The 55,653-nt window shown below is 64.6% G+C and carries 56 protein-coding genes and 1 pseudogene; 33 read left to right on the plus strand and 24 right to left on the minus strand.

All coding sequences use genetic code 11. The annotated features are described in order from the left end of the window. Positions 1-269 precede the first annotated feature (269 nt). The gene (locus tag CQ050_RS31135; RefSeq protein ID WP_233214119.1) at positions 270-605 is read right to left on the minus strand and encodes a hypothetical protein; all 336 of its coding nucleotides are present in this window, start codon (positions 603-605) and stop codon (positions 270-272) included. A 123-nt stretch (positions 606-728) separates the two neighbouring features. On the opposite strand from CQ050_RS31135, the gene CQ050_RS16815 reads away from it, so the two are divergent. Continuing rightward, a complete protein-coding gene (locus CQ050_RS16815) occupies positions 729-1,682 on the plus strand; it encodes a LysR substrate-binding domain-containing protein (RefSeq protein ID WP_105557976.1) in 954 nt (317 codons plus the stop codon). Between the two features lie 128 nt (positions 1,683-1,810). Here CQ050_RS16815 and CQ050_RS16820 read toward each other — a convergent pair whose 3' ends face one another. Then, positions 1,811-3,328 (minus strand): acetyl-CoA hydrolase/transferase family protein, encoded by a 1,518-nt coding sequence (locus CQ050_RS16820; protein ID WP_105557977.1) that lies wholly within the window; start codon positions 3,326-3,328, stop codon positions 1,811-1,813. Between the two features lie 247 nt (positions 3,329-3,575). Between CQ050_RS16820 and CQ050_RS16825 the strand changes: the two genes are divergently transcribed. Together CQ050_RS16825 and CQ050_RS16830 are read left to right on the plus strand one after the other, a co-directional pair. Then, positions 3,576-4,502 carry a LysR family transcriptional regulator gene (locus tag CQ050_RS16825; protein ID WP_105557978.1) on the plus strand — a complete coding sequence of 309 codons (927 nt, stop codon included), beginning with the start codon at positions 3,576-3,578 and terminating at the stop codon, positions 4,500-4,502. Positions 4,503-4,728: 226 nt separating this feature from the next. Continuing rightward, a complete protein-coding gene (locus CQ050_RS16830) occupies positions 4,729-7,134 on the plus strand; it encodes a DUF3772 domain-containing protein (RefSeq protein WP_105557979.1) in 2,406 nt (801 codons plus the stop codon). Positions 7,135-7,163: 29 nt separating this feature from the next. Here the strand turns inward: CQ050_RS16830 and CQ050_RS16835 are convergent, their stop codons facing one another. From CQ050_RS16835 to CQ050_RS16845, 3 genes are all read right to left on the minus strand, one after another. After that, complete coding sequence (locus CQ050_RS16835) at positions 7,164-7,859, minus strand: hypothetical protein (RefSeq protein WP_105557980.1); 696 nt, start codon at positions 7,857-7,859, stop codon at positions 7,164-7,166. 44 nt (positions 7,860-7,903) lie between these two features. Further along, positions 7,904-8,380, minus strand: a complete 477-nt coding sequence (locus CQ050_RS16840) for a hypothetical protein (RefSeq protein WP_233214120.1) — start codon at positions 8,378-8,380, stop codon at positions 7,904-7,906. Between the two features lie 376 nt (positions 8,381-8,756). After that, the gene (locus tag CQ050_RS16845) at positions 8,757-9,158 is read right to left on the minus strand and encodes a hypothetical protein (RefSeq protein ID WP_233214122.1); all 402 of its coding nucleotides are present in this window, start codon (positions 9,156-9,158) and stop codon (positions 8,757-8,759) included. Between the two features lie 106 nt (positions 9,159-9,264). On the opposite strand from CQ050_RS16845, the gene CQ050_RS16850 reads away from it, so the two are divergent. Further along, the gene (locus tag CQ050_RS16850; RefSeq protein ID WP_105557981.1) at positions 9,265-9,555 is read left to right on the plus strand and encodes an antibiotic biosynthesis monooxygenase; all 291 of its coding nucleotides are present in this window, start codon (positions 9,265-9,267) and stop codon (positions 9,553-9,555) included. A gap of 3 nt (positions 9,556-9,558) precedes the next feature. Here CQ050_RS16850 and CQ050_RS16855 read toward each other — a convergent pair whose 3' ends face one another. From CQ050_RS16855 to CQ050_RS16875, 5 genes are all read right to left on the minus strand, one after another. Further along, the gene (locus CQ050_RS16855; RefSeq protein ID WP_105557982.1) at positions 9,559-10,176 is read right to left on the minus strand and encodes a PolC-type DNA polymerase III; all 618 of its coding nucleotides are present in this window, start codon (positions 10,174-10,176) and stop codon (positions 9,559-9,561) included. Positions 10,177-10,180: 4 nt separating this feature from the next. Beyond that, positions 10,181-10,405, minus strand: a complete 225-nt coding sequence (locus CQ050_RS16860) for a DUF1653 domain-containing protein (protein ID WP_105557983.1) — start codon at positions 10,403-10,405, stop codon at positions 10,181-10,183. A 110-nt stretch (positions 10,406-10,515) separates the two neighbouring features. After that, positions 10,516-11,997 (minus strand): methyl-accepting chemotaxis protein, encoded by a 1,482-nt coding sequence (locus CQ050_RS16865; protein ID WP_105557984.1) that lies wholly within the window; start codon positions 11,995-11,997, stop codon positions 10,516-10,518. A gap of 482 nt (positions 11,998-12,479) precedes the next feature. After that, a complete protein-coding gene (locus tag CQ050_RS16870) occupies positions 12,480-13,190 on the minus strand; it encodes a glutathione S-transferase (RefSeq protein ID WP_105557985.1) in 711 nt (236 codons plus the stop codon). 25 nt (positions 13,191-13,215) lie between these two features. Next, positions 13,216-14,298 (minus strand): GlxA family transcriptional regulator, encoded by a 1,083-nt coding sequence (locus CQ050_RS16875; protein WP_105558142.1) that lies wholly within the window; start codon positions 14,296-14,298, stop codon positions 13,216-13,218. A gap of 155 nt (positions 14,299-14,453) precedes the next feature. Here CQ050_RS16875 and CQ050_RS16880 point away from each other — a divergent pair, with 155 nt between their 5' ends. From CQ050_RS16880 to CQ050_RS16900, 5 genes are read left to right on the plus strand one after another with little or no spacing between them, the layout of a single operon-like run. Continuing rightward, positions 14,454-15,506, plus strand: a complete 1,053-nt coding sequence (locus CQ050_RS16880; protein ID WP_105557986.1) for an ABC transporter substrate-binding protein — start codon at positions 14,454-14,456, stop codon at positions 15,504-15,506. 13 nt (positions 15,507-15,519) lie between these two features. Next, entirely contained in the window at positions 15,520-16,569 is a 1,050-nt protein-coding gene (locus CQ050_RS16885; protein ID WP_105557987.1) for an ABC transporter ATP-binding protein, read from the plus strand. Next, positions 16,566-17,414 (plus strand): ABC transporter permease, encoded by an 849-nt coding sequence (locus CQ050_RS16890; protein WP_105557988.1) that lies wholly within the window; start codon positions 16,566-16,568, stop codon positions 17,412-17,414. The genes CQ050_RS16885 and CQ050_RS16890 overlap by 4 nt, the downstream gene beginning before the upstream one ends. Further along, on the plus strand, positions 17,411-18,202 hold the full coding sequence (locus CQ050_RS16895; RefSeq protein WP_105557989.1) for an ABC transporter permease: 792 nt from the start codon (positions 17,411-17,413) through the stop codon (positions 18,200-18,202). The genes CQ050_RS16890 and CQ050_RS16895 overlap by 4 nt, the downstream gene beginning before the upstream one ends. 51 nt (positions 18,203-18,253) lie before the next feature. Then, on the plus strand, positions 18,254-19,267 hold the full coding sequence (locus CQ050_RS16900) for a proline racemase family protein (RefSeq protein WP_105557990.1): 1,014 nt from the start codon (positions 18,254-18,256) through the stop codon (positions 19,265-19,267). 84 nt (positions 19,268-19,351) lie between these two features. On the opposite strand, the gene CQ050_RS16905 is transcribed toward CQ050_RS16900, so the two are convergent. Genes CQ050_RS16905 through CQ050_RS16920 form a run of 4 tightly spaced genes read right to left on the minus strand, consistent with a single transcriptional unit; the run spans position 19,352 to position 23,666 of the window. Further along, positions 19,352-20,953: a GMC family oxidoreductase gene (locus CQ050_RS16905; protein WP_105557991.1), complete on the minus strand. Its 1,602-nt coding sequence runs from the start codon at positions 20,951-20,953 to the stop codon at positions 19,352-19,354. A gap of 36 nt (positions 20,954-20,989) precedes the next feature. Next, positions 20,990-21,793, minus strand: a complete 804-nt coding sequence (locus CQ050_RS16910; protein ID WP_105557992.1) for a shikimate dehydrogenase — start codon at positions 21,791-21,793, stop codon at positions 20,990-20,992. 16 nt (positions 21,794-21,809) lie between these two features. Further along, a complete protein-coding gene (locus CQ050_RS16915) occupies positions 21,810-22,808 on the minus strand; it encodes a transketolase family protein (RefSeq protein WP_105557993.1) in 999 nt (332 codons plus the stop codon). After that, entirely contained in the window at positions 22,809-23,666 is an 858-nt protein-coding gene (locus CQ050_RS16920; RefSeq protein WP_105557994.1) for a transketolase, read from the minus strand. A 124-nt stretch (positions 23,667-23,790) separates the two neighbouring features. Here CQ050_RS16920 and CQ050_RS16925 point away from each other — a divergent pair, with 124 nt between their 5' ends. Together CQ050_RS16925 and CQ050_RS16930 are read left to right on the plus strand one after the other, a co-directional pair. After that, the gene (locus tag CQ050_RS16925; RefSeq protein WP_105557995.1) at positions 23,791-24,495 is read left to right on the plus strand and encodes a GntR family transcriptional regulator; all 705 of its coding nucleotides are present in this window, start codon (positions 23,791-23,793) and stop codon (positions 24,493-24,495) included. A 9-nt stretch (positions 24,496-24,504) separates the two neighbouring features. Further along, positions 24,505-25,575, plus strand: coding sequence for a glycerol dehydrogenase (locus CQ050_RS16930; RefSeq protein ID WP_105557996.1), 1,071 nt, complete (start codon positions 24,505-24,507; stop codon positions 25,573-25,575). Between the two features lie 38 nt (positions 25,576-25,613). Here the strand turns inward: CQ050_RS16930 and CQ050_RS16935 are convergent, their stop codons facing one another. The 3 genes from CQ050_RS16935 to CQ050_RS16945 are packed head-to-tail and all read right to left on the minus strand — an operon-like array spanning position 25,614 to position 28,280. Continuing rightward, positions 25,614-26,549: a 3-keto-5-aminohexanoate cleavage protein gene (locus CQ050_RS16935; RefSeq protein WP_105557997.1), complete on the minus strand. Its 936-nt coding sequence runs from the start codon at positions 26,547-26,549 to the stop codon at positions 25,614-25,616. After that, positions 26,542-27,498: a 3-hydroxyacyl-CoA dehydrogenase gene (locus tag CQ050_RS16940; protein ID WP_105557998.1), complete on the minus strand. Its 957-nt coding sequence runs from the start codon at positions 27,496-27,498 to the stop codon at positions 26,542-26,544. The genes CQ050_RS16935 and CQ050_RS16940 overlap by 8 nt, the downstream gene beginning before the upstream one ends. Further along, complete coding sequence (locus tag CQ050_RS16945; protein WP_105558143.1) at positions 27,498-28,280, minus strand: SDR family oxidoreductase; 783 nt, start codon at positions 28,278-28,280, stop codon at positions 27,498-27,500. Before CQ050_RS16945 ends, CQ050_RS16940 begins: the two co-directional genes overlap by 1 nt. 331 nt (positions 28,281-28,611) lie before the next feature. On the opposite strand from CQ050_RS16945, the gene CQ050_RS16950 reads away from it, so the two are divergent. From CQ050_RS16950 to CQ050_RS16975, 6 genes are all read left to right on the plus strand, one after another. Further along, complete coding sequence (locus CQ050_RS16950) at positions 28,612-29,811, plus strand: ABC transporter substrate-binding protein (RefSeq protein WP_105557999.1); 1,200 nt, start codon at positions 28,612-28,614, stop codon at positions 29,809-29,811. 121 nt (positions 29,812-29,932) lie between these two features. Beyond that, positions 29,933-30,799, plus strand: a complete 867-nt coding sequence (locus tag CQ050_RS16955; RefSeq protein WP_046806196.1) for a branched-chain amino acid ABC transporter permease — start codon at positions 29,933-29,935, stop codon at positions 30,797-30,799. A 22-nt stretch (positions 30,800-30,821) separates the two neighbouring features. Continuing rightward, positions 30,822-32,603, plus strand: coding sequence for an ATP-binding cassette domain-containing protein (locus CQ050_RS16960; protein ID WP_105558000.1), 1,782 nt, complete (start codon positions 30,822-30,824; stop codon positions 32,601-32,603). Continuing rightward, a complete protein-coding gene (locus CQ050_RS16965; protein WP_105558001.1) occupies positions 32,596-33,300 on the plus strand; it encodes an ABC transporter ATP-binding protein in 705 nt (234 codons plus the stop codon). The genes CQ050_RS16960 and CQ050_RS16965 overlap by 8 nt, the downstream gene beginning before the upstream one ends. A 20-nt stretch (positions 33,301-33,320) precedes the next feature. Beyond that, positions 33,321-34,316, plus strand: coding sequence for an NAD(P)H-quinone oxidoreductase (locus tag CQ050_RS16970; protein WP_105558002.1), 996 nt, complete (start codon positions 33,321-33,323; stop codon positions 34,314-34,316). Further along, entirely contained in the window at positions 34,313-35,080 is a 768-nt protein-coding gene (locus tag CQ050_RS16975) for an SDR family NAD(P)-dependent oxidoreductase (protein ID WP_105558003.1), read from the plus strand. The genes CQ050_RS16970 and CQ050_RS16975 overlap by 4 nt, the downstream gene beginning before the upstream one ends. Positions 35,081-35,086: 6 nt before the next feature. Here the strand turns inward: CQ050_RS16975 and CQ050_RS16980 are convergent, their stop codons facing one another. Continuing rightward, positions 35,087-35,740, minus strand: a complete 654-nt coding sequence (locus CQ050_RS16980) for a thiopurine S-methyltransferase (protein ID WP_105558004.1) — start codon at positions 35,738-35,740, stop codon at positions 35,087-35,089. 218 nt (positions 35,741-35,958) lie between these two features. Between CQ050_RS16980 and CQ050_RS16985 the strand changes: the two genes are divergently transcribed. The 5 genes from CQ050_RS16985 to CQ050_RS17005 all read left to right on the plus strand — a co-directional run bounded on the left by CQ050_RS16985 (position 35,959) and on the right by CQ050_RS17005 (position 39,457). After that, the gene (locus tag CQ050_RS16985; RefSeq protein ID WP_105558005.1) at positions 35,959-36,504 is read left to right on the plus strand and encodes a sigma-70 family RNA polymerase sigma factor; all 546 of its coding nucleotides are present in this window, start codon (positions 35,959-35,961) and stop codon (positions 36,502-36,504) included. Beyond that, positions 36,501-37,190 (plus strand): anti-sigma factor domain-containing protein, encoded by a 690-nt coding sequence (locus CQ050_RS16990; protein ID WP_105558006.1) that lies wholly within the window; start codon positions 36,501-36,503, stop codon positions 37,188-37,190. The genes CQ050_RS16985 and CQ050_RS16990 overlap by 4 nt, the downstream gene beginning before the upstream one ends. Positions 37,191-37,276: 86 nt before the next feature. Next, on the plus strand, positions 37,277-37,825 hold the full coding sequence (locus CQ050_RS16995; RefSeq protein WP_105558007.1) for a fasciclin domain-containing protein: 549 nt from the start codon (positions 37,277-37,279) through the stop codon (positions 37,823-37,825). 116 nt (positions 37,826-37,941) lie between these two features. Next, positions 37,942-38,679: a tetratricopeptide repeat protein gene (locus CQ050_RS17000; protein ID WP_105558008.1), complete on the plus strand. Its 738-nt coding sequence runs from the start codon at positions 37,942-37,944 to the stop codon at positions 38,677-38,679. A gap of 22 nt (positions 38,680-38,701) precedes the next feature. Beyond that, positions 38,702-39,457, plus strand: coding sequence for a hypothetical protein (locus CQ050_RS17005; RefSeq protein ID WP_199196848.1), 756 nt, complete (start codon positions 38,702-38,704; stop codon positions 39,455-39,457). 31 nt (positions 39,458-39,488) lie between these two features. Here CQ050_RS17005 and CQ050_RS17010 read toward each other — a convergent pair. The 3 genes and pseudogenes from CQ050_RS17010 to CQ050_RS17020 all read right to left on the minus strand — a co-directional run. After that, positions 39,489-40,226: pseudogene (locus tag CQ050_RS17010) on the minus strand (YoaK family protein); the annotation flags it as partial. Positions 40,227-40,257: 31 nt separating this feature from the next. Further along, a complete protein-coding gene (locus CQ050_RS17015; protein ID WP_105558011.1) occupies positions 40,258-41,487 on the minus strand; it encodes an SMI1/KNR4 family protein in 1,230 nt (409 codons plus the stop codon). Between the two features lie 86 nt (positions 41,488-41,573). After that, positions 41,574-42,620 (minus strand): aldo/keto reductase, encoded by a 1,047-nt coding sequence (locus CQ050_RS17020; RefSeq protein WP_105558012.1) that lies wholly within the window; start codon positions 42,618-42,620, stop codon positions 41,574-41,576. Positions 42,621-42,935: 315 nt separating this feature from the next. On the opposite strand from CQ050_RS17020, the gene CQ050_RS17025 reads away from it, so the two are divergent. The 6 genes from CQ050_RS17025 (at position 42,936) to CQ050_RS17050 (ending at position 47,850) form a co-directional block, all read left to right on the plus strand. Then, entirely contained in the window at positions 42,936-43,901 is a 966-nt protein-coding gene (locus CQ050_RS17025) for an AraC family transcriptional regulator (RefSeq protein ID WP_105558013.1), read from the plus strand. Positions 43,902-44,007: 106 nt separating this feature from the next. Then, positions 44,008-44,979 carry a LysR substrate-binding domain-containing protein gene (locus CQ050_RS17030; protein ID WP_105558144.1) on the plus strand — a complete coding sequence of 324 codons (972 nt, stop codon included), beginning with the start codon at positions 44,008-44,010 and terminating at the stop codon, positions 44,977-44,979. A gap of 129 nt (positions 44,980-45,108) precedes the next feature. Beyond that, positions 45,109-45,735, plus strand: coding sequence for an isochorismate family cysteine hydrolase YcaC (ycaC, locus tag CQ050_RS17035; RefSeq protein WP_105558014.1), 627 nt, complete (start codon positions 45,109-45,111; stop codon positions 45,733-45,735). 133 nt (positions 45,736-45,868) lie between these two features. Further along, positions 45,869-46,432, plus strand: a complete 564-nt coding sequence (locus CQ050_RS17040) for a DUF3455 domain-containing protein (protein ID WP_105558015.1) — start codon at positions 45,869-45,871, stop codon at positions 46,430-46,432. A 123-nt stretch (positions 46,433-46,555) separates the two neighbouring features. Beyond that, the gene (locus tag CQ050_RS17045) at positions 46,556-47,125 is read left to right on the plus strand and encodes a sigma-70 family RNA polymerase sigma factor (RefSeq protein WP_105558016.1); all 570 of its coding nucleotides are present in this window, start codon (positions 46,556-46,558) and stop codon (positions 47,123-47,125) included. Continuing rightward, positions 47,122-47,850: an anti-sigma factor domain-containing protein gene (locus CQ050_RS17050; protein WP_105558017.1), complete on the plus strand. Its 729-nt coding sequence runs from the start codon at positions 47,122-47,124 to the stop codon at positions 47,848-47,850. Before CQ050_RS17045 ends, CQ050_RS17050 begins: the two co-directional genes overlap by 4 nt. Before the next feature lie 69 nt (positions 47,851-47,919). Here the strand turns inward: CQ050_RS17050 and CQ050_RS17055 are convergent, their stop codons facing one another. Continuing rightward, complete coding sequence (locus tag CQ050_RS17055; RefSeq protein ID WP_105558018.1) at positions 47,920-49,068, minus strand: sterol desaturase family protein; 1,149 nt, start codon at positions 49,066-49,068, stop codon at positions 47,920-47,922. 251 nt (positions 49,069-49,319) lie between these two features. On the opposite strand from CQ050_RS17055, the gene CQ050_RS17060 reads away from it, so the two are divergent. From CQ050_RS17060 to ptsJ, 4 genes are all read left to right on the plus strand, one after another. Further along, entirely contained in the window at positions 49,320-49,544 is a 225-nt protein-coding gene (locus tag CQ050_RS17060) for a YdcH family protein (RefSeq protein ID WP_105558019.1), read from the plus strand. A gap of 169 nt (positions 49,545-49,713) precedes the next feature. Beyond that, positions 49,714-50,316 carry a LysE/ArgO family amino acid transporter gene (locus tag CQ050_RS17065; protein WP_105558020.1) on the plus strand — a complete coding sequence of 201 codons (603 nt, stop codon included), beginning with the start codon at positions 49,714-49,716 and terminating at the stop codon, positions 50,314-50,316. A gap of 105 nt (positions 50,317-50,421) precedes the next feature. Continuing rightward, positions 50,422-51,330: a DNA/RNA non-specific endonuclease gene (locus CQ050_RS17070; protein WP_105558021.1), complete on the plus strand. Its 909-nt coding sequence runs from the start codon at positions 50,422-50,424 to the stop codon at positions 51,328-51,330. 113 nt (positions 51,331-51,443) lie between these two features. Next, positions 51,444-52,739: a transcriptional regulator PtsJ gene (gene ptsJ, locus CQ050_RS17075; protein ID WP_105558022.1), complete on the plus strand. Its 1,296-nt coding sequence runs from the start codon at positions 51,444-51,446 to the stop codon at positions 52,737-52,739. Between the two features lie 62 nt (positions 52,740-52,801). Here the strand turns inward: ptsJ and CQ050_RS17080 are convergent, their stop codons facing one another. After that, entirely contained in the window at positions 52,802-53,629 is an 828-nt protein-coding gene (locus tag CQ050_RS17080; RefSeq protein ID WP_105558023.1) for a YggS family pyridoxal phosphate-dependent enzyme, read from the minus strand. A 162-nt stretch (positions 53,630-53,791) separates the two neighbouring features. Here CQ050_RS17080 and CQ050_RS17085 point away from each other — a divergent pair, with 162 nt between their 5' ends. Beyond that, positions 53,792-54,397 (plus strand): hypothetical protein, encoded by a 606-nt coding sequence (locus CQ050_RS17085; RefSeq protein ID WP_233214123.1) that lies wholly within the window; start codon positions 53,792-53,794, stop codon positions 54,395-54,397. Positions 54,398-54,437: 40 nt separating this feature from the next. Here the strand turns inward: CQ050_RS17085 and CQ050_RS17090 are convergent, their stop codons facing one another. Further along, positions 54,438-55,436 carry a tripartite tricarboxylate transporter substrate binding protein gene (locus tag CQ050_RS17090; RefSeq protein ID WP_105558025.1) on the minus strand — a complete coding sequence of 333 codons (999 nt, stop codon included), beginning with the start codon at positions 55,434-55,436 and terminating at the stop codon, positions 54,438-54,440. Positions 55,437-55,653 lie beyond the last annotated feature (217 nt).

Genomic DNA, 55,653 nt, shown 5'->3' on the forward strand with positions numbered 1-55,653 from the left:
GTGTCCGTTGGGTTGCCCCGGGATGCCCTTGCTTTGCCTGTTGTGCTTGCTTGGCCCCGCCGTTCAAAAAACTGTCTGAACTGCGAAGGAGCGAGACTATAGCACAAGTTTTTGGGCTGTCATGCGCAGGAAGCAAAGACGCCTTCAATTTCTTGCTTAGAGACGGGAAGGTGGCCGCTGCCTATATATAGAGACGTTGCGCGGCGTTCGTTCCTGGCCTTCCCCCACCCTCGCCTGACCCTCTCGCTATATATAGAGAGAGGACACGGCTACCAGCGCATGTAGTCCGTATGCTTCAAGCGCGCGAGGTCGCGTTGCATGGTGGTTTCGTTGACGAGCCAGCTGGGCGCCCCCACGTCTTGCAGGATGTGCGGGTCCATGTCGGCGGCGAGGTTACGCAGGCGGGCTTCGGCACGACGCTTGCAATATGCGTCCCAGACCTTGGCCAGCCAGCCGCGGGATCCCTCTGCGTCCTGCCTATTTGTGTGTGGGCTGTCCTGGCGGCTTGCGCCGATGTTGGCGGGCGATGGCGTCGAGGCAACTTGGGCTGGCCGGCGTTCCGGCCGGAAAGGGGATGCAGGGGACGTGCAGGTTTGGGCGGACATGAGGGACTCCTGGCTCTTGGACGTTTTGGTAAGCGTAGTCGCCCAGACGGCGGGTGAAAATCGAATTGTTTTTGGGTTATTGGTCAGCTAATCTGACCAGATGCGATTTTTCCGAGAATTCTCATGCGTTTGCCTCTGAACACCTTGCCGGCCTTCCGGGCCGTCGCCGAATTGCAGAACCTGCGCGCGGCGGCGGATCGACTGCACTTGACGCATAGCGCGGTCAGCCAACAGATCAAGGGACTGGAAGAACAGTTGGGCTTTCCGCTGTTTGAGCGCAGTGGGCGCGGCATCGTCCTGAATAGCGCCGGTGCCGCGCTGCTGTGCAGCGTGCAAAGCGCGCTATCCGTATTGGACGAGGGCGTGATGGCCGCAGCCGCTGCCGCGACAGGTAGCGAGCAACGCTTGCGGGTGTCGGTGCTGCCTTCTTTTGCGCAGCGCTGGCTGCTGCCCCGCATGGCGCGGTGGCGCGTGCGCAACCCGGGCTTGTCACTGGAGATCGAGACGTCGCAGCAGGTTGTGGATCTGGTGCGTGACGGCTTTCATGCCGCACTGCGGTTTGGCCGCGGACCTTGGGCGGGCGTGGAATCCGAGCCGCTGTTCGACATGCCGCTGCCACTGATTGCGCTGGCGTCACCTGAAACCGCGGCAACGCTTGAAGACAATTCCCCCGAAACGCTGGCCCGCCAGCCGTTGCTGGGCGAACGTGAAATGTGGCAGCACTGGTTCAATGCCGCCGGCCTGCGCACGCCTGTCACGCCGGTGGCCACGTTCAATGACGCGGGGATGATGCTGCAGGCCGCCGAGCAGGGCTTGGGCATTACGCTAGGCCGCGAACTACTGGCCGCGGACGCCCTCTGTGCCGGGCGCCTGGTGCGGATTTCTCCCATGAGCGTGCAGTATGAGCAGGCGCAGACTTACCACCTGGTCTATCCGCCCAGCCTGCGGGAATGGGCACCCCTGGTCGCCCTGAAGCAATGGCTACGCGACGAACTGGAGCTATCTCGTTGCGCGCTTGTCACCACGCCGTCCGAGCTGGATGTTCCGCCCCTGGATCCTGGGCGAAAAAAAAGGTAAAGCAGCTTTCGCTGCTTTACCTCTACCTAAACACGGCGACCGGCGGGAGCACTCCCCGCAGACCAGGATACGCTTCGCTCGCATGGCCTGGCGGGCGCCGCGGCGGCGGCAGTCAACATTGCGAGCCGTCAGGCCACCTTGCGCGTCGGGGCCTTCGCCAACTGCATCGAATCCGTTTCATTGAAGCGCTGATGCCAGGAAAATGCCTCTTCCAACAGATGGGGCGTCTGGCCGCCGCGCTGGCAGGCGCGGTCGAAATAGTCCTGCAACGCATCGCGGTAAGACGGATGCACGCAATGCTGGATGATGGCGCGCGCGCGTTCACGCGGCGCCAGGCCGCGCAGGTCCGCCAGGCCGCATTCGGTCACCAACACATCCACGTCGTGCTCCGTGTGGTCCACGTGGGACACCATCGGGACCACGCTCGAGATATCGCCGCCCTTGGCCATTGACTTGGATACGAAGATCGCAAGATGCGCGTTGCGCGCGAAGTCGCCCGAGCCGCCGATGCCGTTCATCATGTGCGTGCCGCCGACGTGCGTGGAGTTCACGTTCCCGTAGATATCGAACTCCAGCGCCGTGTTGATGCCGATGATGCCCAGACGGCGGACGATCTCAGGCGCATTACTGATTTCTTGCGGGCGCAGCACGATGCGTTCGCGATAATGCTCGATATTGGCCAGGATCTTGTCGTAGACGGGCTTCGATACCGTGATGGAGGAAGCCGACGCGAAGGCAAGCTTGCCTTGGTCCAGCAGTTCGATGGCGCTGTCTTGCAGCACTTCGGAGTACATCGTCAAGTTCTCGAAATCCGACGACTCGAAGCCGTGCAAGACCGCATTCGCGATGGTGCCGATGCCGGCCTGCAGCGGCAACAGGGAGTTCGTCAGCCGGCCCGCGTCAACTTCGCCTCGCAGGAACGTGTTGATATGGTTGGCGATGGCGTTGGTGTCGTCGTCGGGCGGCAAGGCGTTGGACGGGCTGTCCGGTTCATGCGTGATGACGATAGCGGCGATCTTGTCGGGGTCCACGTCGATGAAGGGCTGGCCGATACGCTGGTCCACCGACACCAGGCCGATCGGCTGGCGTGCCGGACGGTCGGCGGGCACATAGATGTCGTGCAGGCCTTCGATGGCGGCAGGCACGCCCACGTTCAATTCGATAATGATCTTGTCGGCCTGTTGGGCGAACGAAGCCGAGTTTCCTACCGACATGGTCGGCACGATCGCGCCCGATTCCGTGATGGCGGCCGCCTCGATGATGGCGACGTTAATCGGGCCCAGATGGCCCGCGCGCAGTTGCTCGACGGTTTCCGACAGGTGCTGGTCGATGAAGGCAATGTCGCCTTGATTGATCTTGCGGCGCAGCGTGGTGTCGACCTGAAACGGCATGCGACGCGCCAGCGCATTGGCCTGGGCCAGCAGCTTGTCGGTGTCGTGGCCCAGCGAGGCGCCCGTGATCAGCGTGATCGACAGGGGCTCGCGCTGGGCCCGCGCCGCCAACGCGGCCGGCACGGACTTACAGTCCCCGGCGCGCGTGAAACCGCTCATTCCCACGGTCATGCCGTCCTGCACCAGCGATGCCGCCTGATCGGCGGACGTGATCTTGGCGCGCAAGCCAGGGTGGCGGATACGGTCGAGGTGCATGGAGTCTCCAAATTTAAAGGCCAACGGCTTGCGGCCGGGCGCGGCGGGGCCGCCTATCAGCGCCCGGGCGCCGTCTTTCGCGGCGTTTCCCGATATCCCGGTGTGGCGCGTGGCCGCATCCAGGACGAATTTTTCGCAGTATAGGAAGGCGCGCTTAAATCTCGTAATGACTTAAAATCATTCAAATCAGTCGTTTTTTTCATCAATTGACGCTTTTGCCCGCAACGCGCCTAGGGAGCCTCACGCCATGGACGTGCGTGCATTGCGGTATTTCGTGGAAACGGTGCGGCACGCCAGCTTCACGCACGCAGCCAAAGCGCTGTTCGTCACGCAGTCGACCGTCAGCAAGATGATTCGCCAATTGGAAGAAGAGGCAGGCACGCCGCTGTTGATCCGCGACGGTCACACGGCGCGCCCCACGGACACCGGACGCGTCATGTACCAGCGCGGGCTCCAGGTGCTGGAGACGATGCGGCAACTGTCGGAAGAACTGCGCCAGACCGCCGACCTGGATCGTGGCGCGCTTGAGGTCGGGATCCCGCCGATGATCAACCTGCTGTTCACCCCGGTTGTGAAGCGTTTCCGGGAGCTGCACCCCGGCATTCACCTGACCCTGCGCGAGGGCACGGGCCAAGCCGTTGAAGCGCTGGTGGCGAACGGCGAACTGGAAGTGGGCGCGACGATCCTGCCCATCGCACCCGACGGGGGACTGGCCGCCCAGCGCTTCGGCAGTTACCCAATATGGGTGATCGGCCCACCCGACGCACCCTGGGCAGGCAAAACATCCCTGCCCTTGAGCGCCTTGCGAGACGCCCGGTTGCTGATTCCCACCGACGACTTCGCCGTCACCCGGCGCCTGCGTCAGGCCTTCGCCGATGCGGGTTTTCAGCCGGGCATCGCCGCGCAAAGCGCGCATTGGGATTTTCTGGTGGCAATGGCATCCGCCGGGCTGGGCGTCGCGCTGCTGCCTGAACCGCTGATGCAGCGCATGAAGACGCGGGGTCTGAGCACAGCAAAGCTTGCCAAGTCGGGCATGCAGTGGGAGGTCGGCCACATCTGGCTGCAATCGGGGTATCTGTCCTTTGCCGCGCGAGCCTGGCTGGACGTATGCGACGCCGTACTGGGAAAGCCCAAAAAACCGGCCTCCCGGGGGACGCCGGCCCGCCCGAGTTGATTCCAAACGTTGACCTCGTAAACGTGGATTGCCGGCTGGCCGGTCCGCCGGCGCCCTCGACGGACCGGCATCCGATCCGGCCCTGTTTCCCTGCCCCCTGAGGATGAGCGAAAGGCCCTCGGCGTCTCTGCCCATAAATTAGGGACGCGCTACGTGTTTTTGTTGCAACGGACCGGTCCGCGGCTTGTTATGCTGCCGCCTCGACGCGAGTGTCTCGCACAAGAATATGACCCAAATCCGCATCCCCCTGCTCTTAAGCATCCGGCGCCTTCATGCGCCCCAGATCGCCGCGCTTGTCGCGGCGTTGTTGTTGGCGCTCTGTCTGATGCCAGCCTTCGCGGCGCCGCCGCCGAATCCGGCGGAAACCGAGACGCAGCTGGCGGCGGCGCGCAAGCAGATCGACGACATTCGCAAGCGCGTCGCCGACGAGACCGACGACGCCACGCTCGTCAAACAGCGCGGCGACGCGCTGGACATCCAGTCAAAAGCCGATGCGGCCACCGAAGCGCTGGCGCCCCAGTTGACCAGCCTGACCGCAAGATTGAGCGAATTGGGCGCGCCCCCCGAAGGCGCCAAGGAAGCCCCCGACGTGGCGGCCCAGCGCACGCAGCTGGAGAAAAGCAGCCGCGCGCTGGATGCGCAGATCAAGCTGGCCCGTTTGCTGTCCGTCGACGCCGGACAGACCGCGGAACAGATTTCGGCGCAGCGCCGCACGCAATTCCAGGCACGCATGGGCGAGCGGCGCGACTCGTTCCTGTCCAAGCAATTCTGGGTGGAATTCCACGAGGAGTTTCCGCGTGACCTCGAGCGCCTGGAAGCGTTGCGCGACGACCTGTCCACCGCCATCCGGCAAACGCCCACCTGGGGATGGCTGTTGCTGGCCGTCGCGGCAGCGCTGACGATCGCGCTGCGCATCTGGATTGGCCGGCTTTTTCTGCGCTTGACCGCGACACGCGTGCCCCCGGGCCGGCTGCGGCGCTCGTTCCTGGCGGTGGCCCAGCTGACCCTGTCGGTCGCGACGCCAGGCGTGATCGCGCTATTGATCCACGCCGGCCTGGACTGGAATTCGCAGCTGTCCGACAACACGGGCGCCCTGCTGGCGACACTGGTTGCGACCGTCTGCTTCGGCGGCTACGTGTCTGGCCTGGGCAATGCGCTGCTGTCGACGCATCGCCCGTCCTGGCGCCTGCCCCCCATCAGCGACGCGGTGGCGACGCGCCTGAATTGGCTGCCCAACCTGCTGGGCACGCTGGTCGTGATGATCTGGCTGGCCGAACGCCTGCCGGTGCTGCTGAACGCCAGCCTGACGACAACGATCACGCTGACCGGCATCGTCGCCGCGATCATCATGATCATGATGGCCATCGTGCTGGGTATCTGCCGCAGGTTGCGCCGCCAGAGCACCCTGGAGAACGACGCGCCCGCTCCGTTCTGGACGTCGCTTGTGCTGGGCACGGTGTGGGCGGTGCTGATTCTGGGCCTGGGCAGCTTGCTGGCGGGATATGTGGCCTTTGGCGCCTTCCTGACCAAGCAAGTGCTGTGGACGCTGATCGTGCTGGCTTCCGCCTATCTGGTGTCGACGTTGATCGAAGACGGGTTCAGCACGCTGCTGGGCACGTCGCACCGCGAAGGCGACAACGAGGGCCCCAGCCTGCGCGACCAGGCGGCCGTGCTGCTGTCGGGTATCGGCCGTGTGGCCGTCGGGTTGCTGGCGGTGATTCTTCTGCTGGCGCCTTTCGGCGAAGGGCCGGCCGATCTGGTGCAACGCTTTGACCAGTTGCGCAAGGGCCTGGCGATCGGCGAGGCGCAGATCCGCCCCGGCGCGGTGCTCCAGGCGCTGATCGTGCTGGGCCTGTCGCTGCTGAGCGTGAAGATGCTCAAGCGCTGGCTGTCGAACCGCTACCTGCCGACCACGGAACTGGATCCGGGCATGCAGTTGTCGGCCGCGACCTTGTTCGGATACGCGGGGGTTGTGCTGGCCGTCGCCTTATCGTTATCGGCAGCCGGCATCGGCCTGGAACGCGTGGCGTGGATTGCCAGCGCGTTGTCGGTGGGTATCGGCTTTGGCTTGCAAGCGGTGGTGCAGAATTTCGTGTCGGGCCTCATCCTGCTTGCCGAGCGCCCGGTCAAAGTGGGTGACTGGGTGTCGCTGGGCGGCGTTGAAGGCGACATCCTGCGCATCAATGTCCGCGCGACCGAAATCCAGATGGGCGACCGGTCCACCGTGATCGTGCCCAACTCGGAATTCGTGACCAAGACCGTGCGCAACGTCACCCGGTCGAATCCCTTGGGCCTGGTGCAGATCAAGCTGCCCCTGCCGTTGTCGACGGACCCCGAGCAGGTGCGCGAATTGATCTTGCAGGCCTTCGCGGACCACGAGGACGTGCTGGAGACGCCCGCGCCCAACGTGTTCCTGGACGGCATCGAAGGCGGCCATCTGGTCTTCAACGCCAGGGGCTACGTTTCCTCGCCGCGCGCGGCTTACGGCGTGCGCAGCGCGATGTTGTTCACGGTGCTCAAGCGCTTGAATGACGCGGGCCTGGAGGTATCTTCGCCCCCCACGATGCTGCTGGCCTCGGCGCCTTTGCCGGAGGCGGCGCCCGGTGCCGTTGCGCCGCCCGCCTCCACCTGACCGCTCTGCCGCGCTGGCGCTTCCTGGCGTCAGCCGGGTGAATATAGATCGGCGAACTGCTGTCGCTCGAGCCTGGGATTGCGCAAAGGCGGCGCCGCCAGCGCGGTGGTTTGAACGGCCTGCACCGGATACGGCTGCACGGCGGGCGCCGCAGGCCTGGCCTGGCTTTGCACAGGCGTGGGCGGCGCAACGACGGTGGTCGTGGTCGGCGAAGTCTGCGCGACCGCCGTCGTATCGAAACGATGATCCGCCGTGGTCAGCGCGGGATTGGTGCAGAGCCCCTGCGCCACCAACGCGGCCTTGGTGCGGTCGTCGGTCTGGCACAGGATGTCGATAGCCGCGGTCTCCAACCGGCGCGAGCGGTCAGCGTCCTTGGTGGAAGCGGCGGCCTGCATCGTGCGTTCGAAGTTGCGCCGCAGGCTGCATTTCTGGTCTTCGATCGGTATGGCGACGTTCATACCGAAACCCACCACGGAGCCCCCGCCGCCTGCCGACACCATGCAGCTGTCCGACGAGAACGAACCATAGAAGCTCTGGCCACCCACAGGCGGAACCGTCTTCACGGTGCTGGAACCGCTGTTGTTGGAATTCAGCGTGATGCCCTGGTTATTGCCGGCATTGGTCGACCCCGACGACGCGGATGTCGTGGAACTGGAGGTACTAGTCTGCGCTGCGGCCGTGCACGCCGCCAGCGACAGGGAGATTGCAAGCACGATGGTTTTCATGATGTCCCCTCGACCGGACGGCCGAAGCCGTCCGGATAATTGGGTCAGTGGTTGAAGCCGGAGATGTGGCCCACCCCGCCGACACCGCCAATCGACCCAAACGCGCCGATATTGCCGGCAACGAATGTCCCGGTCGCCGACGCGGCCGTGTCCGTTTTGCCGAACGACGCGCCGCCGTTGGCGATGCTGTCGCCCACCATGATGGGCGCATTGCCCGTCACGTTGCCGTAGGATTCGCTGGTGGCGTATTGGCGCGTGCTGGTGACCACTTGGGTGCCGTCCCGGCTGAATGTGCCACCGACTTGCGCGACGCCGCCGGTTTCGCCGAACGAGGTCTGGCTGGAAGACCCGTAGCCGTTGACCTGGGTTGCCACCACCGAACTGCCGGTGGAGACCGATGACGCCGTGCCATTGATCGTGCCGGCATGGCCGGTGATCGACACGGAAGGCATGCCCGGGCCGGTGGCATAGGCCGATGCGGCAAACAAGGTCATGGCTGCGACGATTGCGAGCTTTTTCATTTGAGCTCCTCCTGATCCGCGTCATGCGGATGCACAGGTGCCGGTGGCCGACCGGCGCGGACCGCTACGTCCCTCCCGCGTGCCCGCACGAAGACGAGTGGCGTGGGACTTTTGTATTGGTACGGAATGATTGCTCCGTCCTAGGCAAGTCGATATCGGTTAAACGGGTGACCGCGTCTTTGTGGACGAGGGCCACCCGTTAATCAGCGAGCAAAACAGACGAGAACGCGCGCATCGCGCCATGCGTATGGACGATGAAAAGCGCGGCTGGCGGCAGCATCACGCAAGCGGGCTCAACTTTAAGGATGGGGCGGCGCGCCGCTGGCTCGGACAAGCTGCCTAGCGCGCTCGCCGGCAGGCAAGCCGTTGATGGCCTTTAGGCTGACGGTTGGCCGGGGCCTGCGGGCGAAAACGAGAAGAACTGCACGACTTCCCGGCGGACCAGCCAGAGATCGCCGGCGACGAGCATCAGCAGGACACCGCATTCCGCCAGGCCCAGATCGGACTGCACGCGATAGCCGACCAGCAGCGCGATGCCCAGCGCGCCGGCCAACCCGGCCGGCCAGGCGGGCGGGCGGCCCGACACGGGAAGACGCAAGCCACGACTCCAGCATAGCCAGGCCATCAGGGGCAGGCACAGCACCGAGAGGGGGATATAGAGGGCGATCGCGGACAACACCACCGCCACGCTGAACGGCGTGTTGAGCGCCAGCGCCATGACGGCGATAACGGCGATACCCACGTACCACAGCAGGCGAGCGGCAATAAGGCGAGTCAATTTGACGGCTCGAAGATTCATCGGGACAGGCTGACATGAGAATTTTCAGCCATACTACTCCGGCCGGCCGGGCCTTACCCGGCCCCAATTTTTCGGAGACACCGTCATGATCCAGGAGATTGCCAGCATTCATGTCCGCGAAGGGCAGGAAGCGCTGTTCGAGGCAGGCGTGGCACAGGCCAAACCGCTGTTCCTGCGTGCCCGCGGATGCCACAGCATGGCGCTGCACCGTAGCATTGAACAACCGCAGCGCTATACGCTGGTGGTCGACTGGGAAACGGTCGAGAACCACATGGTTGATTTTCGCGAATCGCCTGATTTCCAGGAATGGCGCCGGCTTGTCGCCGGCTTCTTCGTCGAGCCGCCCCAGGTCCACCACGAACAAAAAGTGATCTGACCGTCAGGCCGCGGCCAGCCGCGAGCTGGCCGCCAACGCCACGGCCACCGTCGTGCGCACGTCGGCCAATGCGCGGTGAGTGGGATCGGACGCCCCCACATGCCGCGCCAGTATCTCGAGCTTATGGGACGGCAGTTCGGGCCAGGCACGCCGGGCCAGCGCCAGCGTGCAATGCGTCGGGTTGGCGAACGGCAGCCCCGTCTGGTCGGCCGCGGCGCCCAGGAAGCGTCGATCGAACGAGGCATTGTGAAAGAACACGGGCAAGTCTTCCACGAATTCGAGGAAGGACGAAAATGCCTGCACCACTGGCACGCCGTGGCGGTCGACTTCCGCCTGCGTGATGCCGGTCAGCCGGGTGATGAAAGACGGCACGGGCGACCTTGTGCGCACCACCTGCGTGTACTCGCGCGCCAACGTGCCGGCGGCTTCGACGCGGACCGCCGCGAATTCCAGGATTTCGCACGTGGAGGTGGACAGCCCGGTGGTTTCCAAGTCGGCCACGATGAAAGGGCCGCGCAACGCCTGCAGCGCCGACTCCAGCGCAGCAGCGGCCTGCGTCCGATTGACCGCCGCACGCGGCGCTCCACCACTGGTCCGTGGACGCCGATTGAAGAACGTCACCGCGCTACTCCGCCGCGCGCAACGGCGCGAAACGCGGCGAGCCATCGGCCAACTGACCGAAGAACAACGTGGCGGGCCGTACCCACAAACCACGCTCGTGCGGCCAAAGGTGTTCGTACACCACCATGGACTCTTCGGTCTCGGAATGGCGGGCGGTACCCACGTACAGGTACAGGCCGCCCTTGTAATGGCGGTGCGAGGCAAGGGCCAGGGCTTCGGATTCGGTCATGGACGGATGCTGCAAATAGAGCGGCCCGGGCGGAGGCGATCCGGCCCAGGCCAGGGATTCAGACAATACCGTCTTTATAGCGCACTCGCGCGGGCGCCGGCCTGCGGCGCTCAGTAACGCACGTATTCCAGCACCGGTTTGGGGGGCAACGGCGTATTTGCCGCAGGCCGTGCCCGCACGGCGGCGGCCACCGGCTTGACCACCCCGACCTGCCGGTCTTTCCGCAAGGCCTGCGCATCGGCCGCCTCTTGCGTGGCGCGCAGCGTCTGGGCGGCCTCCGCGGTCATCTGCGTGATGTCCTCGGTCACGTCACCCAACTTGGCCGATTGCGCCAGCGACACGTTCACGACTTCCGCCATGATCTCGGTGACGCGACGGGACGAGGCCACGATGTCTTCCATCGTGGCGCCCGCGGACTGCACCTGCCCCGCGCCGCTTTCGATTTGTTCGACGGACGTCGTGATCAATCCCTTGATCTCTTTGGCGGCGGCGGCACTGTTCTGCGCCAGGCTGCGGACCTCGGCCGCGACCACCGCGAAACCCTTGCCGTGCGTGCCGGCCCGGGCCGCTTCCACGGCCGCGTTCAAGGCCAGGATATTCGTCTGGAAAGCGATGCCGTCCATCACGCCGATGATCTCGGAGATGCGACGCGAACTTTCGGTGATGGCGCCCATCGTCTGCACGACGCCCTTCACCGTCTTGCCGCCCTGCTCCGCCACCTTGCTGGCGTCCAGCGCCAAGGCGTTGGCCTGGCTGGCTCGCTCGGCGTTTTCCGTCAAGCCCTGCACCGCTACCCGCAATGTTTGCGCGGCGGTAAATCGCTTGGTGATGTCGGTGGCGTACTTCACGACTTTGAATGGCCGCCCTTCAGCATCGAAGATCGGGTTGTAGCTGGCTTCGATCCAGACCTGCCGCCCGCCCTTGCCGATACGCAGGTACTGACCCGTGTCGTGTTGGCCGCTGCGCAGTTTGCGCCAGAATTCCTGGTAGGCCGCCGTGCGCGCCTCTTCGGGCCGCACGAACATACTGTGGTGCCGGCCTTCAACTTCAGACGCGTGATACCCCACGGCATTCAGGAATAGGTCGTTGGCGCGGATGATCGTGCCGTCGAGTTCGAACTCGATAATCGCCTGCACCTTGGAAATGGCCGCCAACTGGCCTTCCGTGTCGGCCTGGCGCTGCTGCTGGTCGGTAATGTCGGTGGCGTACTTGACCACCTTGACCGGCCGGCCACGCTTATCGAAGATGGGGTTATACGACGCCTGAAGCCAGACGTCCCGTCCGTCGCGACAGACGCGGCGATAACGGCCGGCATCGTAGGCGCCCTGGCCGAGTTTCTGCCAGAAAGCCAGATATTCGGCGGATTCGCGTTCATCGGGATCAATGAACATGCGGTGGTGTTGCCCCAGGACCTCGTCCAGCGAATATCCCATGGTATCCAGGAAATTCTGATTGGCCATCAGGACATGGCCTTCGAGGTCGAATTCGATAACGGCCTGGGCGCGATGGATCGCCGAGATCTGGCCGTATAAATCCGCCTTTTGCATGCCGCGTTCTCCGCGGAAAAGGCGATTGAGGGTAGTCCATTGCATGATGCGTCTCCTGCCAAGAGATGGGACGGGTTCCTGAAAACGGTCGACAAGCGGAATCTCTATCAGAACTGCTTGGCGCGTCCCAAACTCAGCTGTGCATGCCGCGCCGCATGCGCTTGCTGCCTGGTGGTCCGTCGCACAGCAGTAACGGCAGGCTGGCTAGAAACATAAGAACACAAGAGTGTATCTAGTCGAAATTATTTAATCCTAAAAATGAACGTTTCTCAACCCATTATCGGTGGCATTGTGAAAAAAAGTTCTGCTGCATAACTAACGCGGGGTTTTCGAATACCCCGGACAATGGCGCTCAGGGTTAATACGAATTCCGTCGCCCATTCTTATGGGGGTTAACCGCAGCGCACTCTTTCAACGGAGTCACTGCCCCTAATTATTAATGGGGTGAATATAAATACGGACGGATCACCCGCCATGTTGGCGCGCACGCCGGGATCCCGCCCGGCATTCATGACTTTGCGCAGTAATCAGGCGGCGTCCAGTTCGCGATACTGGCGAAAAATGCACTCGCCAAAAGGCAACCGCCTGCCACTATCGAAATAGGCCTGCAATGCCGGCAACGCCGCCACGCGCGCGTGCAGGGCCATCACGTTCGGATAATCCGAAGCCACCGTGCCCATGCGCTTGGGAAAGGCATAGAGCAGCCCGTCAACCAAATGGAACAGCGACAGGTCAACGTAGGTCCAGCGCGTGCCGCCGGCCAGCCAGGCCTCGGGGCCGGCAAGCGCGCGTTCGAAGTACGCCAGAAATTTCGGTATGCGTTCTTCCCGGAAACCGCGCGCGCGGCGCGCAGCTTCTTCTTTCTGGTCTTCGTAGTAGTCGTTGGCGGAAATGGGGTGATGCGTATCGTGCGCCTCGGTCACCATATCGGCGATGGTCAACTGAAGTTGATTCACCCATAGACGGCCTTCCAGCGATTCTGGCGCCAGCCCATGCTTTTCGCCCAGGAACAGCAGGATATTGGCCGTCTGGCCCAGCGTCATGCCGTCGGCCACCAGATAGGGCGGCGCGAATGGCGGATGCTTGCGTGGCGCCTGCATATCGTCGATCAGCGCATTTTCCGAGGCGCCAGGTTCGCGCACGCGTTCGCGATACGGAATGCCGCCTGCTTCCAGCGCCAGGCGCACGAACTCGCCACGCCCGGGAATGCCGTCCCAATACCAGAGGTCATATGTCATGCCGTCTCCTTTGGTTAAGCGAAGGCTAGGCAGGAAATACGCTGACGCCGCCCTCTTGCCCGGCCGCCTGCGCGCCACGGGCCTGTTGATACTGGCGCGGGGATAATCCGAAGTGCGCCCTGAAATCGCGCGAGAAATGCGCACCGTCCGCAAAACCGCAGTCCAACGCAATCTGCGTGATGCTGCAAGGATTATTCAGCAACAACCAGCTTCCGTACTCCAACCGCAATTGCCGCTGAAACGCCATGGGCGACATGCCCGTGGCAACGCGGAACGCACGTTCCAGTTGCCGCCGGCCCACGCCGACGTAGCGCGCGATGGCGTCCAGCGGCGGCGGGTTGTCGATGCGCTGCTCGATGAAGTGCGCCGCCTGGCGCACGCGCAGATCCTGGATGCCGGACAGGTCGGTGCGGAAATGCGCCTGCGGCACGCGGCCGGGGCGCACGCCTTGCAGCATCATGTGCCGCATCGCCTGCTGCGCCTTGTCGCGCCCGCAATGACGGGCCACCAGATACAGGCCCAGGTCGATCGCCGCGGTGGAGCCGGCGCACGAGATCAGGTCGCCTTCGTCCACGAACAGGCGGTCCACCACCGCGCGGGTCTGCGGAAAGCGCTCGCGAAACGCATCCAGCACATTCCAGTGCACGCATACCGTGCGCGGCCCGATCACGTCGGCCTGCGCCAGGGCGAACGTGCCCGTGCAGATGCCCAGCAGCCGAACCCGCAGCGCCGCCGCCAACCGCAGCCAGTCGCGCAGCGGCTCCGGCATGCGGCCGTTGATGTAGTCGTTACCCCCGCAGACGGCCACGTAGTCGAACTGCGCCGGGTCGTCGGGCAGGCTGTCGGCCACGTCGATGGTCAGGCCCGCGCTGGAGCAACGCGGCTTGCCGTCCCAGCTCATGACGCGCCATGCCGTATGGATCTGCCGGCTGCGCCCGCCATGGTCGCCTGCCAGGCGCAACACGTCGACCAGTCCGGCGAACGCAGCCAGCGTGAACTGGTCCATCAGCACGATGCCGATGGTGAGTGCGGGTTTCCCCTGGGGCAGGGCCTCTGCGGCGTCCTCATAGGAGGAAGGCCGGGAAGCCGGTGTTTCGACGATCGTCATGTCGCAATTATTCAAGTTTATGTCCCACGCCTTCAAGCTGGTTTTCCCTGGGATCACCCAAGATGCAGGCATGGCGACGTCACGGCTCCGCGTTTGGAACGCCCGGTTCCACGGGCAGCCGAGACAAGCCGATAAATCGACAAGGGGAATCCGACATGGCAACACTTACCCGCAGCGCCCTGCGCGCCGCCTTGCTGGGCGCCGGCCTGATGCTGGCCACGCAGGCGACGGCGCAGCAGCAGAAGATCACCGTCGCCTGGTATGGCGGCAATTGGGGCGACGCGTTCCGCGCCTGCGTCGCCGAGCCCTACACCAAGGCCACGGGCGTGACGGTCGTGCCGGAAGTCGGTACGTCGACCACGACGCTGGCCAAGCTGCAACAGCAGAAAAACGCGCCCACGATCGACGTCGCCTGGATGGACGGCGGCATCAGCGAACTGGCCGCGCAGGCTGGCGTGCTGGACACGCTGGACCCCGCCGCCATCCCGAATCTGAAGAACGTCATCGACCAGGGCGTGTACCGCAATGGCGACGCCGCTTACGCCGTCAGCACCGGCTACTACTCGCTGGGCATCACCTACAACACGAAGGAAGTGCCGCAGGCGCCCACCAGCTGGAAAGACCTGTGGAAGCCCGAGTATGCCGGCGCGGTGGCCGTGCCATCGCCCGCGAACTCCTCCGGCGTGCCGTTCGTGTTCTTCCTGGCGCGTGTCTGGGCGATCGACCCGTCCAACCTGGCTCCGCTGTACGCCAAGCTGGCCACGCTGGACACCGCCTTGTTCTTCGACAGCTCGGGCGCCGCCAGCAACGCCTACCAAAGCGGCGAGGCCATCATCGGCGCGCACTTCAACGTGGGCGCGTGGGACTTGATCGACAAGGGTCTGCCGATCGGTTTCGCGGTGCCCAAGGAAGGAGCGTGGGCCACGGATGCCCGCCTGCACCTGGTCAAGGGCGCGCCCAATGCCGCCGCGGCCAAGAAGTTCGTCGACACCGCGCTTACGCCGGAGGCCGCTGTTTGCCTGGCCACACGCCTGTATCTGGGCCCGGCCGTCAAGGACGTGCAGGTGCCCAAGGACGTGGCCCGCAAACTGCCGTGGGGCGCAGAGGGTTCGGTGAAGAACCTGAGCCTGTTCGACTGGAACCTCATCAACAGCCGCCGCGCCGAGGTGACGGATGCCTGGAACCGCCAGGTCGCTCGCAAGCGCTAGGCCAGGGTCGAACATGTCCACTTTGCTCACCATCGAAGGCGTGTCGATGCGGTTTGGCGCCTACCAGGCCCTGGACCGGATCGACCTGGACATCCAGCAGGGGGAATTCGTGGCCCTGCTGGGGCCCAGCGGCTGCGGCAAGACCACCTTGCTGCGCTCGATCGCCGGCTTCCTGAAGCCCGAATCGGGCCGCATCCTGATCGACGGCCAGGACATCAGCCGCCTGGCCGCGCACCATCGCCCACTGAACACGGTGTTCCAGAACTATGCGCTGTTCCCGCATATGACCGTGTCCGAGAATGTGGCCTACGGCCCGCGGCGGCAAGGCGCGTCGAAAACCGAGGCCGCCGAGCGCGCCGGCGCGGCGCTGGACATGGTCGGGCTGGCGGATTTTGGCCCGCGCTACCCGCGCGAGATGTCGGGCGGCCAGCAACAGCGCGTGGCGCTGGCGCGCGCCATCGTCAACCGGCCCAAGCTGCTGTTGCTGGACGAGCCGCTATCCGCGCTGGATCTGAAGCTGCGAAAGCGCATGCAGCTGGAACTCAAGCACCTGCAAGCCAAGCTGGGCATTGCCTTCATCTTCGTCACGCACGATCAGGAAGAGGCCATGACCATGGCCGACCGCGTCGTCGTCATGCACGCGGGACGCATCGAGCAGGTGGGCGCCGGCACGGACATCTATCGGCAACCCGCCACGCGCTTTGTCGCGGAGTTCATCGGCGATGCCAATTTCATATCGTTCACCGCATTGGATGGCGACACGCTGCAGTTGGACACGCAGGGTCTTCGCGTGCCGTTCGGCAAGCCCGCGCCCGCGCGTGGCGTGGCGGTGCTGCGCCCAGAAGACCTTCGGCTTCGTGGCGAAGCGGCCACCGATACCTGGACCGGCGCGGTCACCGACGTCATCAACGTGGGCAGCCACAGCATGATCCACGTGGACCTGGGCGGGCAGATCATCGTGGCGCGCCACGGCGGCATCGCGCCCACCGGGCTGCGGCCCGGCGCGACGGTCCATCTGGCGTTCGAGCCGGAACACCTGCACCTGATCGGTGAGCAACCATGAACGGGCGCGCCTGGCTCTCGCCCGGCCTGTTGCTGGCCGCGCCCGTGCTTTTTTTCGCGGCCTTCTTCCTGGCGCCGCTGGCGGTGGTGGCGTTGGCCAGCATCACGGGCGGGCCGGAAGGCATGACGCTGACCTTGCAGCAGTATGTGCGCGTGCTGGCCGATCAGTATCACTGGGACGTGATCCTGGTGACCTTCCGGCTGGCGTTCTTCACCACGGTCGTGTGCGTGATCCTGGGTTACCCCCTGGCCTGGTATCTGGTGCGCGTGGTGCGCTGGCAGGCTTGGCGGCGCTTCTGCGTGATCCTGCTGGTGGTGCCCCTGTTCACCAGCAACATCGTGCGCGCTTTCGGCTGGATGGTGCTGCTGGGCCGCAACGGGCTGGTCAACCAGGCGCTGGTGGGTGCCGGCGTGGCCGACCGTCCGGTGCGTTTCATCGGCACCGAGCTGGGCATCCTGATCGGCATGGTCTATGTGCTGCTGCCCTTCGTGGTGCTGGCCGTGGGCAACGCGCTGGCCCGGGTGGATCCGGCGTGCGAGCAGGCCTCCGCCGACCTGGGCGCCAGCCCTGCCTCGACGTTCTTCCATATCACCTGGCCGTTGACGTTGCCCGGCGTGGTGTCCGGCGCCATCATCGTCTTCACGCTGGCGGTCAGCGCCTATGTGACGCCCGCGCTGCTGTCAGGCGGCCGGATCTCGGTGCTGTCCATGCTGATCTTCCAGCAATACAGCTCGGTATTCGACTTCCATTACGGCGGCGCGCTAAGCATGGTGCTGCTGGTTTTCACCCTGATCCTGGTTGCGCTGGCAAACCGCGCCGCCGTCCTGCCCGGAGCCGCCCGATGATCGCCCGCACCCTGATCCGCCTGATCGCGCTGGCCGTGCTGGCGTACCTGGCCCTGCCGCTCGTGGTGATCCTGGGATCGTCGTTTACGGCCACGCCCTACCTGGCGTTTCCGCCGCAAGGCTGGACGCTGGAGTGGTACCGCACGCTGCTTGTCGAAGCCGGCTACGTGGCGGCATTCACGACCAGCACCGTGCTGGCGCTGGCGGCGACTCTTGCCGCGGTGGTGCTGACCGTGCCAGCCGCGCTGGCGATCGCGCGCTACGAATTCCCGGGCAAGGCCGCGCTGACGTCAGTGCTGATGTCGCCGCTGGTGTTGCCGCACATCGTGCTGGGCGCGGCGCTATTGCAGTACGGCGCGTACTTTGGGCTGACGCGCAGTTTCCTGTCGCTGTTGATCGGGCACATCGTCATCATCGCGCCGTTCGTGCTGCGGTCCACGCTGACGCTTCTGACGCCGGAACAACGCGCGCTGGAAGAGGCGTCGGCGGACCTGGGCGCCAACCCCTGGACCACGTTCTTCCTGGTGGTGCTGCCGCAGATCCGGCCGGGCATCGTGACCGGTTCCATCTTCGCGTTCATCTCGTCGTGGATCAACGTGGAGCTTTCCATTTTCAACACCACGGCGGACCTGAACACCATTCCCGTCAAGCTCTTCAACTATGTGCAGTACACGATCGATCCGACCATCGCAGCCGTATCGGGCGCCACGATTGTGGTTGCGGTGATCGCTATCGTCATCCTGGATTTGACCGTCGGATTGGACATGCTGTCCGAACGCGGCAAATAGTTTCCCCCATCTGCTTTTCCCCTTCATCCTACTTAGTCTGGAGCCACAGTCATGCGCAAGCAAGACGCGTTCGATGTCATCTATACCCATACCGAAGGCGAGCCCCTGTGCATCGTGCATAGCGGCATCCCCTACCCCGCCGGATCCAGCATCCTGGAAAAGCGGGCCTTCCTTGAACAGAACTACGACTGGCTGCGCCAGGCGCTGATGCGCGAGCCGCGCGGCCACAAAGACATGTTCGGCGTGTTCCTCACGCCGCCGTCCAGCCCGGAGTTCGATGCCGGCCTGATCTACATCGACGGCACCGAGTATTCGCACATGTGCGGCCACGGCACCATCGCCGTCAGCATGGCGATGGTGGCCAACGGCCTGGTGGCCCGCGGCAAGGATGGCATCACCAAGATCCGCTTCGAGACCACGGCCGGACTGGTCGTGTCGGAAGTCGCGTCCGAAGGCGAAAACGTGCTGTGGACGCGCTTCGAGAACGTGCCGGCGTACGTGGCGGCGCAGGACATTCCGGTGGAACTGCCGGGCTACGGCAAGCTGTCCGCCGACATCGTCTGGGGCGGGAACTACTTCGGCATCGTGGACCTGACGGGCTGCGATCTGCGGATTTCGCCGGACAACGGCACCGAGCTGTCGCGCATGGGCCTGATTGTGCGCGACCAGCTGAACGCGCGCCACCGCATCCAGCATCCGACCGAAGCGCACATCAACAACCTGAACTTCATCACGTTCTGGCACCCGCCCACGATCGAAGGCGCGTTCTACAAGAACGTGCACGTGTTCAGCGCCGGCCAGCTGGACCGGTCGCCCGGCGGCACCGGCACCAGCGCCATGATGGCCATGTTCGAGGCGCGCGGGAAGCTGGGCATGAACCAGCCGATCAAGTCGGAAGGCCTGCTGGGCAGCGGAACCTTCGAAGGCTGCCTGCTGGGCGAAGTGGACCTGAACGGCACGCGCGCCGTCCGCCCCACCGTCAAAGGCACCGCCAGCATCCTGGGCACCGCGCGCTGGGTGATCGACCGTAACGACCCGGTCGGCGCCGGCTTCCTGATCCGCTGAACCTGCCGGGCCGTGGGGGGGCGGCGCGCAGGACATCCCGTGCAAACGCATCGGTCTGCCACGCCCCCCTCATCCCATGGCCGTTCAGCCCGCGCCTGCGGCGTCTTCCAGGATCATTTCGGCACCGCGCTCGGCCACCATCATGACGGCGGCCTGCGTGTTGCCGGAAACCATCTTCGGCATCACCGAGGCGTCCACCACGCGCACTCCCGTCAGGCCGTTCACGCGCAAGCGCGCGTCGGTCACCGCGGCCGGGTCCGACCCCATGCGGCACGTGCCGATGGGGTGGTAGATCGTCTGCCCGTTGTGCCGCGCGAAGTCCAGCCATTGTTCGTCGCTTTCCACATCGGGGCCGGGACTGACCTCGGCATCGATGAACGGCCGCATGGCGGGTTGCCCCACGATGCGCCGCGCCGCTTTCATGCCGCCCACGAGGCTATCGCGGTCGATCTGCGCCGACAGGAAGTTGGGGCGGATCGACGGGCAGGCCAGTGGGTCCGCCGATTTGATGTGGATGCTGCCCTGCGATTCGGGCCGCAACTGCGCCACGCCGATCGTCATGCCCGGATGGCGGTCCAGGATGCGTTCGGCCGCGTTGGCGTAACTGGCGTGCACGAAGAAGAACTGCACATCGGGCGTGGGCAGGCCCGGCGCGCTCTTGACGAAGCCATGGACGAGACCCGTTCCCAAGGTCAGGATGCCTTTGTGGCGCGTGTAGTAGCGCGCCACCTGTTGCGCCAGCCGCCAACCGCGCGACATCTCGTTCAAGGTCACGGTGTTCTTCACCCGCCAATTCATGCGCGTGGCGAAGTGGTCGATATAGTTTTCGCCGACTTGCGGCTGCGCATGCGCCAGCGGGATGCCGAAGGACTGTAGCCGCGCCGGATCGCCCACGCCCGATAGTTCCAGCAGTTGCGGCGATTGCACCGCGCCCAGGCACACCAGGGTTTCCCGCCGCGCCCGCACCGTGTGCTCCTGACCATTCTGGCGGTACGCCACGCCCACGCAGCGCTTGCCCTCGAACAGCAGCCGCGTGACATGGGCGCCGCATTCCACCTTCAGGTTCTTGCGCCCCGCCGCCGGCCTCATGTACCCGTCCACCACGCTCCAGCGCCGGCCGCGATGCTGCAGCACTTGGTAATAGCCCACGCCTTCCTGGTTGCCGCTGTTGTAATCGGCGTTCAGCGGCTGGCCATCCTCTTGTGCGGCGCGCAGGAAGGCGTCGGACACGGGGAAGCGCTCGGCGACCTCTTCCAGATGCATCGGCCCATTCTTGCCGCGCGCGTCGCCGCCTGGCTCGTAGTGTTCAATTTTCCGGAAAATCCGCTCGGCCTGGGCATGCCCCCAACCGGTGGCGCCCGCCGCTTCCCAGCCGTCGTAATCCTGTGGCTGGCCGCGCACGTAGATCATGCCGTTGATCAAGGTAGACCCACCCACGCCCTTGCCGCGCGGCACGGCGATGGTGCGGCCGTGGACGTTGTCTTCGGGCTCGGTTGCAAAGCGCCAGTTGTAGTCCGGGTTGACCAGCAGTTTGGAGAAGCCCGCCGGAATCGAGATCCACATACTGCGCGCCTCGAAGCCCGCCTCCAGCATCAAGACGCGATGCTTGCCGTCGGCGCTTAGCCGGTTGGCCAGAATGCAGCCGGCCGTGCCGCCGCCCGCAATGATGAAATCGTAGTCGCCCATCTTTTTATCCACCCCGTCCTGGTATCCGCCGCATGCCTACTTCGCGGCGGTCACGCCCAGCATCTCGGCCATCAGCTCGATCTGGCAGGCCAGCATCGGCGCGCCGTAATGCACGTTGCAACCCTTGGCTTTTGCCGCCAGCAGCAGTGCCGTGTCCTGGGGTTGCATGATGACTTCGCATACCAGTTGGTCAGGTGTCAGCCTGTTGGTATCCAGCGGCAGCGCATCGCCTTCCTTCATGCCCAACGACGTGCCGTTGACCACCAGATCATGGCCGGCGGGATCCGGCGTACCGATCGTGATCCGGGCCTCGGGATGCAACGACAGGATGCGCGCCTTCAGGTCTTCGGCCTTGGCCGGCGTGCGATTGGCGATGGTCAACCGGGACACGCCCGCCTGGACCAGCGCAAAGCCGATGGCGTTGGCGGCGCCGCCGGCGCCCGCCAGGTAGGCACTTTTCCCTTGCACGGGCACGCCTGCGGTCAGCAGCCCCCGGACGAAGCCTTCGCCATCCAGCATGTGCGCCACCAGGCGGCCGTCGGCGTCGCGGCGCACCACGTTGGCCGCGCCGATCTTTGCGGCAACAGGCGTGACCTCGTCCACCAAATCCAGGATCGCGGTCTTGTGCGGCATCGTGACGATGACGCCGCCCAGGTTTTCAAGGCGACGCAGGCCGTCGACCACGGCGGCCAGATTGTCGGGCCGCGCATGGAAAGGCACGCACACACCGTCGAAGCCGATCTTGGCGAACAGCTCGTTCATGCGCTGCGGCGTTTTCACATGATGGATCGGGTCGGCCAGGATGCCGAACAGGCGCGTGTTTCCGCTGATTTCCTTCATTCTTTTCTCCGAAATGTCAGGCGTTGCCTGAGGTCTTGATCAATGCACGGGCCACCTCGCCGATGCCCGCGGCGTCCAGTTTGTAATGGGCGTAGAGCGTGGTGGGCGGCGCGATCAAACTGTACTCGTCATAAATGCCGTGACGCCGCAGGCGCGTGCCCGAGCCGGCATCCGCCAGCACTTCCGCGACCGCCGAACCCAGCCCGCCCAGCACGTTGTGTTCTTCCACCGTCATCATCAGGCGCGACTGCCCGGCCGCCGCCAGCACGGCGTCGCGGTCCAGCGGCTTGATGGTGGGCATGTCGATCACGCCCACCGACAGGCCGTCCTGGCGCAATTGCTCTGCCGCGGCCAGCGCCGCGTGCAGCGTGATCCCGCAAGCGATGATGTTCAGATCGCTGCCCCGGGAATGCACGATGGCGCGGCCGAATTCGAACGGCAGCCCGTCCTCATAGACTTGCGGGTCGCGGCCGCGCCCGATGCGGAAATAGATCGGCTCGGGCCAGTCGACCGAGGCCTTGATGGCGGACGCCAGTTGCGGACCATCCGCCGGCGAGACCACTGTCAGGCCAGCCAGCGCGCGCATGGTCGAGATGTCTTCGGTGGCATGGTGCGACGTGCCGTAGAACCCCAGGCTGATGCCGGTGTGGTGGCCGATCAGCCGAACCGGCAGCTTGGTGTAGGCCACGTCCATGCGGATCTGCTCACAACACAACAGGCCCAGGAACGACGCGAACGTCGCCACGAACGGCATCACGCCGGTGGTGGCCAGGCCGGCCGCCGCCGACACCATATTCTGTTCAGAGATGCCGAACTGGATGTAGCGGTCGGGGTAGGCCTCTGCAAAGCGGTTCAGGCCATTTGAATACTGCAGGTCGGCCGACCCCGCCACCACGGGGTGGCCGGCCTGCGCCAACTCGATCAGCGCGTCGGAAAGATAGGACAGCCCGGGGTTCACCGCATTCAGGGCGCGGTACTGCCAGGAGTCGGAGGAGAGAACTTGTGCCTGTGCCATTCAGATCTCGCGGGAGAGGATTTCGTCGATGGCGCTTTGCGCGTCTTGCGGCGCCAGATAGCCCAGGTGCCAGCCCGGCTCGGTTTCCATGTAGGAAACGCCTTTGCCCTTGATGGTCTTGGCGATCACGCAAGCCGGCTTGGCACGCGCGTCGTCGGCGCGCAGGCGCCGCAGCAGCGCCGTCAATGCATGCAGGTCGTGTCCGTCGACTTCGTGGACGTCCCAACCGAACGCCTGCCACTTCGCCGCCAACGACTCCACGCCCATCACGTCGTCCACCTTGCCGTCCAGCTGATAGCCGTTACGGTCAACGATGGCGATCAGGCGAGACAAGCGGTTGTGCGCAGCAAACAGCGCCGCTTCCCAGACCTGCCCTTCCTGCATCTCGCCGTCGCCCAGCATCACAAAGACGTTGAAGTCGCGCTGGCTCATGCGCCCGCCTACCGCCATGCCCACGCCGTTGGACAACGCGTGCCCGATGGACCCCGAACTGAAATCCACGCCCGGCACCTTGCTCATGTCGGGGTGGTCGCCCAAAGGGCTGCCCAGCCGGGTGTAGCCATCCAGCAGCTCGCGGTCGATGAAGCCATGGTCGGCCAGCACCGGAAACAAGCCGACGGCGGCATGGCCCTTGCCCATCAGGAAGCGGTCACGGTCCGGCCAGTGCGGCTCGCGCGGACGCAGCCGCATCACGTCGTAGTACAGCGAAGCGAATATCTCGGCGCACGAGAAGACCGAGCTGTAGTGCCCGACCTTGGCGATTTCGATAAGTCTGATTGTCTCCAGCCGGATGTGGCGGGCCTTTTCCCGCAGCATCCTGACTTCCCCCTCGGTGGGGGCCTCCTGGTGGTGGCGCATGGCGCGTCCTTTCTTCGTTAGGATATATGATATATAATATACCCATTGAGCTTGAATTGGCTATGGCGGGCTAGAATTCATTCCGGATTCACCCGTTCCCTCAATACAGCAAGCCCGAAACGTCATGCCCAGCCTCAAACCGGTAAAGAAAGAGAACCTCTCCGTCAGGGTCTATAACGAAATCCGCAATGCCCTGATCAACGGGCAGTACGAACCTGGCGAACGCCTGATCATTGGCGAACTGGCTCAAGAAATGGGCGTATCCATCACGCCTGTACGCGAGGCCATCTTTCGGCTGATCAGCGAACAGGGCCTGGAGATGCAGGCTGCCACGGCGGTCTACGTGCCCTACGTGAATTCGGAGAAACTGCGCGAGATCCAGCAGATCCGTTTCCACCTGGAAGGCATGGGTGCAGCCGAAGCCGCGCAGCACATCACGCGCAAGCAGCTGGACAACCTGATCGCCCTGCAGCGCGACTTCATTTCCTGCACGGCAACGGACCCCAAGCGCGCCAGCTATCTGAACCGCAAATTCCACTTCGCGATCCTGGAAGCCAGCAACAAGCCCATCCTGCGCAGCACGGTGGAATCGTTCTGGGTCATCACGGGCCCCATCCTGAAGGTGTTCCACATCAAGACGGCCGGCCTGGACTATTCCGAAAACGAGCACCGCCACGAAGCCGTGCTGCAAGCGCTGGAAGCGCGCGACTCCGAAGCTGCCCGCAGCGCCATCCAGGCCGACCTGGTCTGGGGCGGCAAGATCATGATCGACTGGTTGGTCGAACGCGAGAAAGAGCTCGACTACCGCCCTCCCGTGCCACGCAAATAGGAAGACTTCATGCTGAAGATTTTTGGGGCTCCCAGCCGCTACATACAAGGAGCGGGCGCGCTGGACGCCTTGGGCCAGTACGCTGCCTTGTTCGGCCGCCGCGCCGCCCTGGTCATCGACCGCTACGTCCATGGCGTGCTGGGCCCCCGAATCGAAGCCTTGTGCGCCGAACACGGCGTGGCGCTTGCGCCGCTGATCGTCGACGGCGACCTGACACCTGACCTCATCGCGCAACTGCGCGCGCAGGCCTCGCAGGCCGGCATCGACATGGTGATCGCGGTGGGCGGCGGCAAGTCGCTGGATGCGGGCAAGGCGGTGGCGAAGTCGGCCCACTGCCACCTGGTCACGGTGCCCACCGTGGCGTCCAACGACGCACCGACCAGCAAAAACTACGTGCTGTACGACGCGCATCACAACCTCCTGGCGGTCGAGCACATGCTGTTCAACCCCACGGTCGTGCTGGTGGACACCGCCATCATTGCAACGGCGCCCGCGCACTTCTTCCGCGCGGGCCTGGGCGACGCCATCTCTAAGAAGTTCGAAGCCGAACAATGCCAACGCAACGGCGGCAAGAACATGTACGACGGCGCCCCGCTGCTGTCCGCGCAGTTGATCGCCGACGGCTGCCTGCGCACGCTGCTGGCCGATGGCGTGGACGCCGTGGCAGCCGCCGGCACCGGTGAACCCACGCCGGCGTTCGAACGCGTGGTGGAAGCGATGATCCTCATGAGCGGTCTCGGTTTTGAAAGCGGCGGCCTGTCCATCGCCCACGCCCTGACGCGCGGACTGCCCAAGATCGGCGGCGTGGCGACCGCCTTGCATGGATTGCAGGTCGCGGTCGGCCTGTTGGTGCAGCTGGACCTTGAACAGCGCAGCGACGGCATGCTGGCAGACCTGACCCAGTGGTACGCCCAGGTGGGCCTGCCCACCACGCTACGCGAGTTAGGCGCCGCCGACACTCCCAGCGACGCCGACCTGACACTGGCCGCCGAACTGACCCTGAAGGCCCGCCACGCCGCCAATTTCGATCGCCCCCTGGACGTCGCCATGCTTGCCGACGCGCTGCGCCGCCACGCTTGAACCTGGCCGGCGCCGTCGCGCCGGCCAGCTGCCTTTGATCAGAACTTCACGTTCTCGCGGCCTTTCAGGCCGAGTTTGGCCCGCGTCTCTTCTGGCGTGGCCACTTCCAGGTTCAGCGCTTCCAGGATGGAACGGATGCGTTCGACCTGGACGCGGTTGGATTCCGCCAATTGGCCCGGTCCGATCCACAGCGAATCTTCCAGCCCGACGCGCACGTTCGACCCCATCGCCGCGCCGATGGTGGCCAGCGGCATCTGATTGCGGCCCGCGCCCAGGATCGACCATTCGTAGTCGTTGCCAAACAGCCGGTCGGCGGTGCGCTTCATGTGCATCAGGTCTTCCGGATGCGGACCGATGCCGCCCAGGATGCCGAACACCGACTGGATGAACGGCGGCGACTTCACCAGGCCGCGGTCCACGAAATGCGCCAGGTTGTACAGGTGGCTGATGTCGTAGCACTCGAACTCGAAACGCGTGCCGTTGGCGTTGCCCAGCGTCAGGATGGATTCGATGTCTTGATAGGTATTGCGGAAGATCAGCGAGCGGCTGTTCTCAAGATGTTCGCGCTCCCAATCGTGCTTGAAGTCCTGGAAGCGGTCCAGCATCGGGAACAGGCCGAAATTCATCGATCCCATGTTCAACGAGGCCAGCTCGGGCTGGAAGGTCGTGGCCGGGCGCATGCGCTCTTCCACCGTCATGTGCGGACTGCCGCCGGTAGTGATGTTGATGATGGCGTCGGTCTCGTTCTTGATCCGTTCCAGGAATGGCTTGAACAGCGCCGGGTCTTGCGACGGCTTGCCGGTCTGCGGATCGCGAGCGTGCAGGTGCAGCACCGCAGCGCCCGCCTTGGCCGCGCCGATGGCGGCTTCCGCGATCTCGTCCGCCGTGACCGGCAGGTGCGGCGACATGCTGGGCGTGTGGATGGCGCCCGTCACGGCGCAGGTAATGACGACTTTCTGTTTGGGCTTAGCCATGGTTGTCTCCGTTCTCTTGTTTGTGGCGCATCAGGCGCATCAGTTTTTCATCGCGCCAGAAGCGGCGCTTGGCAAGGTCTTCCTGCGGCAGCAGGCTGCGGCGTTCGTGCGCCAGCGCATCCACCAGCGCGCCGTCCCAGGCGACACATTCGCCCTGATCGGCGCCGATGGATTGGTACAGGCCGCCGTAGCGCGCGCAATAGTCGGCAATGCCGCCGGGCGCGTTCAGGTCGATCGTTTCGAACGGCCCCATGAACGACCAGCGCAATCCCAGGCCGTCCTTCACGGTCGCATCGATGTCTTCCACACTGGCAATGCCCTCCTTGGCCAGCCGGAAGGCTTCGTGCAGCAAGGCGCCCTGCAGGCGATTAAGAATGAAGCCTTCGATTTCGCGGCGCACGAGCACCGGCTTCTGGCCAATCGCCGTCATGGCGGCGTTCGCGGCCTCCAGCGCCTGGGCGCTGGTCCAGGGCGCGGGACATAGCTCCACGACGGGGATCAGGTAGGGCGGGTTGACCGGGTGCGCGACCAGGCAGCGATGGCGGCCGGCCAGATGTTCGGTGAACTGGCTGGCGGGGATGCTGGACGTCGAACTGCCGATGACCGCATCGGGGTCGGCTGCCGCGTCCAGTTCCGAAAACAACGCACGCTTGGTCTCGACTTTTTCCGGCGAATTCTCCTGGATGTAGCACGCCCCCTTGACCGCATCGGCCAGGCTGTCGGCCACCTGTACACGTTCGATGATGGCGTCTGCGCCCGTCAACAGACCCTGCGTTTCCAGTTCGTGCAGCTGTTGCAGGATCAGGGCTCGCGCCTCGGCCAGCATGGCCGCGTTGACGTCATACAGGCGCACATTCCAGCCCTTGCGCGCGAATACGATGGCCCATCCCTGGCCGATCAGCCCCGTTCCGATGATGGCGGCGCAACGCGCCTCGCGGCCGGCGCCCATCAGTAGAGCTTCTGCGTAAAGCCGTCCACCACGATGGCCTGCCCGGTGACGCTGCGGGCGGCTTCGCTGGCGTTGAACAGCACCATGTTGGCGATATCGCGCGCCGTGACCATGCGGCCCAGCACGGCCTGGTTCTCGTACTGCGCCGCGATCTCGTCCACCGGGCGGCCAAGCGTGTCGGCCTTGGCCGCGATGACCGCACGGATGCGCGGGCCTTCGACCGCGCCGGGCAGGATGGCGTTGACCCGGATTCCATGCGGCCCCAATTCAATCGCCAACGACTTCGTGAACCCGATCACCGCCCACTTGGATGCGGAATACACCGACCGACCAGCAAAGCCCAGGTGGCCGGCGGCGGACGAGAGGTTGATCATCACGCCGGCCTTGGACGCTTTCAACATGCCGATGGCTTGGCGCGCGCACAAGAACTGGCCCGTGATGTTCACGGCCAGCGTGCGGTCCCAATCGGCTTTGGACAGGGTTTCGACATAGCCCGTGGGCCCGGCCACACCCGCGTTATTGATCAGGATGTCCAGCCCGCCCAGCTTTTGCTTGACCGCTTTGAAGAGCGCGCCCACGCTGTCCTCGTCCGACACGTCCGCCACGGCGGTATGCACACCCGGCAATTCGGCGGGTAACGCGGCCAGACGCGTTTCATTCACGTCGCACACGAAAACCGTGGCGCCGGCGTGGTGAAAGACCTTGGCCATCTCCAGGCCCAGACCGTCCGCGCCGGCGGTGATCAGGACCCGTTTTCCGGCGAAATCGACTTCCTCGAACATGCTTTTGTCTCCTGGATTTTTATGGAAAGGCGTGTTCCAGATGATATAGGATATATGATTTGACGCGGCAATTTCTTGACTTTTGCCGGCGCCGATCATGCCAGGAAAGGTACGTTCGCCTGACGGAATATTGCGCTTGATTTCAGGCACCATCGGCCGCTAAGGCTTTATTCATGCGGCTTTAGGGAATTCCCCGATTCGGCTTGCTGTGACCCCAACTAGAATCCAAGGCGGGGTTTTCGTACCTGCCCGGCCCATATATCATATATTTAAAAAAGACGGACACTACTAAAAACAGTCCGCATCCCATACCGACAAAGGAGCGTAGACCGTGTTCAAGTTCAATAAGATTATTTTGGCGCTGGGCGTGTGCGGCGTCTTGGCAAGCGGCACCGCAGCGGCCGACATGAAAGTGGGCGCCCTCTTCCCGTTCAGCGGCGCGCTTGCGCTGCTTGGGCAAGAGAGCTATCGCGGCCTGGAACTGGCCGTGAACGAGATCAACGCCGCCGGCGGGGTCAACGGAGAGAAGATCGAAATCGTGAAGGCGGACGCCGTGGATCCGACGCAAGCCGTGTCGGAAACCAAGCGTTTGATCTCGGCCAATGTGGTCGGTGTGTTCGGCAGCTACGCCTCGGGCATTTCGTACGCGGCGTCGCCCGTGACGGAGCTGGCGGGCGTGCCTTATTTCGAGCTGGGCGCCACCGCCCACAAAATCACCACGCGCGGCTACAAGTACCTGTTCCGCAGCAACCCCAACACGGCGCTGTATGGCGTGTCGGTGGTCAACGCGCTGCATGACACCATCGCCCCCGGCATGGGGCTGAATCCCAAGGACATCAAGATCGGGATCATCCACGAAGACGGGCCCTATGGCACCGACGTGGCGGCCACCGAAAAGAAGCGTGCCCAGGAACTGGGCTACACGGTGGCCGAAGTGCTGCCGTATTCCGCCAAGACCGTGGACCTGTCGTCCCTGATCCTGCGCCTGAAGGGCGCCAAGGTCGACGTCGTGCTGCAAACGGCCTACCAGAACGACGCCATCCTGTTCTTCAGCCAGGCGCGCGCCGCGGGCTTCAAGCCCAAGGTCGTGATCGGCGCGGGCGGGGGCTATTCGCTGGCCGACACGGCCAAGGCGGTCGGCGCCGACATGAACGGCGTGTTCGACCTGGACTTCCCGCAGTCGTCCATCAACCCGGCCGGCGCGCCGGGCCTGGACAAGTTCCTCGAAGCCTACAAGTCCACCTACAAGAGCGACCCGCAATCCGGCCATAGCCTGACCAACTACGTGGGCGCCAAGGCGTTCTTCGAAGCCATCGGCAACGCCAAATCGACGGACAAGGACAAGATCCGCGCCGCGGTTCTGGCCTACAAGAAGCCGGCGGGCCAGACCGCCAACGGCTGGGCGTTCGAGTTCGGCGAAGACGGCCAGAACAATGCGTCCACGTTCTACGTGATGCAGTGGCAGGACGGCAAGCTTGTCACCATCGCACCCAGCAACCTCGCACTTGGCAAGCCTGTCTTCAAGAAGTAAGCGCGACGCCAGTGATCAGGCGCTTGGGGGCGCCTGACGTTTCCCGGGATTCGCGCACGCCGGCGCGGCCGTCTTCAACGCGGCCGTGCCGGCGCCGCATCCCGCTCTAAGAGGTTGCACCATGGATATTTTCATTCAACTGGTCATCAACGGCCTGTTGCTGGGCGGCGCATACACCATCATCAGCCTGGGGCTGACACTGATCTTCGGCGTCGTGCGTGTCGTGAACTTCGCGCACGGCGAATTCCTGATGATCGGCATGTACCTGGTCTATCTGATCGCCGCGCAATTCGGCGTCCACCCGTATGTGGGGCTGGTTCCTGTTGCGGTGATTCTTTTCGCGCTGGGCGCGCTGACGCAAAAAGGCATCATCCAGCCGTTGCTGAACGCCGACCAGCACATCCAGATTTTCGCCACGGTGGGCGTGTCCACCATCTTGCTGAACCTGGCGCTGGTGATCTTCGGCGCCAACGTGTATCGCGCGCCGGTGGAACTGGGTACGAACGCCATCGACGTGGGCAACTTCTCGATGGTGACGGGCCAGTTGATCACCTTCGTGATCGGCATCAGCCTGGCCGTGTTGCTGCACCTGTTCATGCATCGCACCTATCTGGGCCGCGCGCTGCGCGCCGTGGCGCAGCACCGCTATGCCGCCACGCTGATGGGCGTGAACGTGAACAACGTGTACGCCATCGCCTTCGGCCTGGGCACGGCATTCGTCGGTATCGCCGCAGGCCTGCTGGCGCCGCAGTATCCGGTATTCCCGACGGTCGGCACGTACTTCGTGCTGACGGCATTCGTGATCGTGGTGCTGGGCGGCCTGGGCAGCCTGTACGGCGCCGTCGCCGGCTCCATGATCATCGGTATCGTCGATACGCTGGCCGGCTATTACATCGCCCCCGACCTGAAAGAGGTCGTGTATTTCGGGATCTTCCTCTTGATCCTTGTCCTGCGACCGAACGGCCTGTTCGGCGTCGGCACAGAGTGATCAGAGCCACAAGGAGCGAGACGTGTTTCCCGACTTTCGAAGCCCCAAAGCCTACGTCAGCCTGATTTTGCTGATCGTGATGTTCCTCGTGCCCGCCGTCATGGGCACGCCTTTCTGGACCAACCTTTTTGTCTTGCTGTTCGTCTTCGCCTCGCTGTCCGTGGCGTGGAATATCGTCGGCGGCTACGCCGGCCAACTATCGCTGGGCCATGCCGTGTTCTACGGCATCGGCGGCTACACCGCGACGCTGCTGACGCAGAACTTCGGCATTTCGCCCTGGATCGGCATGTTGGCGGGCGCGGCCATCTCGGCGGCGGTCGCCATCGTGATCAGCTATCCCACGCTGCGGCTGCGCGGGCCCTTCTTCGCGCTGGCCACCATCGCCATCCTGGAAGTGGTGCGGCTGCTGGTGATCCACGAGGAAAGCTGGACGGGCGGTTCCAGCGGCATCAGCCTGCCGTTGAATATCGGCTGGGCGTGGATCGTGTTCCGCGAAAAGATGAACTACGTGATCATCGCCTTCGGCCTGTTCCTGTTCGTCACGTGGGTGTCGTGGTACGTGCGCAAATCGCGCATCGGCCACTACCTGATCGCGATCCGCGAACGCGAGGACGCCGCGCTGGCCGTGGGCATCCACACCGTGCGGGTGAAGATCATCGCGGCGGTCGTGTCGGCCATGCTGACCAGCATCATCGGCACCTTCCACATCACCTACCTGACCTTCGTGGACCCCAGCTCGGCGTTTTCGCTGGAGCTGTCGATCCAGGTGGCCATGTTCGCGCTGATCGGCGGGCTGGGCACGGTGGCGGGCCCGATCGCGGGCACCTTCCTGGTGCTGCCCATCGCGGAACTGGCGCGCGGATGGTTGTCCAGCGTGGGCAACGGCATGCACGGGCTGATCTACGGCCTGATCCTGGTCGCCGTGGTGCTGACCATTCCGCGTGGCCTGGCCGGCGCGTTCGGCCCCGCGATCGAACGCGGGCTGGCACGGTTGCCGTATCTGGGACAGCCCCGCAAGAAGCTCAAGCTGGCCGACGAACTGCGCTTGCACAACGCCACCCGTTCCGAGCAGCCGGTACTGAAGGCCGACAAGCTGTTCAAGAGCTTTGGCGGTCTACGCGCCACCAACGACGTATCGCTGACCCTGAACCAGAACGAGATCCTGGGGATGATCGGGCCTAACGGCGCGGGCAAGACGACCGTGTTCAATTTGCTGTCGGGCTTCCTGTCGCCGGACAAGGGCGGCATTTCGATGCTGGACGCGGAGGGCAACTGGGTCACCTGCAAGACGCCGGACGAGTACGCGCACATGGGGTTGGGCCGCACATTCCAGATCGCCAAACCGTTTACGGGCCTGACGGTACTTGAGAACATCATGCTGGGCGCGTTCATCCGCACCTCAAGCCGCGACGAAGCCGAGCAGATCGCCCTGAAGGTGGCCGAGCAGACGGATCTGGTCAAGTACCTGAACACCGAAGCGCGCAGTCTGACGGTGGGCGGCATGAAGCGGCTGGAAATTGCCCGCGCGTTGGCCATCAAACCGCGCATCCTGCTGCTGGACGAAGTGATGGCGGGGCTGAACCCCACCGACATCGAGAAGTCCATCCAGATGATCCGGCGCATCCGCGATTCGGGCGTGTCGGTGCTGCTGATCGAACACATGATGCAGGCCACGATGGCGCTGTCAGACCGCATCATCGTGCTGAACGAAGGCGCCGTGCTGGTCAGCGGCGCGCCCAAGGACGTGGTCGAGAACCCGGCCGTCATCGAAGCCTATTTGGGCAAGGAGTATCAGGATGCTTAAGGTGACGAACCTGTCGTCGGGCTATGGCAAGAGCCAGGTGCTGAACGGCCTGAACTTCGAGGTCAACGCGGGCGAGATCGTCACCCTGATCGGCGCCAATGGCGCGGGCAAGACGACCACGCTGAAGACCCTGTGCGGCGTCATCCCCGCCATGCAGGGCAAGGTGGAATTCGAAGGCCAGGACCTGACCAACCGCAATCCGTATGACATCGTGGACGCGGGCATCACCATGATTCCCGAGGGCCGCCAGCTGTTTCCGCACTTCACGGTGAAGGACAATCTGCTGATGGGCTCGTACAAGCGCGCCGCGCGCCCCATCGTGGCCCGCAAGCTGGAAGAGGTGTTGCGCATTTTCCCGCGGGTAAAAGAGCGGCTGTCGCAATACGCGGGCTCGCTATCGGGTGGTGAACAGCAGATGGTGGCGATCGCACGCGGCATGATGGCGGATCCGAAGCTGCTGGTGTTCGATGAGCCGTCGCTGGGCCTGTCGCCGCTGCTGGTGCAGCAGATGTTCGACATCATCCGCGACGTGACCTCGCACGGCGTCACGGTGCTGTTGGTGGAACAGAATGTGTTTCGCACGCTGCGGCTGGCCGACCGGGGCTACGTGCTGGAGAACGGCGCCATCGTGCGGACCGGCACCGGCGCCGAATTGCTTAGCGACCCCCATGTGAAAAAGGCCTATCTGGGCCATTGACGACACCAGGACCCCTTCTTATGACTCTACGCTGCACATTCATCGACCACGGCAAGGGCGGCGCGCCCGATTGCATGCACGTCGCCCAACGCGACATGGCCGCGCCCACAGGCCGGCAGGTCTTGATCGAGGTCGCTTATGCCGGCGTCAACCGCCCCGACGTGCTGCAGCGCTCTGGCTCGTATCCGCCACCACCGGGCGCATCGCCCTACCTGGGGCTGGAAGTGTCGGGCGCCATCATCGCCGTCGGCCCGGACGTCACGGCCTGGAAGGTCGGCGATGCCGTCTGCGCCCTGACGCCGGGCGGTGGCTACGCCCAATACTGCCTGGCCGACGAACGCCATTGCCTGCCCGTGCCGCGCGGCATGGACATGCTGTCCGCCGCCGCCATCCCGGAAAACTACTTCACGGTCTGGACCAACGTGTTCGACCGCGCCCGCCTGTCGGCCGGCGAGAAATTCCTGGTGCATGGCGGCTCCAGCGGCATCGGCCTGACCGCCATCCAGCTGGCCCGCGCGTTCGGCGCCGAAGTCTGGACCACGGTTGGCAACCCGGCCAAGGCGGATGCCTGCCTGAAGGCCGGCGCGCACCATGCGGTGCTGTACCGCGACGCGGACTTTGAAGCCGAAGTGCGGCAAGCCACTGGCGGCGCCGGCGTGGACGTGATCCTGGACATGGTGGGCGGCGCCTACATCAACAAGAACCTCCGCCTGCTTGCCGTGAATGGCCGGCTGGTGCAGATCGCCTTCCTGGAGGGCAGCAAGGCTGAAATCGACGCGCTGCCCATCATGATCAAGCGGCTGCAATTCACGGGATCGACGTTGCGCCCGCGCTCGGACGACGACAAGGGCGACATCGCGCGGTCCTTGGCCGAGAAGGTCGTGCCGCTGATGGAGCAAGGGCAATGCCTGCCCCTGATCCATGAAGTGTTCCCGCTGGCCCAGGCCGCCCAGGCCCACGCCTTGATGGAAAGCAGCAAGCACATCGGCAAGATCATGCTGAAGGTGCAGGCATGAGCGGCCGCTTCCAGGATCAGGTCGCCATCGTGACAGGCGCGGTGGGGGGCATCGGCTCGGCCATCGTCGAGAGTTTTCTGGCCGAAGGCGGCCGCGTCGGGCTGATCGATTTCAACTCGCAGGCGGGCCAGGCGTTCGAGAAAGAACTGCGCAAGCACGGCCACGAGGTGGCCTTCGTCCACGCCGATGTGGCGCATTACGATCAATGCCAGGCGGCCTACGACCGCATCACGTCCGAGTTGGGGCCGGCGACCATCCTGGTGAACAACGTCGGCATTTCGCCCAAGACGGACGGACGCGCGCTGAAGGTCTGGGAGATGCCGCCCGGCGAATGGGATAGCGTGGTGTCGGTGAACCTGAATAGCGTGTTCTACATGACGCATCTGGCCACGCCGCACATGGTCAAGCAACGCCAGGGCCGCGTGATCAACATGTCATCGGTGGCGGGCAAGGCTTACTGCGATATCGTGGCGGCGCACTACGCGGCGACCAAGGCCGGCCTGATTGGCCTGACCCGCCACTGGGCAGCCGAGCTGGGGGAATTCGATGTGACGGTGAACGCGCTGGCGCCGGGGCGCATCAGTACGCCGTTGCTGAAAAGCGTGCCGAAAGCCATCAATGACGCCGTGGCGCAGGTGACCGCGCTGCGCCGCCTGGGAACCCCCGAGGAAGTGGCCGATGCCTGCCTGTTCTTCGCGTCCGACCAGGCCAGGTTCGTCACCGGCCAGGTCCTGGACGTGGCCGGTGGATGGTTGATGACTTGAACGGGCCTACACGCCCAGGCGGTATACCACCGTGTCCAGGCGGCTGACGCCGGCGCCCTGGAACTTGGGTTCCTTGTCGAGGATGTCCCGGCGGTCGATGATCACCGCGGGCATGACGCCCGCGAAGATCGCCTGGACCTCTTCGTCCACCACCGAGAATGGCGGCCCCGCCATCTCTTCCTGCGGATAGTCCAGCGTGATCAGCAGGCCCCGGCACGCGGGCGACAACTGCCCGTAGACGTGGCTTGCATACTGGGCGCGCATGGGCTCGGGCAAGGCAACCAGCGCCGCCCGGTCGTACACGCCCACGCAGTGCGACAGCACTTGCGCATCCAGCTTGAAGATATCGCCGCAGATGATCTCGATGTTGCCCGACACGTAATGCTTGCCGTAGACGGATTCATGCGTGACGGGCCGAAGCTCGTTCTCTTCGAAGAACTGGTCGACCGCAAGCTGGGAGAGTTCGACTCCCAGCACGGAATGGCCCTGTGCCGCCAGCCAGACCATGTCCAGCGACTTTCCGGCGAGCGGAACCAGTACCCGTCCACCCTTCGGTACGGCCAGCGTGGGCCAGTACTTCTGCAAGAGCGGGGTAATCCGGGTCTGATGAAAGTGCGTGCGCCCTTCGCGCCAGCGTTCCAACCAGAATTCTGCGTCCATATCTTGTCTGCTCCTCCTGTATTGCGGTTGCAAGCTCATCGCTTCTACCGGGTCGGCCGGGACCCGGACGCCTTGGCGCACCCAGCGTAACGGGTATCGCCCCCGGCGCGCTTGATGCCGCGCAATCCGGTGCCGGGCATTGTAGTGCCCCGAAACGGGTGACGCCGACGGGCGCGCCCGGTATGCTCTGCTGCAGCATGCCCGTCCCTCAGGAACCGATGCCCGACGCCCAGCACCTCCAGGCCCTGCTCGCCCAGTGCGCGGATAAGCGTGAATCCGCGCTGGCGGAGATCTATCGCCTGGCGTCCCCGCATCTGTTTGCCCTTGCCCGACGTATGTTGAGAGACCAGGCTGCCGCGGAAGACGTGTTGCAAGAGTGCTTCGTATCGATCTGGCGTGAGGCCGGGCAGTACCAGGCCGCGCAAAGCCAGCCAATGACATGGATGACCCGGATCGTCAGGAACCGGTGCATCGACCGCCTGCGGCGTCCCGGCATCGAGGTTCCGGATCCGGACGATGCGCTGACGCTGGCGATGGCCGACGACAGCCCTGGTCCGCTTGCCCGCCTGGAAACCAGCCAGGAAGGCCGCCGGCTGGCGGATTGCATGGCGCAACTTGAAGGGCCGCAACGCGTCGCCATCGCCATGGCGTTTTTCGACGATCTGGCGCATCCCGATATCGCGACCCGTCTGGACACGCCGCTGGGAACGATAAAGAGCTGGATACGCCGTGGCATGCAACGGCTGAAAAGGTGTTTGGAATGAACTACCGCCACCCCGAACTGCAGGATCGCCTGGCCGCCGAGTACGTGCTGGGCGGCTTGCGCGCGGGAGCCCGGCGCCGGTTCGTCCAATTGATGCGCGACGACGCCGGCCTGCGCCGGGCCGTGGCCGAATGGGAAGAGCGGTTGCTGCCCCTGGCCTTGGCCCTGCCTCCGGAACCGCCCCCGGCGCACGTCTGGCAGGCGATTTCGGCCCGCATCGCGCCAGCGGCCAGCCCTGCCGCGGCGCCCCCCCGCCCGTCGGCCTGGCGCGGCCTGTCCTGGTGGCGGACGCTATCCGCCGGGCTGGCGGCCGCGGTCATGGTGTTGGCGTTCTTGATGCTCAAACCGCCCACCGCGCCGCAAGACGTCCGCACGCTTGCCGTCCTGTCTGCCGAACAAGCGCCGGGCGCGCTGGTGCTGAACCGGCTGCCGGACAAGCGCCTGTCGGCGCAGCCCATGCAAGACCTGGTGGCGCTGGCCGACGGCCGCGCGCTGGAACTGTGGGCGATCTCGCCCGGGCAGGCGCCGCGTTCGCTGGGCCTGGTGCTACCCGGCCAGACCACCGTACTGACGCCGCGCCTGCCGCCCCTGCCGGGCGATACGGTCGCCGTCACGCTGGAACCGGCGGGTGGCGCGCCCAACGGCATCCCCACGGGGCCGATCGTGCTCAGCGGCAAGGTCATCTGATCCGGGTTTGTACCTAGAAAATAAGCGCATCCAATCGGCAGCCAGCCTCGTATCTCCTCATGACGGCCACACAAAAGGAGATCGTCATGAAATTGCTAGCCTCGATTGCCATCGCCTGCTCTGCCTTGACCCTGTCGCCCACGTATGCCGCCGACGTCATGGTCGGCGGACAGGCGATGATGCCCGCGAAGAACATTGTCGCGAACGCCGTGAATTCCGCGGACCACACCACACTGGTCGCGGCAGTGAAAGCTGCGGGCCTGGTCGATACGCTGCAAGGCAAGGGCCCGTTCACGGTCTTCGCCCCCACCAACGCTGCCTTCGGCAAACTGCCGGCCGGCACAGTCGATACCCTGGTCAAGCCGGAAAACAAGGCAACGCTGACCCAGATCCTGACCTATCACGTCGTGCCCGGAAAGCTGGACTTCGACGCCCTGGCGGCCAAGATCAAGAAGGGCGGCGGCTCGACGGAACTGGCCACCGCCAGCGGCGGCAAGCTGTGGGTGATGATGAACGGCAAGCACAACCTGACCCTGAAGGACGAAAAGGGCGGCGTGTCCACCATCAGCACCTACGATGTCTACCAGTCCAACGGCGTGATCCACGTCATCGATACCGTGCTGATGCCGAAGTAACCGCACCGGCAAACCCGTAGCGCAGGCAGCCCGGCCGTCCCGCCGGGCTTTTTCTTGCCGGCGGCCGCAGTTCCGGTATCGTAGGCACCCATCCCTTCTTCCGAACCACCGCCCTCATGCTTGCGACCCTGCGCCGCCGTTTGACGTCTTTTTTGCTTGGTTCGCCGCTACTTGCGCTGGCTTGTTCCCTGACGCCGTCCGCCGCCTTGGCGCAAACCGCGTCCCAGCTGGACCACGCCTATCAAACCGAACTGCAGGCCGAGAACGAAGCCCTGCGCGCGCGCATCCAGCAGTTGCCGCCCGCCATGCAGGCATTGAACGCGCAGGTTTCCGCGGCATTGCGTGCCGGCGACCGCGCGCAAGCGCTGCGCATCGGCGAAGAGATGGCGCGGCAGGATCCGCGCAATGCGGATGTGTTGCTGTTCCTGGGCAAGCTGCAAAGCCAGCAAGGCAACCCTGCCGCCGCGCAAGCGCTGATCGACCGTTCCATCACGCTGAATCCCGACAGCAAGTGGGCCTACATCAACAAGGCGGGCGTGCAAGCCGAACGTTCCGACCTGCCCAACGCGCTGGCAACCACGTACGAGCTGACCCGGCGCCATCCCGACTGGAGCATCGGCTACAACCTGCAGGCCTCGTTGCTGGACGCCATGGACCGTGAAGCCGAAGCGCTCCAGACCTATCAGAAAGCCGTCGCGGCCAAGCCCGCCAGCGCGCTGATCCTGACCAACATGGGCAACCTTCAACGCCGGCTGGGCCGCTTGAGCGATGCCCGCCGGTCCTACGAAGCGGCGCTGCGCCTGCAGCCCGGATACCCACTGGCCGCGTCCGAACTGGACAGCATGCCAAAATGAGCCCGTCTTGCCTGGAGCCCTGATGACCCGCCGGACCCTGTTGCTTGCCATGGCCAGCCTGCCCCTTGCACCATTGCGCGCCATCGCGGCGCCGGGTCGCGACGCGATCATCCGGCAGGTTTATGAAACACCCTCCGGCACCCTGGCCTTCACCGGCCAACACGCGGCGTTGATGCGCGTGTTGCGCGTGCTGTGGATGCCCGTGGAATCCGGCGCGCCAACCATCGATTTCGAACAACCGCTGCTGGGCGGGCCCGACACGCTGGGCACCGCGCGCAAGATACTCAAGACCACGGACGATGGGCTGGCCATCCGCCGCCTGGCGGAGGTCTGCCGCTTGATCCCGCGCTACGTGGGTTCACTGGGCATGTTGCGGCCGGGGCGCTACGCCGTGCCGGCCGAAATGAAAGAGGCCTTCGACTTCCCGCAAAGCGGCGTGGATGCGCAAGGCGGGTTCACGCTGCGCAACGCGCACCTGACGTTGCTGCGCGCGGCTGCCTGGCGCGAGGTGGACGCGAAATCGCTGCAAGCCGTGCTACGCGAAGGCGAGCGTTTCTGGCCGATGCCATACATCGACGGCAAACGTCCGTATGGCGATGCCAGTTACTACCAGATCGACATGGCCCGCTTGCTGGGCGAGCCGTATCCGCTGGACAGCAAGGGCTATGCGGTGACCGATCCCGCCAAGGACGCCCGGTTGGAACGGCTGCACTATGAAATGCTGGCGGCGCTACAGGTGTTCCTGAACCACTCTGCGGTGACCAAGGCGACGTCATAGCGGACGTCGGCTAGGCGCGATGGAAGAAGCTGCGGATATCGTCCGTGATCGGCACCATCGCCAGCAACGTCAGCAGCAGCGCCAACGGCCAGGTCGAGCCGAAGCCAAAATGAAAGAACGAATACGCGCCCGTCACGCCCCCCACGAAGAACAACGTGACCATCAGGCTCAGCACGGTCAGCTTGCCACGGTCGGCGCGCACGGGCGGCATGGCGTGAGCGTCGCTCTTGGCCACGTTCCAGTAAAAGAGCTTGCCCAGTTCGATGCCGATGTCGGTCACCATGCCCGTCACGTGCGTCGTGCGTATCTCGGAGCGTGACACCTTGGTGATCATGGCGTTTTGCAGGCCCATGATGTAGCACAACAGCATCACGGTGCCCGGCACATAGAACCAGCGCAGCGTCTCCAGATTGGCGCCCAGCAGCCCGAAGGCAAGCAGCAAGACGGCTTCAAGCAACAGCGGCAAGGCATATTCGCTGGACAAGCGCGAGCGCCGGCCGAAATTGATCAGGAAAGCGGAGCCTGCCGCGCCGGCCAGAAAAGAAAGCAATGCCGCCAGGCCCTGCAGCACGACGATCATGCCGCCCAGCGCCATGTGGTCGGCCATCATCGAGACGATGCCCGACATGTGCGAGGTGTATTGCTGAACGGCCAGGAAGCCGCCGGCGTTGACGGCGCCAGCGGTGAAGGTCAGGAAATAGGCAAGATGCCGGTTAGCTTGCGGGCTGCGACTGACAGCCGTCAACCGCCGCAAATACGGTATGGCCACGCTTGCCCCTTCGAAACAAGAACGTTGAACGTCACAGCGAGAACTCACGAAGATTGGCGACGCGTTCAGCCAAGCCCTCGGCCCCCAGATAATGGCCCAGTTTGCCCGCCCGCACGCGGCGCAGGTCTTCTTCGTAGGTATTGGCCATCGAATCGCGCACGTCGGCGTACGCGGTCTGGACGCCTTCTCCGCAGGCCGCGGCGATCAGGCGGGCAGCCTCGGGCGATCCGCAAGCCACGCACCGCGCGACGCCCAGGGCATCGGGAACGGCGCCCTGGGCCAGCAGACGCTGCACCAACTGGGGCGGAGGCTTGCGCTCGATGCGATGGATCGCCGTGGGGCAGACCGGCGCGCCGGCCTCCAGCAACGCGTCGGCCGCCGCGTAGGCATGCTGGATCAGCGCGACCTCGATCGGCGTGGCGCTCCCGCGCAGGGGCCCGTCGAAAACCATGCCCAGCGCAGCCAATTGGCGTACCAGCGCGTCATCATCATGGGCTAGCGCATGCTGCAGGGCCAGGCCGGCCAAATACGCAGACTCAAGCAGCGTGCCGGCGGCCAGCGGACCACGCCAGTCCAGCCGCGCCCGCAGGTAGAACGCCGTCAGCTTATCCGCCAGCGCCTGCGGCATGCCGTGGTCGGATACCCGTTCGTCCAGATACTCCAGCACGCGCACGCCGGGGCTGTCTTCGTCATGTTCCGGGTCGGTCTCCAGGCACAGCGCGGCGAAAGCGGCGTGCAGATTCGGCGCGATGGTCGCAATGCCGTCCTGTTGCAAGGCATGTGTCCAGCCCGGCAAGCCCATTTTCCACGCCACGATGCTGCCGGCATGCGGACCGGGTTCGACCGTCACATAGACCCGGTCGCAATATTCAAAGCCGCCGATCGGCAGATAGCGCAACTTGCCATTCCAGGTTTCCCCGTGTTCGGTCGCCGCCTCTTCAGCACACTCTTGTTCGTGTTCGATCCACCCTTGCAAATCGCGATAGTGGTCGCTGCCGTCATAAAACAGTTCGGCCCAGCTCAGCGCCTCTTCATTGCCGTCCATGTTCGCGCGCAGATCGTAGGCCAGTTCGCCCCCCGCGGTCAGGCGCCACAACGCGCGCAACGCCTCGGGCAAGGGGCCCGCGCAGGCCGTTTCGATTTCTGCAATGCGCGCCTCGGTCAGGGGCGGTTGCACGCCGATCAACACGCGGTCGGCGAACAACGCAATACCGTGTTCGCGCAGCGCGCGAATGTCGTCGGAGGAGAAAAAGTCGCTCATGTGGAATCTTCGGAGTGGCAACTGCGGAGATTCTACTAGCGGGATGCCGCAAAAAGATGGCGGGTCCCCGCCGGGACCCGCCTGGCTTACGCCGCGCCGGATTCGGCGAGCTGCTTGCGTCGGAACTCGCCCTGGCGCACGTGCATCCAACTCGGGTACTCGGGCGGCAGCGCGCTGACCTTGTCCAGCGCGGCCAGCTCATCGTCCGACAGCTTGATGGCAGTGGCCGCCAGGTTGTCGTCCAGCTGATCGACACGCTTGGCGCCGATGATGACGCTGGTCACCGCTTGCTGGTGCAGCAACCAGGCCAACGCGACCTGCGCGACCGACACGCCGCGTGCATCGGCCACCGTTTTCAGTGCGTCGATGCTGTCATAGGCGCGGTCGCGGTCCACCGGCGGGAAATCAAACGCGGCGCGGCGGCTGCCGGCTTCGGCGCTGCCATCACGGCCATACTTGCCGCTGAGCAAACCGCCCGCCAGCGGGCTCCACACCATCAGGCCCACGCCTTCGCTTTGCAGCATGGGCACGATTTCGCGCTCCAGGTCGCGGCCGGCAATCGTGTAATAGGCCTGCAGTGACTCGAACCGCGCCAACCCCAGACGTTCGGCGATGCCCAGCGCCTTCATGATCTGCCAGGCAGCCCAGTTGGATACGCCCACATAGCGCACATGGCCGTGCTGCACCAGGTTGTCCAGCGCGCGCACGGTTTCCTCGACAGGCGTGGCCGGGTCGAAGCCGTGGATCTGGTAGAGGTCGATATGGTCCAGTTGCAGGCGCGACAGGCTTTTCTTGACGCTATCCATGATGTGAAAGCGTGAATTGCCCCGCGCGTTCACGCCGGCGCCCGTCTGGCCGAAGACCTTGGTGGCGATGACGACGTCGTCGCGCGCCACGTTCAAATCACGTAGCGCCTGGCCGGTAATCATCTCGGACCGGCCTTCGGAGTACACGTCGGCCGTGTCGATGAAATTGACGCCCGCGTCCAAGGCGCGGCCGACCAGGCGGTTGGCGTCTTCTTGTTGCAGGCTGCCGATCTTGCTCCACAGTTCGCCTTCGCCGCCGAAGGTCATGGTGCCCAGGCAGAGTTCCGAGACGAACAGGCCGGTGCTGCCAAATTTCTTGTACCGCATGATTGCACTCCTTCAGGGGGCCAGCCGGCCCACGCGCCCCGGGATGGGACGCCGGACGCTTGCTTGCCGGGGTCGACACAGTATGCGTCCGCCCCGCCGCCCATGCGCTGCTTGATCCTGCCCTTTTTTTGCCTGATTCTCTGGCTGCCATGACAGAGAATCAGGCATGCGCCCGATCCTCCAAACTTTTTGCCCATTTCTCCACACCCCAAAATAGCCACTGTCCAGCCCGTGGCTCCGGGGCATACACTGGAGTCTGCTTAATCCTCTGCTCCGCCGGTCGCGTGCGCGGGCGGCACGCCTTCAGGAGCCTCCATGCCTATTACTACCGTTCGACCCGGAGATTTCGTCAGCACCGCCCCGCTGGACATCGCCTACGAACCGGCCCGCCGCGAACTGCTTTGCACGCTGGACCGGATGACGGGCGACCTGGAGGGGTCGCTGGATACCCCCATCGAAGGGCTGTACCTGCATCGCCTGTCGCAACCCACCGGTGCCAAGCCCGGTTTGCAAAAGGCCGCGTTGGCCGTCATTGCCCAGGGTTCCAAGCGCGTGCTGATCGGCGACGAGTCCTATGAATACGATCCCTTCCACTACCTGATCTCGTCCGTGGATCTGCCGGTGGTGGCCAAGGTCTCGGTCGCCAGCCCGACATTGCCCTATCTGGGCCTGCGGCTGGACCTGAATCCGGAAGAGATCGCAGAGCTGATCAGCGACGAGCACCTGCCGCCGCTGCTCCCGGCCGAAGCGTCGCGCGCGCTGTGCGTGAATCCGCTGGGCGGGTCGTTGCTGGATGTGGTGCTTCGACTGTTGCGGCTGCTGGATACCCCGCGCGACATCCCCATCCTGGCGCCCATGGTCAAACGCGAACTGCTATACCGCCTGCTGATGAACGGCCAGGGCGTGGTGCTGCGCCAGACCGTGCTGCAGGACAGCCAGCTGAATCGCGTGGCAAAAGCCATCCGCATCCTGCGCGACAACTACGCCCAGCCGCTGCGCGTGGAAGAGATCGCCCGCGACGTGCACATGAGCGTGTCGTCACTGCATCATCACTTCAAGCAGGCCACCGCGATGAGCCCGCTGCAATACCAGAAACACCTGCGGCTACAAGAGGCGCGCCGCCTGATGCTGAGCGACGACGCCGGGGTGGCGCTGGCCGCGCACGCCGTCGGGTACGAGAGCTCGTCGCAGTTCAGCCGCGAATACAGCCGCCTGTTCGGCACACCGCCGCTGCGCGACAAACAACGCTGGAAAGAGGAAGCGGCCGCCGCGGCCGCCTGATCCCGCAGCCCCCTTCAAGCCGACATACCGCAGGCTTTCCGCTTGGGCGGGTGGCGGGCGTTATATGCTCGCGACTATGCCCAATCTTCAGAACAGCGGACAGTCCATGCACGACTTGAATGATCTCTACTATTTTGTCCAGGTCGTCAGGAATGGCGGCTTCGCGCCAGCCGGACGCGCCCTGGACATTCCCAAGTCCCGGCTCAGCCGTCGTATCGCGCTGTTGGAAGAGCGGTTGGGCGTGCGCCTGATCCAGCGCTCCACCCGCACTTTCGCCGTTACCGAGCTGGGCCAGGAGTATTTCGACCAGTGCCTGTCGATGCTGGCAGGCGCCGAAGCCGCGCAAGACGTCATCGACCGCACCCATGCCGAACCCCAAGGCACGATCCGCATGAGCGCGCCGCCCGCGTTGATCTATTACTTCCTGGGCGACGTCGTGGCGCGCTTCATGGAAAAGTGCCCCAAGGTGCAGGTGTACCTGAAGAGCTTCTCCCGGCCCGTCGACGTGCTGCGCGAAGGGTTCGACCTGGCGGTGCGCGTGCGCTTCGGCCCTATTGAAAGCAGCGACCTGGTGATGAAGCATCTGGGCACCAGTTGCCAAAGCCTGGTGGCCAGCCCGGCGCTGGCGCGCACCCTGCCCGCCAATGCCGACATCAGCCAGATCAGCCAGTTGCCCACGCTGGCGCTCGGCACCGAACAGCGCGAATGCCTGTGGCGCCTGGATGGCCCCGAGGGCGCACGGCAGAACGTGCCGTTCACGCCGCGCCTGGTCACCGACGACATGCTGGCGCTCAAGCAAGCCACGCTGCGCGGCGTGGGCGTGGCTGCCCTGCCCCTGATGATGATCCGCGACGAACTGGACGCCGGCACGCTGGTGCCGGTCGGTGCGCCCTGGTATCCGGAACCTGGCGCCGTGCACGCGGTCTTCCCGTCGCGGCGCGGCCTGCTGCCCGCCGTGCGAGAGCTACTGGATTTCATGAATACGGAGTACCGTGAAAACGCCCGCCTGGAGTCCGACACACAACGGCGCCACGGCATTCCCGTCCTGAAGGGCGGGCACTTATCGTCCGATATATAGAACGCTGAAGCGCGAATATCCTATCTACCGATGCCATTGGCTTGTATTTAGAATTCTGTTCATGCACTCACGTGTTTAACCCCGCGCCGATACCGCGCACCCCGATCTGACGACATCACGGAGCAAACCATGACCAAACCCTATGTGAAGCTGGACAAGAACGAAGCCGCCGTCCTGCTGGTTGACCACCAGGCCGGCCTGCTTTCCCTGGTGCGCGATTTCCAACCCGACCAATTCAAGAACAACGTGCTGGCGCTGGCGGATCTGGCCGAGTATTTCAAGCTGCCCACGATCCTGACCACCAGCTTCGAAGACGGCCCCAACGGCCCGCTGGTCCAGGAACTGAAAGACAAATTCCCCAAGGCCCCTTATATCGCCCGCCCCGGCAACATCAACGCCTGGGACAACGAAGATTTCGTCAAGGCGGTCAAGGCTACCGGCAAGAAGCAGTTGATCATCGCTGGCGTGGTCACCGAAGTGTGCGTGGCCTTCCCCGCCCTGTCGGCCCTGGAAGAAGGCTTTGACGTGTTCGTCGTGACGGATGCCTCGGGTACCTTCAACGAAGTCACCCGCAACGCCGCGTGGAGCCGCATGGAGCAGGCCGGCGCGCAACTGATGTCCTGGTTCGGCGTGGCATGCGAGCTGCACCGCGACTGGCGCAACGACGTCGAAGGCCTGGGCACGCTGTTCGCCAACCACATCCCCGACTATCGCAACCTGATGGCCTCGTACTCGGCCAACCGCGCCGCGAAGTAACGGCGCAAGATGCGGCCGGACGAAAATAATTTCGTCCGGACTGCATCCAAAGCGGCTTCCCCCGTGTAGTACCTGTACCGGCGCGCATCGTGCGCGTCGTCTACTGGCTCTTACACGCCGCTGGAGACCGCTCATGAAGACCCAACGTTCGAATCGCCTTCCCACCGTTGCCGGCCTGTTCGCCGTGTCGCTCCTGGCCGCTTGCGGCTCGATGAGTTCCAAGTCCATGGCCTATTCACAGGCCGCCCTTCCCGCCAGCATCCAGGTGCCCGCCGGCAACAAGGTAGCGTGGGAGACCGTGGGCGTGGGCGAAATCACCTATGAATGCCGCGCCAAGGCCGACATGAAAAGCCAGGCGGAATGGGTCTTCGCGGGTCCCAAGGCGGTGTTGAACGACCGTCAGGGCAAGCAGGTGGGCACCTACTACGGCCCGCCGGCCACCTGGGAAGCCATGGACGGATCCAAACTGACCGGCACCCAACTGGCGGTTGCCCCGTCGGGTGACGGCAACATCCCCTATCAGCTGGTGAAGGCCAATCCCGCCATGGGCGCGGGCGCGCTGACTGGCGTGACGTACATCCAGCGCGTGGCGCTCAAGGGTGGCGTGGCGCCGAAGACGCCCTGCACCCCGGCCATGCTGGGCCAGAAGAGCCAGGTGCAATATCAAGCCGACTACATCTTCTGGAAGGCGAACTAAAGCGCCGCCCGCGCCAGCCCTCCGGCTGGCGCGGGTAGCGCGCAGGGAGTCCGGTAAGATGGCGCCATTCCCACCGTGCGCCCCCTGCCCGCACGGCCGCCCACTTCCCGCTCCCGTTCTCGCATGCCGAACCGCCTGGCCCCGGATTTCGATTACGAAGCTGCCCTGAAGGCGTGTGCGGCCGGCCGTCGGCCCGCGCTGGAAGCCCTTTACCGACAAGAAGGCCCGCGCCTGCTTGGCGTGGCCCAACGACTGCTGCGCGACCGCGCTTGGGCAGAGGACATCGTGCATGACGCTTTTGTCAAGATCTGGAATCAGGCCGGCAGCTTCGATGCCGGCCGCGGTTCAGGACGCGGCTGGGTCTACAGCATCACCCGCAACCTGGCGCTGAACGCGTTGCGCGACACTGCTCGCGAGACGGGCGTCGACGAAGACACCGCCGCTGCGCTGGATGCCCGCGACGCCATCGAAGCGTGGCACGACACACGCGACGCCTTCGACTGGCGCGCCAGTGCCGGCCAGATCGGCCCTTGCCTGGAGCAATTGGAACCCGTGCGCCGCAACTGTGTGTTGCACGCCTATGTGGAAGGGCTGTCGCATAGCGAAATCGCCCAGCGCCTGGGCGCGCCGCTGGGCACCGTCAAGGCCTGGATCAAGCGCAGCCTGCAAGCGCTCAAGGAGTGCCTGGCATGACCGCGCCCCAAGCCACCCCCGATAGCCTGGACGATCTGGCGGGCGAATATGTGCTGGGCACCTTGTCCGCGCAGGCGCGCCGCGAGGTTCAGGCCCGGTTGACGCACGACGCCGCTTTGCGCTCCGCGGTCACCCGCTGGGAAGAACGGCTGCTGCCGCTGACGAATCTGTCCTCGCCCGTCGAACCCTCCGCCAGCCTATGGCCGCGCATCACCCGCACGCTGGACGGCAAGCGCTCCCAACACCAGCCTTCCGCCCCCCGCCGCAGTCCGGGCCTGTGGGATAGCCTGCGCTTCTGGCGTAGCCTGGCGGCCGGTGGCATGGCTGCCGTGCTGATCCTGGGAAGCACGCTCGCGCTACGGCCTGCGACCGTGCCGGGTACGCCGCAATATGTGGTGGTGCTGGTGGCGCCGCAATCGCAGGCGCCGGGCTGGGTGGTGCAAGCGCAGGCGGGTCAAAACACCGTGCAATTGGTGCCGCTGGCCGCGACCGAAGTCCCACCGGACCGCGCCCTGGAATTCTGGACCAAGGCCGACGGGTGGGCCGGCCCTGTGTCGCTGGGCCTGGTCAAGCCCGGCGAGCCCGTTCGCATCCCGCTGGACAAGCTGCCGCCGCTGGAACCCAATCAGCTCTTCGAGCTGACCCTGGAGCCCAAGACCGGTTCGCCCATCGGCAAGCCCACGGGTCCGATTCAATTCATCGGGCGCGCGGTCAAGATGCTGTAGGGAAACGGCCGATGGGGAAACGGCCGATGGGGAATCGTCCGGGCGCGCTGGCCCGGACGCCCGGAAGACCTACTTTTTGCGCAGGAAGGGATACGCCTGCTGCGCCAGAAAGGTGCCCGGCATGTCGTTGTCCAGAATGCCGTAGTTCTCGGGCAAGCGCTTGCCCACCCCGCGCACGGCGGTACCGAAGATGTAGTCGATGAACGAGAAGTGCGCCGCGTAGTTCTTGTCGATCGCTTCCCTGTCCGACGAGTGGTGCCAATGGTGGAAGTCGGGTGTCACGATGATGTAGCGGAGCCATCCCCACGGGAGCTTCACGTTGGAATGGATCAGCACTGCCTGGAAGCCGACGATGATGATGTAGGCGTCCAGCACCGATTTCGAAAAACCCAGCACGAACAGCACGCCCAGCACCGCCACGCGCGTAATCAGCAGCTCCACGATGTGCAGGCGCGAACCCGCCAGCCAATCCAGCGTGCGCGTGCTGTGGTGCACGGCATGGAAGCGCCACATGACGGGCACCTCGTGATAGACCCGGTGCGCGGCATACTGCGCCAGATCCGCCACCAGCACGGCGACGAACAGCTCCAGCAAATACGGCATGGATTGGATCGCGGCCTGCAAGGGCTCGTACGCTGCCCACGAGAACAGGCGGTGAATGAAAAAGTTGATGCACAACAGCACTGCCCCCACCGACAGGTGGTTGAACAGGAAGTGCTTCATGTCCACTTGCCATTCGCCGCGGAACACCGGCTGCCCCGGATACAAGGGCGTCAACTTCTCGAAAATGATGAAGACCGTGCTGGAGGCCAGCAAATCCAGGATGAACCAATCCAGGCCCAGGTACGGGTGATTGCCCGTGTTGGTCGTGGTCACCACGACCTGGCTGCCGCCGGCCGCGACGGCGCAGCAGACCAGCACGAAGGCCGAGATGTTCAGCCAGCGCTGGCGGCCCAGCACCGTGTTGGCCAGCGCGATCGACCCCGACACGAGCAGCGCGCCAAACAGCAGCGTGCGCATGGCATCCACGGAATAGAAGGCGCGCAGTTCCGGCGTGGTCAGATAGGCAGGGAAGTGGAAGGCCAACACACCCAGCACCGCCAGGATGGCCAGGAACAGCGCAATCACGCCGCTCATCATTCCCGTACCCGCATGGATACGTCCGTCCTGCCTAAAGAGTTCAAAGACTTGCCGATAGATGGGCACGCGCTGTTTCATGTCACTTTTATGGCTGACCACGGGGAAGCGAGTGTATCTCCGGGCGGAAACACTCATGTAAAGAAACGTGAGCATGCGAGACAGTTTTGCTAGAGTCACGGCGCGCTTGCGCCGCGTCAATTCCTGGTGGAGGAGGATTTGGCCCTTCGGTTGACAAGGCCCGGGCGTTGGCGTGTCATGGAATCGACGCCGGCACGCGTCATGCCTGGCGCGCCACCGGTCCCGTCAACTGGTACCCAAGAGAGGCCTCAATGTTCCCTGAATATCGCCAACTCATTACCCAGCTGAAATCCGAGAACGCGCATTTCTCCGCCCTGTTCCAACGCCATAACGATCTAGACCAGGAAATCAAGAATATGGAGGACGGTATCGTCCCCAGTTCCGGCACCAATATCGAGGTGCTGAAAAAGGAAAAGCTGCAGCTCAAGGACAAGCTCTATGGCTTGCTGAAGGCGGCCGATCAAAACGGCGGCTGATCCCTGACGGCTGGAGGCGGCAGCGTCCTTCGCGCCTGGACGCAAGCGCGCCACCGCCCAACAGCCGGCATCACATGGCCTATTTAGCGAAACTAACGTTGATTTAGGCTATTTAGTTTTTCTAATTTTCCGGAAAAGGCTAGTCTGTCGCCCTTTTACAGGGCAATCCATGACCACCGCCTTCATTCCGGGCTTCCTGCTCAGTTTCGGGCTGATCGTTGCGATCGGCGCGCAGAACGCTTTTGTGCTGCGGCAAGGGCTGCGCCAGGAATACGTGTTTGCCATCTGCCTGACGTGCGCCGTGTCCGACGCCCTGCTGATCGCTGCCGGGGTCGCCGGCTTTGGACTCGCCGTCAATACCCTGCCCTGGCTGGAACCCGCCATGCGCTACGGCGGCGCCCTGTTCCTGCTGGTCTACGGGGTGCGCAGTTTGCGCTCTGCCCTGCGCACGCAGCATGACAGCCTGTCGCCTTCCTCCAAGCAGACGGCGGGCCTGGCCGCCACGCTGGCAGCCTGCCTGGCCTTCACCTGGCTGAACCCGCATGTCTATCTGGATACCGTGGTGCTGCTGGGGTCGATCTCCAGCCAGTACGAAGGCGCCAAGACCGCCTTCGCGCTGGGCGCGATGACGGCCTCGTTCGTCTTCTTCTTCACGCTGGGCTACGGCGCGCGCCTGCTGCGCCCCCTGTTCGCCAACCCACGCGCATGGCGCGTGCTGGACGCGTGCGTGGGGGTCGCGATGCTTGCGATCGGGGTGAAGCTGGTGGTGTAAACAAGCCGGGTCCGGCGGGCAAAATAAGGGGGCACCAGCCGTCATCTACAATCGTCGCCGTGCCGGCCTTACCAAGGCGCCGGCCTGTAGCAACACACAGGTAGCATGACGCGCGCGAAGAAACCCGTTCAACGAAAAAAACGCCCGGCAGCCCATAGCCAGACCCGCTCGGCAGGCCGCACATACCGATTCCTGCGGGCGCTCCTGGTGTCGTCGCTGGCCAGTTTTGGCGCGGCCACCTACGTACTGAAGCCGCAATGGCCCGCCCAATTCTCGCCCGACGCGATTCTGGCGAAGCTGGGCTGGCCGCCCCAAGAGAAATTCGCGCCCATCGTGGTGCCGGCCGGGGCGCTCTCCCAGACCCGCTTTGCCGATTGCCCCCAGTTTTTTCCGAAAGGCAACATGCCTGTCGTTCCCAGCCGGGGCGATCTGCGCGAGTTGTGCTTCTCGGCATTCGCCGTTTTGCATAGCGGCCAGACAAAGACTCCTGTCTTCGTAGCCGAACGGCTGAACCGGAAAACACTCTCGCAGGCCCAGGGAATGCCGCGCACGGACAAGTTCTATGCTGAAGCGCGCCTGCCCCGCTCCGAACGATCGGACCTGGACGATTACAAGGGGTCGGGCTATTCGCGCGGGCACATGGCGCCGGCCGGTGACATGGGCTCCCGGGAGTCCATGGCGCAGAGCTTTTCGCTGGCCAACATGGTGCCCCAGGACCAGACGCAGAACGCCGGCCCCTGGAGCCGCATCGAACAAGACACGCGCAAGTACGTGATGCGCGCCGCAGGCGACGTCTACGTCTTCACGGGGCCGTTCTATACCGACAAACCCAAGACGATCGGGTCGGGCGTCGCGGTGCCCGGCTACGTCTACAAAGTGGTCTACGACGCGACGACCGGGCGTTCATGGGTGCACTGGCAGGCCAATGCCGCCAGCACCAAGGAAGGCCCGCCGATCAGCTACGAGGAATTCGTGCGCCGCACGGGAATGCAGCTGCTGCCGACGCAGGGGTAACGGGTTCGGCCGTCGCCCAGCAACCGCCGGTTATGGGAAAATCGGCTCACACCCGCCGCATAGGACGACAACCCGCTTAGCCTGGTGGGTGGCAATCCTTGTCCCAGGACGATATGAAAATTCACGGCAAGACCGCCGCCGAGATCTACGATTGCGTGCGCACCTTGGCGCTGGCCGGGCAGTTGCCCGCAGGCGCCTCGCTGCCCCCGGTGCGGGATCTGGCGGTGGATTTGGGGGTGAACCGCAATACGGTGGCCTCGGCCTACCGGCGCCTTGTCACGGCCGGCATCGCCGTCACGCAAGGGCGTCTGGGCACGATCATCCGCGACCCTTTCCAGGCCGGCGAACAGGAAGGCACGCTGGCCAATTCTCCCCTGACCGATTTCGCCAGCGGCAACCCGAACCCCGCATGGCTGCCCGATCCCAACGCCGCGCTACGCCTGCGTCCTTACCGGCCCAGGCTGTACGGCGAGCCCACCATCAATGCCGGGCTGGAAGCGCACCTTCGCAAATGGTTCCAGCCCGACTGCCCTCCTCACTTCGACATCGACCTGACACATGGCGCGGTGGATGCCATCGAGAGGCTGCTTGGCGCTTATCTGGTGGCTGGCGACAAGGTGGCTGTCGAAAACCCCTGTTTCCTCAGCAGCATCAACACGCTCAGGACCATCGGCCTGCAGGCCATCGGTGTTCCGGTCGATGCGCAAGGCATGCGGGCCGACGGGCTGGAGGCGGCTTTGGCCAAAGGGGCGCAGGCCGTCATCATCACGCCCCGGGCGCACAACCCGACGGGTTGCAACCTGAGCGACAAGCGGGCACGAGCGCTTGCGCGACTGCTGGCCAGGCACCCCGACGTGATGGTGATCGTGGACGACCATTTCGCGCTGCTTTCCAACGCCGCCTATCACCCGCCCATCCCCGACAACGCCTACCGCTGGGCCTTGGTGCGTTCTTTCAGCAAGGCGCTGGGCCCCGATATCCGGATCGCCGCCGTGGCAAGCGATTCAGCCACCTCGCGCCAATTGCGCCTGCGCCTGGCCGCCGGCACGAACTGGGTCAGCCATCTGCTGCAGGACATCGTTGAAGTCCAGCTCACGCAACCCGAAACGGTCACGCTGCTGACCCAGGCCCGCGCCGACTACGCCAACCGCCGCAACATGCTGGAAGATGCGCTGCGCGCCCAAGGAATTGACGTTCCGGCGCAAAGCGACGGCCTGAACCTGTGGGTGCCGTTGCAGACCGACGACCAGGCGATCTCATTGGCCCTGGCCCGCCAAGGCTGGCTGGTGCGCCACGGTGACGCCTTCTCCGTCCAGGAAGCGGTCCCGGGCCTGCGGATCACGATCTCCCGCATCGAGCCGGCGCAATGCGCCCGGCTTGCCCAAGACCTCAGGCACAGCCTGGGTTAAGCCGCCCTGCGGCAGCGTCGATGTCGTCCCGCCACAAGCGCGTCACGAAAGACGGTCCGCGCTCACGAATCGGCGCCTCCCCCTTCCACCGTAGGCCAATAATGGCTGTCGGGCAGGGCCCGTGCGCCAAAGATCGCCTGGCCGACGCGCACGACGGTCGCGCCTTCCTCGATGGCGATCTCGAAATCACCGGACATGCCCATCGACAACGCGTCCAACGCGATGCCAGCCGGCGCGTCCTGCCGCAGTTGATCGCGTAGCTTGCGCAACAGCACGAAACACTGGCGCACGCGTTCGGCCTCGGCCGAGAACAGCGCCAGCGTCATCAGCCCGCGCACGCGCAACGCGGAAAAGTCCGGCAACGCACGCAGAAAGGCCGGTACGTCATCGGGGTGCAGGCCGTATTTGCTGGCCTCGCCCGACGTGTTCACTTGCACGAACACGTCAAGGGCGCGGCCTTCGGCCTGCAGCCGCCGTTCCAGCGCCTCGGCCACGCGCAGGCTGTCCAACGCCTGGAATTCGCTGGCAAAGCGCGCCACCAGCTTGGCTTTGTTGGTCTGCAAGTGGCCGATCACGGACCATTGCAGGTCATGCAGGTCCTGGGTGGTTTCCCACTTTCGATAGGCCTCTTGCGGCTTGTTCTCGCCCAACAGTCGGCAGCCCGCCGCATGGGCCAGGCGGATGCTGGCTTCGGGCTTGGTCTTGCTGACGGGCAACAGACGAACTTCGGCGGGATCGCGCCCCACCCGGCCGCACGCCGCCGCGATGCGCGCATGCACCGCCGCCAGGTTATGGCGAAAATCCTCAACCGACTCGGCTTCCGGCCAGCGGTTGTGCAAGTCATGCAGCGGCTGCGTCTGGGACGTGCTGGGGGAGGAGTCTGCGTTCACGGTTCGGGCCTCAAGGCTTTGATATTGTCATAGGACAAAGATTAACACGATCCACCACACGCCGGAACCGCCGTAGCCGGTGCACGGTGCGTGTGCGACACGGGCATGGGCATTTTCGAAAGCGGTATCATGACGCCACCCTAAATAACCGGATCCGTCGTCGTGACAAAACCCGTATTGCTGCTGGCTCTGGCCCTTGTATTGGCCGGCTGTTCCAAAGAAGAAACATCGCCTTGGACCCGCCTGCAAGCAGCTACGCCGCAATTGAAGGTGGCGGCCAACACCCCGGACGCGGCGGTGAAATCCTGGTGGCAGGTTCGCGACGAGGAAGCGCGATACGCCGTCGCCGTCTGCCAGGAAACCGCCGAGCTTTACCAGCCGTTCCGCTCCACCCGCGACAGCCTGTCGGCCGGAGCGCTCCAGGCCACGCTGGCTGCCAACGACCGATGCGACGCCGAAACCTACGAACGCGAGATCGTGAACGTCGATGTGCAATCCGACACTCGCGCACTCGTCGTCGCCCATATTCGGAACGCCAAGCCGCCCACCCCGGGCTACGTCATGAACATCGATGAACGCGACAAGAAAGAACGGGGTGTACGGATGCAGTACCTGCTTGAACGCGCCGACAACACGCAAACGTGGAAAGTGGCCCAGGTATACGGCCAGAACCGGTACTGCACGGTCGCGCCGGTGAATGGGTGGTGCCCGCTGTACAACCCGAACCCGGGCTCCGCCCATACGTACGTCTTCGAACCCGCGCAGTAAACACTGCGCGGCCCTTCGCGCACGGGCCGACGCAGCGGGGTCAGTTCACGGTAACGCCTGCCTGTCGCACGACATCGCCCCAAAGCGAAATCTCTTTCACGATCTGATCACGGAAGTCCTGCGGGCTGCCCGGCGCAGCCGCCTCTCCCGTGGCCTTCAGTCGATCCGCCATCTCGGGCTGCACGACGGCGGCATTGATCGCGGCATTCAGCTTGGCCTGAATCGCGGGCGGCACGTCCTTGGGGGCGATAATGCCGTACCACACCGTGACGTCATACGGCACCCCGGCCTCTCGCACGGTCGGGATGTCCGGCGCCGACGACACGCGTTGCGGCAGCGTCACGGCCAACACTTTCAGGCGCTTATCCGCCCGATAAGGCAACGTGGAACCCGCCGTCGTCAACATTGCGTCCACCTGACCCGATACCGTATCCGTCAACGCCGGTGCCGAGCCCTTGTACGGCACGTGGGTCATGGAAATGCCCGCCGTCTTCAGCAGGGCCTCCGTCGCCAGATGTGAAATGCCGCCCGTGCCGGACGACGCATACGTCAGCACACCCGGCTTCTGCTTGGCCAGGGCGACCAGTTCGCCCAGCGTCTCGACCGGCACCTTCGGATTGACGGACACGAAGAACGGGGCGCGCGCGATCATCCCGATCGGCGTCATGTCACCCACCGGATCAAATGGCAACTTGTACAGGCTGGGGTTGACCGAATAGCTATTGGAAATCAAGGTCAGGGTGTAGCCGTCGGGCGCGGCGCGCAGGCCCTGCTCCACCCCCAGCTTGCCCCCTGCGCCAGGACGGTTTTCGACCACCACCGGCTGCTTCAGCCCCTCGGACAGCAGTTGGCCCAGCAGACGCGCGATCCCGTCATTGCCGCCACCCGCCGCGAACGGCACGATCAGCTTGATCGGCTGCGACGGATACTCCTCGGCATGCGCGGGCGGGCCAGCCATCAGGCCAAGCGCCAGCGCGGCCGGCAGCAACGTCCTGGCCGCCTTGTCACGCATGGCATGAAATCTGGATTGCTTCGTCATCCCTCTCTCCTCGTTGACGTCGTCGCGCATCGGACGGCGCGAATCTCTTATGTGCCGGCGCATCGGGAGGCGCCTGGCGTCGCGAAGTATGCCTTATCCGGGGCAGGCCCAAAGCCCATCAAAAAAATATGCGCCGCGCTTGGTTTTGGCGTCACGAAATCAACGAAAATCCGTACCCGCCCGGGGCGAATATTCGCCCCCGTGGACCCCATGCGGG

Origin of the sequence: Achromobacter sp. MYb9, from assembly GCF_002975275.1 — a bacterium.
In the GTDB taxonomy this organism is placed as follows: domain Bacteria; phylum Pseudomonadota; class Gammaproteobacteria; order Burkholderiales; family Burkholderiaceae_B; genus Achromobacter.

Excerpts from the sequence above, each read along its gene's own strand:
- CQ050_RS16850 (WP_105557981.1), top strand. The coding sequence starts at position 9,265 with ATGATCCAGGAGATTGCCAGCATTCATGTCCGCGAAGGGCAGGAAGCG.
- CQ050_RS16940 (WP_105557998.1), bottom strand. The coding sequence starts at position 27,498 with ATGGGCGCCGGCCGCGAGGCGCGTTGCGCCGCCATCATCGGAACGGGG.
- CQ050_RS16965 (WP_105558001.1), top strand. The coding sequence starts at position 32,596 with ATGCTTAAGGTGACGAACCTGTCGTCGGGCTATGGCAAGAGCCAGGTG.
- CQ050_RS16980 (WP_105558004.1), bottom strand. The coding sequence starts at position 35,740 with ATGGACGCAGAATTCTGGTTGGAACGCTGGCGCGAAGGGCGCACGCAC.
- CQ050_RS17065 (WP_105558020.1), top strand. The coding sequence starts at position 49,714 with ATGACCACCGCCTTCATTCCGGGCTTCCTGCTCAGTTTCGGGCTGATC.
- CQ050_RS16880 (WP_105557986.1), top strand. The coding sequence starts at position 14,454 with ATGGCAACACTTACCCGCAGCGCCCTGCGCGCCGCCTTGCTGGGCGCC.
- CQ050_RS16835 (WP_105557980.1), bottom strand. The coding sequence starts at position 7,859 with ATGAAAACCATCGTGCTTGCAATCTCCCTGTCGCTGGCGGCGTGCACG.
- CQ050_RS16885 (WP_105557987.1), top strand. The coding sequence starts at position 15,520 with ATGTCCACTTTGCTCACCATCGAAGGCGTGTCGATGCGGTTTGGCGCC.
- CQ050_RS16985 (WP_105558005.1), top strand. The coding sequence starts at position 35,959 with ATGCCCGACGCCCAGCACCTCCAGGCCCTGCTCGCCCAGTGCGCGGAT.
- ycaC (WP_105558014.1), top strand. The coding sequence starts at position 45,109 with ATGACCAAACCCTATGTGAAGCTGGACAAGAACGAAGCCGCCGTCCTG.
- CQ050_RS16975 (WP_105558003.1), top strand. The coding sequence starts at position 34,313 with ATGAGCGGCCGCTTCCAGGATCAGGTCGCCATCGTGACAGGCGCGGTG.
- CQ050_RS16990 (WP_105558006.1), top strand. The coding sequence starts at position 36,501 with ATGAACTACCGCCACCCCGAACTGCAGGATCGCCTGGCCGCCGAGTAC.
- CQ050_RS17025 (WP_105558013.1), top strand. The coding sequence starts at position 42,936 with ATGCCTATTACTACCGTTCGACCCGGAGATTTCGTCAGCACCGCCCCG.
- CQ050_RS16930 (WP_105557996.1), top strand. The coding sequence starts at position 24,505 with ATGCTGAAGATTTTTGGGGCTCCCAGCCGCTACATACAAGGAGCGGGC.
- CQ050_RS16955 (WP_046806196.1), top strand. The coding sequence starts at position 29,933 with ATGGATATTTTCATTCAACTGGTCATCAACGGCCTGTTGCTGGGCGGC.
- CQ050_RS16945 (WP_105558143.1), bottom strand. The coding sequence starts at position 28,280 with ATGTTCGAGGAAGTCGATTTCGCCGGAAAACGGGTCCTGATCACCGCC.
- CQ050_RS17070 (WP_105558021.1), top strand. The coding sequence starts at position 50,422 with ATGACGCGCGCGAAGAAACCCGTTCAACGAAAAAAACGCCCGGCAGCC.
- CQ050_RS16865 (WP_105557984.1), bottom strand. The coding sequence starts at position 11,997 with ATGCAATGGACTACCCTCAATCGCCTTTTCCGCGGAGAACGCGGCATG.
- CQ050_RS17030 (WP_105558144.1), top strand. The coding sequence starts at position 44,008 with ATGCACGACTTGAATGATCTCTACTATTTTGTCCAGGTCGTCAGGAAT.
- ptsJ (WP_105558022.1), top strand. The coding sequence starts at position 51,444 with ATGAAAATTCACGGCAAGACCGCCGCCGAGATCTACGATTGCGTGCGC.
- CQ050_RS16900 (WP_105557990.1), top strand. The coding sequence starts at position 18,254 with ATGCGCAAGCAAGACGCGTTCGATGTCATCTATACCCATACCGAAGGC.
- CQ050_RS17015 (WP_105558011.1), bottom strand. The coding sequence starts at position 41,487 with ATGAGCGACTTTTTCTCCTCCGACGACATTCGCGCGCTGCGCGAACAC.
- CQ050_RS16830 (WP_105557979.1), top strand. The coding sequence starts at position 4,729 with ATGACCCAAATCCGCATCCCCCTGCTCTTAAGCATCCGGCGCCTTCAT.
- CQ050_RS17040 (WP_105558015.1), top strand. The coding sequence starts at position 45,869 with ATGAAGACCCAACGTTCGAATCGCCTTCCCACCGTTGCCGGCCTGTTC.
- CQ050_RS16970 (WP_105558002.1), top strand. The coding sequence starts at position 33,321 with ATGACTCTACGCTGCACATTCATCGACCACGGCAAGGGCGGCGCGCCC.
- CQ050_RS16825 (WP_105557978.1), top strand. The coding sequence starts at position 3,576 with ATGGACGTGCGTGCATTGCGGTATTTCGTGGAAACGGTGCGGCACGCC.
- CQ050_RS17055 (WP_105558018.1), bottom strand. The coding sequence starts at position 49,068 with ATGAAACAGCGCGTGCCCATCTATCGGCAAGTCTTTGAACTCTTTAGG.
- CQ050_RS16905 (WP_105557991.1), bottom strand. The coding sequence starts at position 20,953 with ATGGGCGACTACGATTTCATCATTGCGGGCGGCGGCACGGCCGGCTGC.
- CQ050_RS16920 (WP_105557994.1), bottom strand. The coding sequence starts at position 23,666 with ATGCGCCACCACCAGGAGGCCCCCACCGAGGGGGAAGTCAGGATGCTG.
- CQ050_RS31135 (WP_233214119.1), bottom strand. The coding sequence starts at position 605 with ATGTCCGCCCAAACCTGCACGTCCCCTGCATCCCCTTTCCGGCCGGAA.
- CQ050_RS16875 (WP_105558142.1), bottom strand. The coding sequence starts at position 14,298 with ATGACGATCGTCGAAACACCGGCTTCCCGGCCTTCCTCCTATGAGGAC.
- CQ050_RS17050 (WP_105558017.1), top strand. The coding sequence starts at position 47,122 with ATGACCGCGCCCCAAGCCACCCCCGATAGCCTGGACGATCTGGCGGGC.
- CQ050_RS16815 (WP_105557976.1), top strand. The coding sequence starts at position 729 with ATGCGTTTGCCTCTGAACACCTTGCCGGCCTTCCGGGCCGTCGCCGAA.
- CQ050_RS16915 (WP_105557993.1), bottom strand. The coding sequence starts at position 22,808 with ATGGCACAGGCACAAGTTCTCTCCTCCGACTCCTGGCAGTACCGCGCC.
- CQ050_RS17090 (WP_105558025.1), bottom strand. The coding sequence starts at position 55,436 with ATGACGAAGCAATCCAGATTTCATGCCATGCGTGACAAGGCGGCCAGG.
- CQ050_RS17000 (WP_105558008.1), top strand. The coding sequence starts at position 37,942 with ATGCTTGCGACCCTGCGCCGCCGTTTGACGTCTTTTTTGCTTGGTTCG.
- CQ050_RS16890 (WP_105557988.1), top strand. The coding sequence starts at position 16,566 with ATGAACGGGCGCGCCTGGCTCTCGCCCGGCCTGTTGCTGGCCGCGCCC.
- CQ050_RS16910 (WP_105557992.1), bottom strand. The coding sequence starts at position 21,793 with ATGAAGGAAATCAGCGGAAACACGCGCCTGTTCGGCATCCTGGCCGAC.
- CQ050_RS16840 (WP_233214120.1), bottom strand. The coding sequence starts at position 8,380 with ATGAAAAAGCTCGCAATCGTCGCAGCCATGACCTTGTTTGCCGCATCG.
- CQ050_RS16860 (WP_105557983.1), bottom strand. The coding sequence starts at position 10,405 with ATGACCGAATCCGAAGCCCTGGCCCTTGCCTCGCACCGCCATTACAAG.
- CQ050_RS16895 (WP_105557989.1), top strand. The coding sequence starts at position 17,411 with ATGATCGCCCGCACCCTGATCCGCCTGATCGCGCTGGCCGTGCTGGCG.
- CQ050_RS16995 (WP_105558007.1), top strand. The coding sequence starts at position 37,277 with ATGAAATTGCTAGCCTCGATTGCCATCGCCTGCTCTGCCTTGACCCTG.
- CQ050_RS16870 (WP_105557985.1), bottom strand. The coding sequence starts at position 13,190 with ATGACATATGACCTCTGGTATTGGGACGGCATTCCCGGGCGTGGCGAG.
- CQ050_RS16925 (WP_105557995.1), top strand. The coding sequence starts at position 23,791 with ATGCCCAGCCTCAAACCGGTAAAGAAAGAGAACCTCTCCGTCAGGGTC.
- CQ050_RS17060 (WP_105558019.1), top strand. The coding sequence starts at position 49,320 with ATGTTCCCTGAATATCGCCAACTCATTACCCAGCTGAAATCCGAGAAC.
- CQ050_RS17005 (WP_199196848.1), top strand. The coding sequence starts at position 38,702 with ATGACCCGCCGGACCCTGTTGCTTGCCATGGCCAGCCTGCCCCTTGCA.
- CQ050_RS16935 (WP_105557997.1), bottom strand. The coding sequence starts at position 26,549 with ATGGCTAAGCCCAAACAGAAAGTCGTCATTACCTGCGCCGTGACGGGC.
- CQ050_RS16820 (WP_105557977.1), bottom strand. The coding sequence starts at position 3,328 with ATGCACCTCGACCGTATCCGCCACCCTGGCTTGCGCGCCAAGATCACG.
- CQ050_RS17020 (WP_105558012.1), bottom strand. The coding sequence starts at position 42,620 with ATGCGGTACAAGAAATTTGGCAGCACCGGCCTGTTCGTCTCGGAACTC.
- CQ050_RS17045 (WP_105558016.1), top strand. The coding sequence starts at position 46,556 with ATGCCGAACCGCCTGGCCCCGGATTTCGATTACGAAGCTGCCCTGAAG.